At 52.7% G+C, this 50,844-nt stretch carries 49 protein-coding genes and 1 pseudogene; 31 read left to right on the top strand and 19 right to left on the bottom strand.

The window, feature by feature from the left end; genetic code table 11:
- Positions 1–155: 155 nt before the first annotated feature.
- Positions 156–3,683 carry a pyruvate:ferredoxin (flavodoxin) oxidoreductase gene (gene nifJ / locus QVF11_RS21485; protein ID WP_287859110.1) on the bottom strand — a complete coding sequence of 1,176 codons (3,528 nt, stop codon included), beginning with the start codon at positions 3,681–3,683 and terminating at the stop codon, positions 156–158.
- A gap of 454 nt (positions 3,684–4,137) precedes the next feature.
- Here nifJ and QVF11_RS21480 point away from each other — a divergent pair, with 454 nt between their 5' ends.
- The 16 genes and pseudogenes from QVF11_RS21480 to QVF11_RS28725 form a co-directional block, all read left to right on the top strand.
- On the top strand, positions 4,138–4,839 hold the full coding sequence (locus tag QVF11_RS21480) for a S24 family peptidase (protein ID WP_185928553.1): 702 nt from the start codon (positions 4,138–4,140) through the stop codon (positions 4,837–4,839).
- Positions 4,840–5,268: 429 nt separating this feature from the next.
- Positions 5,269–5,631 carry a transcriptional antitermination N peptide gene (locus tag QVF11_RS21475; protein ID WP_287859109.1) on the top strand — a complete coding sequence of 121 codons (363 nt, stop codon included), beginning with the start codon at positions 5,269–5,271 and terminating at the stop codon, positions 5,629–5,631.
- Between the two features lie 77 nt (positions 5,632–5,708).
- Entirely contained in the window at positions 5,709–6,101 is a 393-nt protein-coding gene (locus QVF11_RS21470) for a phage holin family protein (protein ID WP_142514281.1), read from the top strand.
- Positions 6,091–6,363: a phage holin family protein gene (locus tag QVF11_RS21465; protein ID WP_287859107.1), complete on the top strand. Its 273-nt coding sequence runs from the start codon at positions 6,091–6,093 to the stop codon at positions 6,361–6,363. Before QVF11_RS21470 ends, QVF11_RS21465 begins: the two co-directional genes overlap by 11 nt.
- Positions 6,364–6,370: 7 nt before the next feature.
- Positions 6,371–6,913 (top strand): glycoside hydrolase family 108 protein, encoded by a 543-nt coding sequence (locus QVF11_RS21460; protein WP_287859105.1) that lies wholly within the window; start codon positions 6,371–6,373, stop codon positions 6,911–6,913.
- A gap of 85 nt (positions 6,914–6,998) precedes the next feature.
- A complete protein-coding gene (locus tag QVF11_RS21455; RefSeq protein ID WP_287859104.1) occupies positions 6,999–7,418 on the top strand; it encodes a hypothetical protein in 420 nt (139 codons plus the stop codon).
- A 126-nt stretch (positions 7,419–7,544) separates the two neighbouring features.
- Positions 7,545–8,207, top strand: a complete 663-nt coding sequence (locus QVF11_RS21450) for a phage tail protein (protein ID WP_110273427.1) — start codon at positions 7,545–7,547, stop codon at positions 8,205–8,207.
- A gap of 72 nt (positions 8,208–8,279) precedes the next feature.
- Positions 8,280–8,591 (top strand): phage tail assembly chaperone, encoded by a 312-nt coding sequence (locus QVF11_RS21445; protein WP_110273426.1) that lies wholly within the window; start codon positions 8,280–8,282, stop codon positions 8,589–8,591.
- Positions 8,588–8,899, top strand: coding sequence for a DUF1799 domain-containing protein (locus QVF11_RS21440; protein ID WP_353738531.1), 312 nt, complete (start codon positions 8,588–8,590; stop codon positions 8,897–8,899). Before QVF11_RS21445 ends, QVF11_RS21440 begins: the two co-directional genes overlap by 4 nt.
- Positions 8,900–8,984: 85 nt before the next feature.
- The gene (locus tag QVF11_RS21435) at positions 8,985–10,094 is read left to right on the top strand and encodes a phage tail tape measure protein (protein ID WP_287859102.1); all 1,110 of its coding nucleotides are present in this window, start codon (positions 8,985–8,987) and stop codon (positions 10,092–10,094) included.
- A 22-nt stretch (positions 10,095–10,116) separates the two neighbouring features.
- Complete coding sequence (locus tag QVF11_RS21430; protein WP_287859100.1) at positions 10,117–10,464, top strand: phage tail protein; 348 nt, start codon at positions 10,117–10,119, stop codon at positions 10,462–10,464.
- A complete protein-coding gene (locus QVF11_RS21425) occupies positions 10,461–11,213 on the top strand; it encodes a phage minor tail protein L (RefSeq protein WP_287859099.1) in 753 nt (250 codons plus the stop codon). Before QVF11_RS21430 ends, QVF11_RS21425 begins: the two co-directional genes overlap by 4 nt.
- Position 11,214: 1 nt before the next feature.
- Positions 11,215–11,925, top strand: a complete 711-nt coding sequence (locus QVF11_RS21420; RefSeq protein WP_287859097.1) for a C40 family peptidase — start codon at positions 11,215–11,217, stop codon at positions 11,923–11,925.
- Positions 11,926–12,159: 234 nt separating this feature from the next.
- A complete protein-coding gene (locus QVF11_RS21415) occupies positions 12,160–12,774 on the top strand; it encodes a tail assembly protein (protein ID WP_287859096.1) in 615 nt (204 codons plus the stop codon).
- A gap of 62 nt (positions 12,775–12,836) precedes the next feature.
- The gene (locus tag QVF11_RS28730) at positions 12,837–16,970 is read left to right on the top strand and encodes a TipJ family phage tail tip protein (RefSeq protein WP_462661186.1); all 4,134 of its coding nucleotides are present in this window, start codon (positions 12,837–12,839) and stop codon (positions 16,968–16,970) included.
- A 567-nt stretch (positions 16,971–17,537) separates the two neighbouring features.
- A pseudogene (locus QVF11_RS28725) lies at positions 17,538–19,535 on the top strand (phage tail tip fiber protein); the annotation flags it as partial.
- 165 nt (positions 19,536–19,700) lie between these two features.
- Here the strand turns inward: QVF11_RS28725 and QVF11_RS21405 are convergent.
- Positions 19,701–20,672: a restriction endonuclease gene (locus QVF11_RS21405; RefSeq protein ID WP_287859094.1), complete on the bottom strand. Its 972-nt coding sequence runs from the start codon at positions 20,670–20,672 to the stop codon at positions 19,701–19,703.
- Positions 20,673–20,952: 280 nt separating this feature from the next.
- Between QVF11_RS21405 and QVF11_RS21400 the strand changes: the two genes are divergently transcribed.
- Positions 20,953–21,225 (top strand): putative hemolysin, encoded by a 273-nt coding sequence (locus QVF11_RS21400; protein ID WP_110273417.1) that lies wholly within the window; start codon positions 20,953–20,955, stop codon positions 21,223–21,225.
- On the opposite strand, the gene hslJ is transcribed toward QVF11_RS21400, so the two are convergent.
- The 3 genes from hslJ to QVF11_RS21385 all read right to left on the bottom strand — a co-directional run bounded on the left by hslJ (position 21,222) and on the right by QVF11_RS21385 (position 23,424).
- On the bottom strand, positions 21,222–21,662 hold the full coding sequence (gene hslJ / locus QVF11_RS21395) for a heat shock protein HslJ (RefSeq protein ID WP_287859092.1): 441 nt from the start codon (positions 21,660–21,662) through the stop codon (positions 21,222–21,224). The two genes, QVF11_RS21400 and hslJ, sit on opposite strands and share 4 nt — an antisense overlap.
- Before the next feature lie 125 nt (positions 21,663–21,787).
- Positions 21,788–22,777 carry a 2-hydroxyacid dehydrogenase gene (locus QVF11_RS21390; RefSeq protein WP_112215687.1) on the bottom strand — a complete coding sequence of 330 codons (990 nt, stop codon included), beginning with the start codon at positions 22,775–22,777 and terminating at the stop codon, positions 21,788–21,790.
- A gap of 146 nt (positions 22,778–22,923) precedes the next feature.
- The gene (locus QVF11_RS21385; RefSeq protein WP_112215688.1) at positions 22,924–23,424 is read right to left on the bottom strand and encodes a DedA family protein; all 501 of its coding nucleotides are present in this window, start codon (positions 23,422–23,424) and stop codon (positions 22,924–22,926) included.
- A 195-nt stretch (positions 23,425–23,619) separates the two neighbouring features.
- Here QVF11_RS21385 and QVF11_RS21380 point away from each other — a divergent pair, with 195 nt between their 5' ends.
- The 3 genes from QVF11_RS21380 to QVF11_RS21370 are packed head-to-tail and all read left to right on the top strand — an operon-like array spanning position 23,620 to position 26,775.
- The gene (locus QVF11_RS21380; protein ID WP_142514294.1) at positions 23,620–26,259 is read left to right on the top strand and encodes a YdbH family protein; all 2,640 of its coding nucleotides are present in this window, start codon (positions 23,620–23,622) and stop codon (positions 26,257–26,259) included.
- The gene (locus QVF11_RS21375) at positions 26,259–26,444 is read left to right on the top strand and encodes a YnbE family lipoprotein (protein ID WP_287859089.1); all 186 of its coding nucleotides are present in this window, start codon (positions 26,259–26,261) and stop codon (positions 26,442–26,444) included. Before QVF11_RS21380 ends, QVF11_RS21375 begins: the two co-directional genes overlap by 1 nt.
- 7 nt (positions 26,445–26,451) lie before the next feature.
- Positions 26,452–26,775 carry a YdbL family probable chaperone protein gene (locus tag QVF11_RS21370; protein ID WP_287859112.1) on the top strand — a complete coding sequence of 108 codons (324 nt, stop codon included), beginning with the start codon at positions 26,452–26,454 and terminating at the stop codon, positions 26,773–26,775.
- On the opposite strand, the gene feaR is transcribed toward QVF11_RS21370, so the two are convergent.
- The gene (feaR, locus tag QVF11_RS21365; RefSeq protein WP_287859088.1) at positions 26,776–27,684 is read right to left on the bottom strand and encodes a transcriptional regulator FeaR; all 909 of its coding nucleotides are present in this window, start codon (positions 27,682–27,684) and stop codon (positions 26,776–26,778) included.
- Positions 27,685–27,919: 235 nt separating this feature from the next.
- Between feaR and QVF11_RS21360 the strand changes: the two genes are divergently transcribed.
- Positions 27,920–29,419, top strand: a complete 1,500-nt coding sequence (locus QVF11_RS21360; protein ID WP_287859086.1) for an aldehyde dehydrogenase family protein — start codon at positions 27,920–27,922, stop codon at positions 29,417–29,419.
- A 177-nt stretch (positions 29,420–29,596) separates the two neighbouring features.
- On the opposite strand, the gene QVF11_RS21355 is transcribed toward QVF11_RS21360, so the two are convergent.
- From QVF11_RS21355 to QVF11_RS21340, 4 genes are read right to left on the bottom strand one after another with little or no spacing between them, the layout of a single operon-like run.
- Complete coding sequence (locus QVF11_RS21355; RefSeq protein ID WP_287859085.1) at positions 29,597–30,328, bottom strand: class II aldolase and adducin N-terminal domain-containing protein; 732 nt, start codon at positions 30,326–30,328, stop codon at positions 29,597–29,599.
- A gap of 4 nt (positions 30,329–30,332) precedes the next feature.
- A complete protein-coding gene (locus QVF11_RS21350; protein ID WP_287859083.1) occupies positions 30,333–31,163 on the bottom strand; it encodes an ABC transporter substrate-binding protein in 831 nt (276 codons plus the stop codon).
- 23 nt (positions 31,164–31,186) lie between these two features.
- Positions 31,187–32,059: a phytanoyl-CoA dioxygenase family protein gene (locus tag QVF11_RS21345; protein ID WP_287859082.1), complete on the bottom strand. Its 873-nt coding sequence runs from the start codon at positions 32,057–32,059 to the stop codon at positions 31,187–31,189.
- Positions 32,060–32,086: 27 nt separating this feature from the next.
- Complete coding sequence (locus QVF11_RS21340; protein ID WP_287859080.1) at positions 32,087–33,607, bottom strand: amino acid ABC transporter permease/ATP-binding protein; 1,521 nt, start codon at positions 33,605–33,607, stop codon at positions 32,087–32,089.
- A gap of 486 nt (positions 33,608–34,093) precedes the next feature.
- Between QVF11_RS21340 and QVF11_RS21335 the strand changes: the two genes are divergently transcribed.
- From QVF11_RS21335 to QVF11_RS21310, 6 genes are all read left to right on the top strand, one after another.
- Positions 34,094–35,008, top strand: a complete 915-nt coding sequence (locus QVF11_RS21335) for a LysR substrate-binding domain-containing protein (protein ID WP_112215697.1) — start codon at positions 34,094–34,096, stop codon at positions 35,006–35,008.
- A 169-nt stretch (positions 35,009–35,177) separates the two neighbouring features.
- A complete protein-coding gene (locus tag QVF11_RS21330) occupies positions 35,178–36,437 on the top strand; it encodes a flavin-containing monooxygenase (RefSeq protein ID WP_287859078.1) in 1,260 nt (419 codons plus the stop codon).
- Between the two features lie 23 nt (positions 36,438–36,460).
- Positions 36,461–36,895 (top strand): RidA family protein, encoded by a 435-nt coding sequence (locus QVF11_RS21325; protein WP_181482436.1) that lies wholly within the window; start codon positions 36,461–36,463, stop codon positions 36,893–36,895.
- Positions 36,892–37,566: a DUF1028 domain-containing protein gene (locus QVF11_RS21320; RefSeq protein ID WP_112215700.1), complete on the top strand. Its 675-nt coding sequence runs from the start codon at positions 36,892–36,894 to the stop codon at positions 37,564–37,566. Before QVF11_RS21325 ends, QVF11_RS21320 begins: the two co-directional genes overlap by 4 nt.
- Positions 37,559–38,728 carry an acetylornithine deacetylase gene (gene argE / locus QVF11_RS21315; protein WP_287859076.1) on the top strand — a complete coding sequence of 390 codons (1,170 nt, stop codon included), beginning with the start codon at positions 37,559–37,561 and terminating at the stop codon, positions 38,726–38,728. The genes QVF11_RS21320 and argE overlap by 8 nt, the downstream gene beginning before the upstream one ends.
- 23 nt (positions 38,729–38,751) lie before the next feature.
- Positions 38,752–39,567, top strand: a complete 816-nt coding sequence (locus QVF11_RS21310) for a phytanoyl-CoA dioxygenase family protein (RefSeq protein ID WP_142515167.1) — start codon at positions 38,752–38,754, stop codon at positions 39,565–39,567.
- A gap of 173 nt (positions 39,568–39,740) precedes the next feature.
- Here the strand turns inward: QVF11_RS21310 and gap are convergent, their stop codons facing one another.
- The 6 genes from gap to QVF11_RS21280 form a co-directional block, all read right to left on the bottom strand.
- Positions 39,741–40,751, bottom strand: a complete 1,011-nt coding sequence (gene gap / locus QVF11_RS21305) for a type I glyceraldehyde-3-phosphate dehydrogenase (protein WP_287859074.1) — start codon at positions 40,749–40,751, stop codon at positions 39,741–39,743.
- Between the two features lie 78 nt (positions 40,752–40,829).
- Positions 40,830–41,810 (bottom strand): GlxA family transcriptional regulator, encoded by a 981-nt coding sequence (locus tag QVF11_RS21300; RefSeq protein WP_112215704.1) that lies wholly within the window; start codon positions 41,808–41,810, stop codon positions 40,830–40,832.
- Between the two features lie 264 nt (positions 41,811–42,074).
- Positions 42,075–42,875 (bottom strand): 3-methyl-2-oxobutanoate hydroxymethyltransferase, encoded by an 801-nt coding sequence (panB, locus tag QVF11_RS21295; RefSeq protein ID WP_112215713.1) that lies wholly within the window; start codon positions 42,873–42,875, stop codon positions 42,075–42,077.
- Between the two features lie 191 nt (positions 42,876–43,066).
- The gene (locus tag QVF11_RS21290; RefSeq protein ID WP_287859072.1) at positions 43,067–43,606 is read right to left on the bottom strand and encodes a LysE family translocator; all 540 of its coding nucleotides are present in this window, start codon (positions 43,604–43,606) and stop codon (positions 43,067–43,069) included.
- Between the two features lie 410 nt (positions 43,607–44,016).
- A complete protein-coding gene (locus tag QVF11_RS21285; RefSeq protein ID WP_112215716.1) occupies positions 44,017–44,499 on the bottom strand; it encodes a glutathione peroxidase in 483 nt (160 codons plus the stop codon).
- A gap of 132 nt (positions 44,500–44,631) precedes the next feature.
- Positions 44,632–45,549 (bottom strand): LysR family transcriptional regulator, encoded by a 918-nt coding sequence (locus tag QVF11_RS21280; protein WP_287859069.1) that lies wholly within the window; start codon positions 45,547–45,549, stop codon positions 44,632–44,634.
- Positions 45,550–45,652: 103 nt separating this feature from the next.
- Here QVF11_RS21280 and QVF11_RS21275 point away from each other — a divergent pair, with 103 nt between their 5' ends.
- Complete coding sequence (locus QVF11_RS21275) at positions 45,653–46,840, top strand: MFS transporter (RefSeq protein WP_287859067.1); 1,188 nt, start codon at positions 45,653–45,655, stop codon at positions 46,838–46,840.
- A 47-nt stretch (positions 46,841–46,887) separates the two neighbouring features.
- On the opposite strand, the gene QVF11_RS21270 is transcribed toward QVF11_RS21275, so the two are convergent.
- On the bottom strand, positions 46,888–47,781 hold the full coding sequence (locus tag QVF11_RS21270) for a dihydrodipicolinate synthase family protein (RefSeq protein WP_287859065.1): 894 nt from the start codon (positions 47,779–47,781) through the stop codon (positions 46,888–46,890).
- A 20-nt stretch (positions 47,782–47,801) separates the two neighbouring features.
- Positions 47,802–48,497, bottom strand: a complete 696-nt coding sequence (locus tag QVF11_RS21265; RefSeq protein WP_287859064.1) for a B3/B4 domain-containing protein — start codon at positions 48,495–48,497, stop codon at positions 47,802–47,804.
- A gap of 43 nt (positions 48,498–48,540) precedes the next feature.
- Between QVF11_RS21265 and QVF11_RS21260 the strand changes: the two genes are divergently transcribed.
- From QVF11_RS21260 to QVF11_RS21250, 3 genes are all read left to right on the top strand, one after another.
- Positions 48,541–49,143: a helix-turn-helix domain-containing protein gene (locus tag QVF11_RS21260; RefSeq protein ID WP_287859062.1), complete on the top strand. Its 603-nt coding sequence runs from the start codon at positions 48,541–48,543 to the stop codon at positions 49,141–49,143.
- A gap of 440 nt (positions 49,144–49,583) precedes the next feature.
- Entirely contained in the window at positions 49,584–49,898 is a 315-nt protein-coding gene (locus QVF11_RS21255; RefSeq protein ID WP_142464884.1) for a type II toxin-antitoxin system HigB family toxin, read from the top strand.
- A complete protein-coding gene (locus QVF11_RS21250; RefSeq protein WP_142514326.1) occupies positions 49,898–50,311 on the top strand; it encodes a helix-turn-helix domain-containing protein in 414 nt (137 codons plus the stop codon). Before QVF11_RS21255 ends, QVF11_RS21250 begins: the two co-directional genes overlap by 1 nt.
- 141 nt (positions 50,312–50,452) lie before the next feature.
- Here the strand turns inward: QVF11_RS21250 and QVF11_RS21245 are convergent, their stop codons facing one another.
- Positions 50,453–50,839 (bottom strand): SymE family type I addiction module toxin, encoded by a 387-nt coding sequence (locus tag QVF11_RS21245; protein WP_287859111.1) that lies wholly within the window; start codon positions 50,837–50,839, stop codon positions 50,453–50,455.
- Positions 50,840–50,844 lie beyond the last annotated feature (5 nt).

Raw genomic sequence — 50,844 nt, 5'->3', positions numbered from 1 at the left:
TTAATGTCGTATTATCCGCCCGTTATATGCCTTTATTGTCATCCAAAATTTTTTTGCTGCCGTCCGTTCCTGAGAATGGTTTTTATTGGTCGGTTAAATGACAAGCCCGAATTGATATTCGGGCTTTTTTTATATGCTGAAAAAACGCCTGCGGTTTAACTTTCAGTCGCTGGTTTTTCAGCCTTACCGGCCAGCTGCGCGAGGAAGTCGTAGCGTTTTTGCAGATCTTTCGTTGCATCCTTCCACAACTGCTCCGCCACTTCCGGCTGCTGAGCATTCAGGCGACGGAAGCGCTGTTCGTTAAGCAACGTTTCTGCCAGCGCGTCTGACGGTGGACGAGAATCCAGCGCCAGTGGGAGCTTGCCTTCATCGGCGCGACGCGGGTCGAAGCGGTACAGCGGCCAGAATCCGGTGGCCGTCAGTTGACGCATCTGATCGTGGCTCAAGGCCAAATCGTAACCGTGCTCCTCGCAAGGGCTGTAGGCGATAATCAGCGACGGTCCCGGATAAGCCTCTGCTTCCTGAATCGCTTTTACCGTCTGGTTAAGCTGGGCACCCAGTGAAATCTGTGCGACGTAGACATGGCCGTACATCATCATGCTCACGCCGAGATCTTTACGCGCTTTGCGCTTACCGTGCTCACCAAACTTAGTGACTGCGCCCAGTGGGGTAGCCTTCGAGGCCTGGCCGCCGGTGTTGGAATAGCACTGGGTATCGAGCACCAGAATATTGACGTTTTCGGTCAGGCTCAGCACGTGGTCGAGCCCGCCAAAGCCAATATCGTAGGCCCATCCGTCGCCGCCGATCAGCCAGATAGATTTCTCCACCAGCGCATCGGCATCGGTTAACAGTTCCTTGGCACTCTCTTCATTTGCCAGAACCTTACGCAGTTCGGCAACCTGTTCACGGCGCACCTCAGGCGTTGCTTCTGCATGCAGCGCGTCGTTCAGCTCCGCCGGAAGCTTATCGGCAAACTCTGACAGCAGACGCATCACGCGCTGACGATGCTGATCGACGGTAAGGCGGAAGCCCAAACCAAATTCGGCGTTATCCTCGAACAGTGAGTTCGCCCACGCCGGGCCGCGGCCGTTAGCATCCGTGGTATATGGCGTAGAGGGGAGGTTACCGCCGTAGATTGATGAACAACCGGTGGCGTTGGCAATCAGCATCCGGTCGCCGTAAAGCTGGGTCAGCAGTTTGATATACGGCGTTTCGCCGCAGCCGGAGCAGGCCCCGGAGTATTCGAACAGTGGGCTAATCAGCTGCGATGTTCGGATATCAATACGTTCCAGCTTGCTGCGGTCAATTTCCGGCAGGTTGAGGAAGTAGTCATAATTCACTTTCTCTTCTTCAACGTGCTCAAGGCGCGACATCATATTGATGGCCTTGATTTCCGGGTTTTGCCGGTCTTTCGCCGGGCACACTTCGACGCACAGATTACAACCGGTGCAATCTTCCGGTGCCACCTGCAATACGTATTTCTGTCCGCGCATGTCGCGAGATTTCACATCCAGAGAGTGCAGGCTGGTCGGGGCGCTTTCCATCGCTTCCGGGGAGACCACTTTGGCGCGAATAGCCGAGTGCGGGCAGGCGGCGACGCAGTGGTTACACTGAGTACAAAGCTCTTCTTTCCAGATTGGGATCTCTTCGGCAATATTGCGTTTTTCCCAACGAGTGGTGCCCATTGGCCAGGTGCCGTCCGGCGGCAGAGCGGAAACCGGCAGCGCATCGCCGAGTCCGGCCAGCATCGCGGCGGTCACCGTTTTGACAAAATCCGGTGCGGCATCGGACACCACCGGCGGGCGGTTCGGGCTGTTGCCGTCGACCGGCTGTAACGGCACCTCTGCCAGCGACTCGCGGGCCATCGCCAGCGCCTGCCAGTTGCGTTCGACCAGTTCCTGACCTTTGCTGCTATAGCTTTTGGCAATAGCGCCCTGCAGCTCCGCCAGCGCGCTATCGCCCGGCAGGATTTGCGTCAGGTGGAAAAATGCCATCTGCATAACGGTGTTAATACGTGCGCCGAGGCTGCATTCGCGGGCGATTTTTGCCGCATTGACGATATAGAACCGCGCTTTTTTCTGATTCAACGTCGCCTGCACTTCCTGCGGCAGACGCGACCAGGCTTCATCAGCGCTGTAAGGTGTGTTGAGCAGGAAAATGCCGCCAGGCTTCAGACGCTCGACCATCTGATACTTGTCGATAAACTGCAGCTGATGACAGCCGACGAAGTCCGCCTGTGAAATCAGATAAGAAGAACGAATCGGTTTCTCGCTAACGCGCAGGTGTGAAACCGTCAGGCCGCCGGCTTTTTTTGAGTCATAGACGAAATAGCCCTGCGAGAACCACGGCGTTGAGTTGCCGATAATCTTGATATTATTCTTGGTGGCCGAGACACTGCCGTCGCTGCCGAGACCGTAGAACAACGCTTCCAGCTTGGCTTCCGACGGCAGGGTATTTTCCACCAGCGGCAGGGAAAGGTTGGTCACGTCATCATAGATTCCGACGGTAAAGCGCGGTTTCGGTTTGGCGGCGCTCAGTTCGTTGAAAATCGCCAGCACGCACTCCGGGCCGAACTCTTTGGAGGACAGTCCATAACGACCGCCAATTGTGCGCGGCAGAGTTTCGCGCTCGCCGCGGTTAAAGGCTTCCGCCAGAGCGGTCATCACGTCGAGATACAACGGTTCTGCCTGAGCCCCAGGTTCCTTAGTGCGGTCCAGTACTGCCACGGCGCGGGCGCTTTCCGGCAGGACTTCCAACAAATGAGCGGCAGAGAAGGGGCGGTAAAGACGAACTTTCAGCACGCCGACTTTTTCGCCACGATTCAGCAATTCTTCAACCACTTCTTCACAGGTACCAATGGCCGAGCCCATGATCACAATGACGCGTTCTGCCTGCGGATGGCCGTAGAACTCAAACGGCTTGTACTGGCGTCCGGTGGCGGCGGCGAAATCGTTCATGGCGGTTTCGACATGATCGTAAACCGCGTCGTACCACGGGTTAGTTGCTTCGCGGGACTGGAAGTAAGTATCCGGGTTGGCGGAGGTACCACGGATCACCGGATGTTCCGGATTCAGCGCGCGCTGGCGATGTTCGTCAATCCTATCCTGCGGCAGCAGGCTACGGAGGGTATCGTCGGCCAGCGGAGCGATTTTATTGATTTCGTGCGAGGTGCGAAAACCATCGAAGAAATGAATAAATGGCACCCGGCTTTGCAGCGTGGCGATATGCGAAATCAGGGCAAAATCCTGCGCTTCCTGGACGCTGCTGGCGCAGAGCATCGCGCAACCGGTCTGGCGCACAGCCATCACATCAGAGTGATCACCGAAGATAGAGAGCGCGTGGGTTGCCACGGTACGGGCAGCGACGTGCAGAACAAACGGCATCAGTTGGCCTGCCAGTTTGTACAGCGTCGGGATCATCAGCAGTAAACCCTGCGATGAAGTAAAAGAGGTCGAGAGGGCACCGGTTTGCAGCGCACCGTGTACGGCACCAATTGCCCCGGCCTCCGACTGCATTTCGACGACGCGGGGAACGTCGCCCCAGACGTTTTTCAGCCCGTTGCCAGCCCAGGCGTCCGCCTGTTCCGCCATCGTGGAGCTGGGCGTAATCGGGTAGATGGCGATAACTTCACTGGTGCGAAACGCGACTGAGGCGGCCGCGCCATTACCGTCGATAGTGATCATATTCAATACTCACATTGCTTAATTTTTGATAAATATAAAATTTATGCTCAAGGACACTCCCTGAGCATTTGCTTATGTTTTTCTTGCAACCCGACATCAGCGCAACCTTACAGGATTCTTATCAATTCATTTTTGACGAGCGCTGTGTTACCCCGTTTGCGACTGCTTGTTTTAGTATAGACGCCAAAGAACCAGGCTTTTTTGATCTCCAGGCGCTACAAAATCCATAAGTTAGATAAATTAGTTCAGCTTGAGCATAGAGACTCGCGTATGGACGACACCCTACACCAAAATTGAGTGCGCCATTTTTCCATAAGTAGCAATGTTGTCGATTTCCGTTCGGCACCTGGAAGATGATGAAGCGTGGGCATTGATGATGATTACCTATAGGTAATTTTATGAGTATTTGCTATATTTTGCCCACCTGATGGTAAATGACGTTAAAATCGCTCCTATGGACAAATACGAAACCCGGCGGCAACGCCTGCTCTATATCCGCGATAATTTATGTGGCGGAAAAGCCGTTGATGTGGCCCGAACCATTGGTCGGGAGCCTTCTTATGTCTCACGGATGCTCTACCCCGAAGGTAAGAAGCAAAAGAAAAGGATAGCTGACGAGATGGTCGAACTTATTGAATCTTCATTCAATCTGCCCCGTGGATGGATGGACGGTATTACCGGGAGTATTGATAGCGTGGGCGAACGAGTGGAAAACTCACCACAGATACAATACGTTATTGAAGTTCTGGATGCACAAGCCAGCGCTGGACCCGGTTGCATTGTTTCAAGTGAAGTTGATGAAACCGTCAGCAGTATCACCTATGACTCCGTCGGCGCGCTCAGGCTTTTTGGTAACCGACCCGCAGAGAATATCAAAGTGATCACGGTATCCGGCGATAGCATGTCAGGCACGATTGAAACTGGCGACTATATCTTTATTGATGTATCGAAAGATTACTTCGAAGGTGACGGCATCTATGTCTTCTCATTTAAAGGCGCGGTGTTGGTAAAACGTCTACAGTTCACTGCCGATGGCCTGCTTGTGCATTCAGATAACAGTAAATATGCCGACTGGACGATTGGCGAAAGCCATGAACAATATCTGAAAATTATCGGTCGCGTTATCTATAGCCACAGCGTTAAACGCTTCGTGTAAATTCGGCCTGCACGTCAGGCGTGCAGATGCGTCGTGTCAAAGCCTTATTGAGAATGTTCCACGGGCTTCGCTATCAGGGTTGCTTATGCCATCGCATAGGCAACACTTGTACTCTTCCATCTCCTTTCCGACTCTCCCGTCAAATAAGTTATGCATAAAAATCCTTTATTTTCATGTGATTATCATTTTTAATGTAAAAATATACCTATAGGTATTTATTTTTAGGTAACCTTAAGGTATCTTTATTTCATCAACACGATTTAACTCAATCATCCTGATGATGAGATACAACGATTCAGTAATGAATCTACGTGGCTGAAAAGCCAGTTTCCTCAAATAATGAACTTTGGGATGGGGTTTCCAATAAGGCTCGTTTAAGCGAATGTCTCCGCTATGACCGTACCACCAAAGATCATTAAGGAGGCTGTTATGTCCCGTCGAACCGCGTTTAAGGGTTCTGCTGCGGGCCGACGCCGTGAACGTCGCTCGCACTTGCAAAATCCTGAAACCCTCACTGCAGATGTTCTGCATCGACCGACGCCTGGTCGTGCTCAGATTCAGGCCAAAGGAGTACATCATACGCCGGACTCTATTGATAACGCTGTGCCTATAAAATTTATTGCTCAGGATGTCATCTGGCAACGTGAAGAATACAAACGCCAAATTGAGCGAGCGGCAATTATTTATCAACAAGATTTCGGGCATAAATATATAGAATCCGCTGACTATCTTTGCCATCGGGCGATCTATGCACTTGGTTTACAAAAAAGAAAGAAAATAACGGCGAGGTAACCGTAGTGTAAGTATGAAAAATTATTCTGCACCTCGGTATTTACCATTATCACTCACAGTGAAAGAAGGGAGGATAAATGTCTGATCCTGTTTCCGGTACATCGCTAGTTGTTGCTGGTGGACTAATGGGAGCTGGTATGTTTGGGTTGGTAACAGGTATTGATTATGGCGTTGTTTTTGGGGCTTTTGCTGGTGCGGTATTTTATGTGGCAACTGCGGTAAATATTACCCGCTTTCGATTGGCCGCTTATTTCATGACTTCCTTTATTGTTGGTGTCCTGGGAGCCGGGTTAATCGGGACGAAACTGGCATCCTGGACAGGGTATAGTGAAAGGCCATTAGACGCGCTGGGTGCGGTGCTGATATCTGCACTTATTATTAAGATCCTCACGTTTCTGAATAATCAAGAACTAACCGATTTGTACAAAATATTAACCCGGCATAATAATGAGCGTACGAATGGAAAATAACCTTCCTGCACTGGTTAATTCAGTTCTCTGTTCTTTTATTACCCTAAATTTGATGTTTTATCGCCGTGCTCAGCTCAGGAGATATCGGCCATGGGTATCGTGTACAGCATATTTACTCGTGATTACCTATGCCAGCATACCGTTTCGCTATTTGTTCGGCTTATATGAGTCGACCCACTGGTTGGTTGTTGTAGTCAATTTTTTTGTTTTTATGGCTGTATTTCGTGCGAAAGGGAATATTGCACATTTAATTGATAAATGAGGCATGTATGAACAAAGATGATATTTTTAATACCATTTTGGATAAGGAGGGCGGTTATGTAAATCATCCGGATGATAAAGGTGGGGCGACAAACTGGGGAATTACTCAGGTGACCGCCCGGGCCCATGGCTATGATGGCGATATGCGAAAGCTGACGCGCCAGCGGGCGCTGGATATTCTCAATGCTGACTACTGGATTGCGCCCCGGTTCGATCAAGTTGCGGAGATATCTACCACGCTCGCAGAAAAGTTGTGTGATGCCGGTGTCAACATGGGACCGTCATTACCAAGCAAGTGGCTTCAACGGTGGCTAAATGCTTTTAATCATCGTGGAATGCTCTATCCGGATCTCATATCGGATGGAGTTATTGGCCCCAGAACCTTAAATGCGTTGAGTCTTTATCTTATCCGCAGAGGGAAAGAGGGAGAGAACGTATTACTTCGAGCACTGAATTGTAGCCAGGGACAGTATTATCTGGAGCTGGTTGAAAAGTATGATTCCAATGAATCATTTGTATATGGCTGGTTGAAAGCGAGAATAGCTATGTAATATTTAATGACGAACCTCTGAATGCGATTAACTCAAATGTTTTACTACTATAATTAGTACCGTAACTGTTACCTGGAGAAAATAAATGTATACATCTAATGATTTAACTCTTTCAATGTTTTACTCATCCACTGTTGTTGAGGAAACAGGGAATAAAATTGTAACGCTCACTGTTCAAACTGTTGGGCCATCCGCGGAGATTCTACAAATCAGTAAGCTGCATTGCATTACTGATGAAAACAAAACAAAGCATTATAGTATTGGCGAGCAGTTCATTGCTAATGGCTCCGATCCTCTTCTGACTTCGATCGAAAGCTGGTGCCGTGATAACTCAGCAACTTTAATTCAAGAGTTAATGCTTGAAGTTATGGAGTTTATTTTTAGTAATATTAACCAAAATGCGACGTGGATTGGGCAGTATGGCATGAAGATTTTTGAAAATGAACCAGTAACCAAACGCATCCCTGATAGCGTATTGCACAATGGCAGCTCCGAAAACTCATAATAAATTAACGGGGGAAATAGTTTTAAAACGTAATAATTATGATGCATAACAATAAGTCATAATTAAACAAACTGATTTTTATAAAGTACATTCTAAAATTTAAATATCAATAATGGAGATATTATTATGGCTTTTGCTCTGCCTAATGGCTCGACCGTTTTTGTTGGCTCCGGCCTGAGTAATCCAGTTTCAGTCAGTACGGTTTCTAATGCCGAAGGGGCTATTTTTACCGTTGCTGAAAATCATAACCTTAAGGTTGATGATGTCGTGCTTATTTCTTCGGGATGGGGACTTATCGATGGTTTAGTTGCCAGAATCACCGCGCAAACAACGAATAGCGTAACCATTTCGGTTGTTAACTCTAGCGACAGGAATTTTTTCCCTGCTCATGCCGGTAGCGGGAAATTACAGAAAATCACTGAGTGGACTGAGATTCCACAGATTACAGAAGTCGCGCAATCAGGTGGTGAACAGCAGTATGCACAGGTACAGTTTCTGGCAGACGATCGCCAGCGTAATATTGGTACTTTTAAGGCGGCTAAAAATCAAACCTTCACGTTAGCCCATGATGCTTCATTAGCAATCTACAACGTGTTGAGTATGGCGGATCGTTATGGCCAAATTTTACCGCTACGCATGTTTGTTCCGAATGCGAAAGAGTACCGCTATTGGTCCGGTGTTCCGTCGTTTGATCCGCAACCGGTGACGGCTGTAAATAGTGTTGAAACCGTACAAGTCGCGTTTTCCATTCACTCGCGGGATATTACCTTCTACAAATCGGAAGATTAATAATTTTCCTTATCCGCAGAACACAAAATAAATTCGATTAGGCTCCTGCGGGAGCCTTTTTTAAGGGTACTTATGAGCGCTATCTTCAAATTACAACCTAAACCTGTTTTTAAAGCGGATGTCATTATTCCCCGAGCTGGTGAAGACGACGGAGTACTGAATTTTACATTTAAGCATCGGCCAATAAAAGAGCTGGCAGAACTTGAAAATATTGACGAGAAAACCGCCAGTGATTTTTTACTGGAGATCGTCGACGACTGGGCATTATCTGAACCCTGTACGCGAGAAAATATGGGAACACTGATAGATAACTATCCGGGGGCGGTTAAAGCAATAATGACCACCTATTATCAGGAGCTGACGGGGAATCGCGAAAAAAACTGATTGCGGTTGCCTCTGCATTCTATACGCCTGAACCATCAGCGGATGAGCTTAGCGCATTCGGTCTGACAGCCGAAGACTATGACGATGTTGTTATCAACGTCTGGCCTGATATCTGGCCTGCATTTGTGGTTTTTCGCGCGGTCAGCACGCAGTGGCGCACCAGCCCGGGAGGGGTCATCGGTCTGGATTATAATGTCCTTGCATGGCTCATGAGGGTTTATGATGTAGCTGACGAGGTAACCGCAATAAACGATCTTCAGATAATGGAACGGGTGGCGTTGAATATCCTGAATAAACTACAGAACTAGTCAGGATTTTCATCGGAAGGATGTTCTATTTATTAATTAAATTAAATCAGGCTATCGCCTGGTTTATTCTTTCAGGAGAAAGTCAATGGCGGGTGATACAACAATAACACTGCGCATGAATAACAGTGAGCTGGAAAAAAGCAACCGACTTCTGGATCAATATCAACAGAAAGTCACTGTTGCCAGCCGTAAAAGTGAAGAGTTTAATAAGACTTTTCGTGCTGCAACAGATATCCAGAAAAAGCATACGGATGGCCTGAAAAGGTTAATGCAGACGTTACCCCTTCCTCCAGCCAGAATGGGGCCAATACTTCAGGATATGGTAAAGAAATCTGAGGATGAGACCTACAATATCACGTCAGGTCCTAAAAGCTATTGGGATTCACTGGCGGGAATAGGTGGCCCTCCAAAAGAAGATGTGGGTAATACGCCCAAAATTTTTCTGCCAGGCGCAATTATGGAAGAGCGTTCTGACGATGATAAGGAAAAAGGGAGGAAGAGCGATTGGCTTGGCGGTTTAATGGCAGGAGCCAAAGAAGCGTGGGATACATTCCTTAAGGATGGAGAAAACGTTCATGGCAAGCTTAAGGATTTAGCTAAAGACGCTTTTAGCTCAATGGGAAACTCGCTGGTGGAATATATAACCACAGGAAAGGCGAATTTTAGCGATTTTCTGATGACCTTTCTGAAAGGGACGCTGAAGATGCTTAGCCAATTATTGTTGGTAAAAGCCATGCAGGCTTCCTTTAACGCGATGTCGAATTCCGGCATTGGTTGGGTAGCATCCATCGGTAAAGTTTTCACTGGTCATTCCGGAGGCGGATATACCGGAGACGGTGGTAAATATGAGCCAAGAGGGATTGTTCATGGCGGCGAATTTGTTTTTACCAAGGAGGCGACCTCGGCGATAGGGATTGGCAATCTTTACGCCATGATGCGCGGCGCGCAGGGGTATGCGGGCGGTGGTTATGTGGGAACGGCATCGATGCAGGGACTGGGTTCTTCTGGCGCAGGGCCACTTACCATTCAGACCTCAGTACTTATTCAGAATCAGAGTTCAGAACCTCAATCGACGGACAATAGTGGCGCGGTGAATCGCGCCTGGCAGCAGACTATCGACCGTTCAGTTCGTGCTGGTGTGGCGAATGAATTGAGGCCGGGTGGACTTATCTGGAATGCAAACCACGCGCGTTAATTTTTTGATTCCCGGAGATGATATGGCAATAGAAACTTTTAACTGGCGAACGCAAATACAAGCGGGTTTGCAAGGAGATTTTAATTTTAACGTCCGTGAGGCTAGTTTTGGTGATGGCTACCAGCAGATTGTGGGCGATGGTATACATTCTGAAAAACAAACCTGGCCGGTGACATTAACCGGCGAAAAGGAAGAGATATTAGCGGTACTCGAATTTATGCGCCGCCATGTAACGAAATCGTTTATCTGGGATTCACCAACGGGTGAATCTGGACTTTATCGCGTCAGCCCCGACTCATTAAAGCTTTCACCATTATCAAGTCAGGTTATGACGGTAACCGCCACATTTAACCAGGCATATGCACCATGATTACAGCTGATTATCAAAAACTTGAACCAGGGAATGAAATACGCTTGCTGGAGATTGATGGCAGCGTCTTTGGAATGGATGATGTCTTATATTTCCACGGACACAATATCGCTCATAGCGAGGCCGAGATTCTGGCTGCGGGCGGCGATGAGACTCGTTTACCTGCCAAACCCATTTGGTGGCAAGGAAATGAATATATGCCATGGCCTTGTATTATTGAAGGTATTGAGTCTACCACCAGCGGTCGGGACGCGCAGCCATCGCTTAAGGTGGCAAATATTGATGCCTCAATTACTGCTCTGTGTCTTTATTACGATGATCTGGTTCAGGCGAAGGTTACGGTACACGATACTTTGGCAAAATATCTTGATGCACGTAATTTTCCTGAGGGGAATGCGGCTGCCGATCCCACGCAGGAAAAAAGAAAGGTCTTTTTTATTGATGCCAAAAGTGAAGAAACGAATGAAGCGATTGAGTTCACTCTTGCCAGCCCAATGGATTTGCAAGGGATCATGATCCCAACTCGCCAGCTACATTCTATCTGTACCTGGTGTATCAGAAACAAATACCGCAGTGGTGATGGCTGTGATTATACCGGTCAGCGATATTTTGATAAAAATAATATATCTGTTACCGACCCGGCGCTGGATGTCTGCAACGGTACTTTATCAGCCTGTAAATTACGCTTTGGTGAAGACAACGAGCTACCTTTTGGAGGTTTCCCCGGCACGTCTTTAATTCGGAGTTAATATGCGCCAGAAGGTTATCAGGGCTATTCAGGAGCATGCCCGGCAGGAGTATCCTCGTGAATGCTGCGGTGCCATTGCGCAAAGAGGAAGGGTAGAACGCTATTTTCCCTGCCGTAATATTGCTGACGATCCACAAGAGCATTTTGTCCTTGCGCCGGAGGATTATGCTCAGACAGAGGATTGGGGTACCGTCACGGGGATTGTGCACAGCCATCCTGATGCTACAACCCAGCCAAGCGAATTGGATAAAGCTCAGTGTGACGCGATGTTGCTACCCTGGCATATCTTTAGCTGGCCGGAAGGTGATCTCCGCACGATTTATCCTCGGGGGGAACTGCCGCTACTGGAGCGCCCGTTTGTTCTTGGTCACTATGATTGCTGGGGGCTGGTAATGAGTTATTTTCGCCAGCAGCATGGTGTTGAGTTGACGGACTACCGGGTGGATTATCCGTGGTGGGAAGATGATTACCCTGATAACTTTTACCATGATTGCTGGTATGAATGCGGATTTCGTGAGTTTTCTGGCCCGCTGCAACCCGGTGATATGATTATCATGCAGGTGCAGGCGAATAAGTGGAATCACGCAGGTATTCTGCTGGAGGGTAATATGCTACTACATCATCTGTATGGTCACTTGAGCCAGCGGGTACCTTACGGTGGATACTGGCAGGAAAGAACGGTGAAGGTTTTGCGTTATAACAGGTCTGGTTGAATGCTTGAATGGCGACGATGAGTAGTTGTGAATGTCTTTTTTATCTTAAGCCATAACGTGTCTATTTATTAATTAATATCTGATTTTTGAATCAATGGGTTTGAGATGATTTTCATGCTTAACGTTAGTGTATATACATTGTATATCTAAGGTTTTTTATTCATGGCAAAATGGAAGTTATGTTTTATTTTGGTATCGCCAAAATAAAACCACAGACAGAGAGAGTATCTATCTATGCAAGAACGTATGGTCAGGATCGAGCTGGGTGGTATTTTGGGTAAACAGTTCGGTAAATCGCATTTTCGGATGGTTGCGACAACCTCAGAAGCAATCAGAGCCTTATGCTGTACTATTCATGGGTTTGAACAATTCATGAACAACAGTAAAGCAATGGGGTTGACGTATGCTGTATTTAAAGGGAGCGAAAATATCAGAGAAAATGATATTCCTTTCCCAGTTAATGATAACGTAGTACGAATTGTTCCTGTTGTCATCGGTAGTAAAAAGGCTGGCGTCTTACAAACGATATTAGGTGTGGCTTTGATTGCGATCGCCTCAATCGCGACAATGGGCGCTGGAGGCATATTGGCCGCGATGGCTGCCGGCTCCGGTTGGGGTAGCGTTGCAATGCTGGGGGCTTCAATGGCACTTGGCGGCGTGCTTCAGATGCTTTCCCCTCAGGTTCCAGGGTTAGCCAGCCAACAATCCCCTGAAAATAAAGCCTCTTACGCCTTCGGTGGTGTGACAAATACCACTGCACAGGGATATCCGGTGCCGCTGTTATACGGCAAAAGGCGAATCGGCGGTGCAATTATTACCGCTGGAATTTATGTAGAAGACCAGCAGTAAAATATCCGGTCCCTCTCTTTTTCTGGCCACCTTCGGGTGGTTTTTTTATGGACATAATATCTATGACACAGCACCTCATTAAAGGGCGCAAGGGCGGGAGTTCGAGTCCGCGTACCCCAACGGAACAGCCAGATGATTTGCAATCTGTAGCAAAAGCCAAAATTCTTCTTGCTTTGGGCGAAGGTGAATTCGCCGGTGCGCTCACCGCTAAAGATATTTATCTTGACGGTACGCCGCTGGAAAATTCCGACGGTTCACAAAATTTTAGCGGTGTAGCCTGGGAATTTCGTCCAGGAACGCAGGCACAGAATTATATTCAGGGGATCCCAGGTTCAGAAAATGAAATTAACGTAGGTACGGAAATATCCAGTAAAACGGCATGGACCCATTCTTTTAGTAATACTCAGCTTTCTGCCGTGCGTCTGCGCTTAAAATGGCCATCTTTATTTAAACAAGAAGATAACGGCGATCTGATGGGTAACTCCGTGAGCTACTCTGTCGATTTACAAACTGACGGCGGTAGCTGGCAGACGGTGCTGGAAAGCGCGGTTACTGGTAAAACCTCTTCTGGTTATGAACGATGCCATCGAATTGATTTACCCCGGGCGAATACGGGCTGGGTTTTGCGCCTGCGTAAGGTCACAGAAGACGTCAGCACCTCAAAAATTGGCGATGTCATGACGTTGCAAAGTTATGCTGAGATTCTCGATGCAAAGCTACGTTATCCCAATACGGCCTTGCTGTACGTGGAGTTTGACTCCCGCCAGTTTAATGGTTCAATCCCCAAAATCGCCTGTAGTCCTCGCGGGCGCGTTATTCGCGTTCCTGACAATTATGACCCCGAAACCCGACAGTATTCTGGTATCTGGACGGGCGCGTTTAAATGGGCATGGACAGATAACCCAGCATGGATTTTTTACGATCTGATCGTTACCGATCGTTTTGGTCTGGGAAACCGTCTTACCTCAGAAAATATCGATAAATGGACGTTATATCAGGTTGCTCGTTATTGCGACGAACCTGTGCCTGACGGTAAGGGCGGTGATGGCACCGAGCCGCGCTATCTTTGTAACGTCTATATTCAGGATCGCAACGACGCCTATACGGTGTTACGAGATTTTGCAGCTATTTTCCGCGGCATGACCTGCTGGAGTGGCGATCAGGTGATAGCGCTGGCCGATATGCCTCGCGATATCGACTACACCTACACCAGAGCTAACGTCATTAATGGTCGTTTTCAGTATGCCAGCAGTAGCAGCAAAACGCGTTATACCAACGCGCTGGTTTCCTGGTCCGATCCTGAGAACGAATATGCTGATGCGATGGAGCCGGTTTTTGAGCAGCCGCTGGTGGCTCGCTATGGCTTCAATCAGCTTGAACTAACGGCGATTGGCTGTACCCGCCAGTCGGAAGCTAACCGTAAAGGGCGTTGGGGGATCCTGACCAACAATAAAGATCGTGTAGTGACGTTCTCCGTCGGACTCGACGGTAATATTCCGCAACCCGGTTATGTCATTGCGGTGGCGGACGAAATGCTGGCGGGTAAAGTCAACGGGGGCCGCACCAGTAAAGTGGATGGCTGTGTCATTACGCTCGATCGTAAAACGGAAGCAAAGGCGGGCGATAGGCTGTTGATGAACCTGCCGTCAGGTGCGACGCAAAGCCGGACTATTCAGGATGTCGATGGGTATATTGTCACCGTTACTACCGAATATACTGAAGTACCGGAAACAGAATGCGTGTGGGCTGTAGAATCTGACTCTCTGAAGGTTCAGCAATATCGGGTTGTGAGTGTTAAAGATAATAACGATAGTACATTCACTATTTCCGCAGCCGCTCACGATCCTGATAAATATGCGAGGATTGATACCGGCGCGGTTATCGACAGTCGACCGGTCAGCGTTATTCCCCCGGTAAATCAAAGTGCACCAGCTAATATTGTCGTTGAGTCCTATTCGGTGGTTAATCAGGGCATTAGCGTTGAAACACTACAGGTTCACTGGGCGACAGTAAAAAATGCCATTGCTTATGAAGCACAGTGGCGTCGCAATGAAGGTAACTGGGTAAATGTTCCTCGCAGTTCTGTCACATCGTTTGATGTCGGCGGAATTTATTCCGGGCGATATACGGTAAGAGTGCGCGCTATCAATGCCGCAGAGGTCTCCAGCGGTTGGGCGTATTCAGCCGAGAAAACGCTGAGCGGAAAAACTGGCCTGCCATCGGCGCCACTGGCGCTGACCACCACACCGCTCCTGCATGGTGTACAACTGAACTGGGCGTTCCCGGAAGGGAGCGGGGATACGCAGAAAACCGAGTTGCAGTACAGCCCAAATCAGACAGGCAATGGAGCGATGACGCTGTCTGACATAGCATATCCGGGGAAATCGTATCAGCAGATGGGCCTGCAGATTGCTGCAGCGTTCTGGTACCGGGCGCGTATTGTCGATCGCCTTGGCAATGAAAGCCCGTGGACAAGTTGGGTTCAGGGGCAGGCCAGTGATGACATTAGCGAATATTACGACCAGTTGACGGATGCTATTAAGGACACACCAGCCTGGCAGGAAGCCCAGGGGGATATTGAGGAGACCCACAAAGAGCTGACAAAAACCGCTGATGCTATTCGTGAAGAAGTCGCGCAGCAGGTTACCGATATTAACCAGAGTATTGATGATACCGTCACGGAGATCAGGAGCCAGGTTGACGGGCAGATAGCGTCGGTTAATCAATCGATAACGGAAAATATCAACAGCGTAAACCAGACGCTCAACGAGAATATCACGGCGGTGAACAAGAGTATCACCGATGCTGTGAGCGACATTAATGCTTCCGTTGACCAGCAGATAACTGACGTCAACAAAACACTGACCGAGGGGGATGCCGCGTTAAAATCCCAGCTGCAGACGGTTGAAAACAGCCTGAAACAGTCCATCGCCCAGACGAATACAGGCTGGGACAAAGCGGTAAAACAGGAGACCGCCGACCGTATCGCGGATGTTAACGCGAAAGCCGCGCAGGCGGCAGACCAGTTACTGAATGAAAAAAACGAGCGGGTTGCCGTCATTGATACTCTGCAGACGATTATTCAGGATGGCGACGAGTCGCTGGCCCGTCAGATTTCTGAAATTTCCGCCGGTAGTGGCCAGCAATTCGACTCACACAGCATCTGGTATTTTAGCGACAGCAATGAAGGGTGGACCGAGGACGATGCCGGTCAGGTGCCGATGCAAATCACCGACGACGGCTGGCTGAAAGCACTGAACAGCACCGCTTCCTGCCGTTCGCCAAACGGGCAAACTATTCCGGCTTCCTCCTATCGCACCGTGATGCTGCGTATTAAACGCGTGGGTAATCCGGCATGGAAAGGGCGGCTTTACTGGATTGGTACAGAGGAAACTGGCTGGAGTGATACCCGCTCGGTGACAATCGCCGGGCAGGAGTTTGACGGCGATGGTATCAGCGTGGTGGCCATCTCCGATGTGAACTGGAATGCATCCGGCACGGTCCGCCGTTTTCGCCTGGATCTGGCTCAGGGGCAGAACGCCGACAACCATTTTCTGATCCACTGGATATCGGTCGGGCGACCGGCACCGGCGGCGAGTACGGCGGCGTTACGCAATGAGGAGATGGCGCGGACGCAGGCAGATGAAGCGGAGGTGCTGAAACGCTCCACGCTGGCGGCACAGATCAGGGGAACCACTGACAGTAACAGCCTGAGCGATTTACGCTCCGGCCTGCTGTATCAGGAAATGAACGCGCGGATCACCGCCGACCGGGCTGAAGTCGTGGCGCGGGAGTCTCTCCAGACGCAGTTCAACGAGAATAAATCCACCGTCGCAGAGGAGCTGAGTTCCCTGTCGACCGCTCAGAGCGCACAGGCCAGCAAAATCAGCGGGCTGGAAACCACGCTCGGGAAAAAAGCCGACGCCAGCGCCCTGCAGTCACTGACGCAAAAAGTGGAACAGCAGGGCACCACGTTAACCAGCCAGGGAAATTCGCTGACATCGCTGTCTAACCGCGTGGGGAAAGCCGAATCGGGCGTGGCGGCAAACAGCAGTGCCATTACGGGTCTGCAGTCTACTGTCAGCCAGCATGGAGATAAGCTCACCAGTCAGGGCCAGTCTCTGACAAAACTGACGAACGATCTTTCGACGACCAACGCTAACGTCACTAAAAAAGCGGATGCCACGGCGCTGTAAAGTCTGCAGAACACGGTGACCCAACAGGGGGGCACGCTGTCCACCCAGGGCAACGCGATCACCTCGCTGGAAAACTCGCTGAATGCGCTGGATGTAGGCGGGACGAACAATATCCCCGACTCCGGCCGTCTGGCCAGATATGGCAATGTGAGTGCGGAAAAATACAACGGCAACGGGGTGATGGCATTCACGCTGAAAGCCGGAGCCGCATACCGTGACCTTATCAGTGTCGACCTGTCCGCGCCGGTGGACGGAACGGAGTACGTGCTGAGTTTTTACGCGAAGGCGGCGGTAAACGGGCAGAAAGTCCGGAGCCATTTCTACAGCCCAAACAGCACGAAAAAGTCGGTGAGCAGCCAGGGCAACACGTTCACCAACTCAGACGGGCTGTGTGATTTCACTCTGACGACGGAATGGCAGCGTTACTGGGTGAAATGGACACAGAGTACGGGTAGCGGCAGTAAAAAGCTGATTGTTGCACGTATTCAGCCGGGTTCAACAGACCAGACGGTGTACCTGAGTTCGCCGAAGTTCGAGCGGGGAAATGTGCCGACGGCGTGGAGTGAAGCGCCGGAGGACAACGCCAGCGCGGCGGCAGTGAGCGCGCTGACATCACGGGTGGATTCAGCAGAGGGCACGCTGACCAGCCAGGGGCGGTCGATAACGAGCCTGCAGAACGGGCTGACGACGGCGAACCAGAATATCGGTAAGAAAGCGGACAGCAGCGCGGTGAACACGCTGACGAACCGGGTCAGCCAGGTGGAAAACACGCTGACCACGCAGTCAGAGAGCATCACGTCGCTGTCAGGCAGTATCAGCACGCTGCGCAACCAGGTATCTAATCCGTGGTTTGACGGCTCGCTGGAGAGCTATGCGGATGGCCAGCAGCTATACGGCAGCGCCGCAGTCGTGACGACGGCGCAGAAATTTAACGGCAGCAGGAGCCTGCGGCTGCGCCGTGAAGCGAACAACGGGGGCAACAGCGACAAGCAGATAGGTCCGTGGTCGAGTATCCGCGAGAACGCGGTGTACAGCATTGAGCTGTGGGCGATGATGCCTGCGGACCAGTCCCCGTCGTCTGGGTGGCAGACGATAGTCGGTATTCAGGGTCAGAATGCGGCTGGGCAGAACAGCTGGCAGGGGGCTGTCACGATAACGGAAAGTGGTCTGGGCAGTCGCGGGATGTGGGTGAAATTCAGTGGTAAGGCCCGGCTGAACGGAACGGGAAGGACACGCGGGGTGGTGTGGATTTCCACACGCGGTGCGACGGGCAGCGGCACGCCGGGCTACGACCTGTATATCGATGATGTTGTCATTACAGATATCACTGACGCCCAGGATGCGCTGAATGTGGCTGATGCCAGTACCACAGCGGTCAACAGCCTCACCACGCGGGTAACAGATGCAGAGAACAAAATCACGGCGCAGAGTCAGCAGCTCACCAGCTTACAGAGTTCGCTGAATGGTAAAGCCGATGCCGGGGCTTTGAATTCACTGACCAGCCGGGTGACCAGTGCAGAAGGGAAGATCACATCAACGGCAAACAGCCTCACGAGCCTGAACAGCACCGTTGGTACGTTGTCCTCGACCGTACAGGCCCAGGGTAACACCCTGGTCGATACCAACAATAAAATCAGCTCCATGTATTCCATCAAAGTTGAAACCAACAACGGGAAGAAAGTAGGAGCCGGGATGGTGTTAGGTAGCGACGGTTCGACAAGTGACATCATTTTCAACGCCGATCGTTTCTCTATTTTTAATGACACCAGCAAAACCGCCGTACCAGTGATGATTGCGGAAGGTAATGAGCTGTACATCGATAGTGCACGTATTAAAAATGGCACAATTGATATTGGGAAAATCACTGAACGACTTTCATCTACTAATTATGTAACCGGAAAAAGCGGCTGGAGTATTACCAAAAATGGCGGCAGTGAATTCAATAACGTTATTGTTCGTGGTGAAATCCAGGCTGATACAGGCACATTAAACAATGTCGTTATAAATGAGAGTTGCAATATCCTCGGTACTGTAAGAGCTAATAAGATTGTAGGGGATATTGGATCATGGGCTATTAATATTTCTCAGCATCGCTCTCGTCGTTTTCCGAAAGCACAGTGGATTTGGTTTGATTTGCTCGCTGTAGATCGTCAACCATTTGAGCAGCGGGTACAGCTTTTGGGGGCGCTCCGCCAGGATGACTCAGTTAATATATCTGGGGGAGGCTCGCTCACGGCTGGTATGGAATATAAAAATTATGGGAACGGTTCGTTGAGTATGGGTAAATTAGGGTACTGCATTCTCATGCTGGGTACTGGCGATACTTCGGGCGGTGGCCCTATGACCTGTGCCCTATCCATTGATGGCGTTTTATATAAACAGGAGGATGGCAGTATGGAAATCCAGTCAATGGACTTTATCGTTCCGGCCGGTACAGGCGAGACAGTTGTTCGTTATGGGTATTATTTGGACAGAAATGGCGGCATGACGGGTGTTATTCTGTCACGTTTTCATGCGTTTGTTATGCGTAATTCAAATATTATTCGAGGTATTTCAAGTGATTAAAATAATCAGTTTTGTATGTGATTGGACATCCCTCAATTCTGGGCTCGCAGTAGTTAGTTAACTTAGCAACCTGAAATGAGAGCCAAAATAGCGCCCCCACCATGGCTTCATGGTGAGGGCGCTTTGCGATCTGAGTCAGTATCCGCAAACTGATTCACTGAGCAGTTAGCTAACATCAGGCGCATCAATCCACTCATCGAGAATCTGAATAAACGCGGCTATTTCATCATGATGGTAAAGATACACATCCAGCTTTTGCGCCGCTTGTCTGGCATGGGGGGTAAACTCGCTGTTGCTGACCACCATGGCCAGCAGGCAATCGTAGAATTGTTTCGCGGCGAAGACTTCCTGAATCGCTTTATTGCCGACTTTTCCCTGATAGTGTTTGCACTGGACCGCCAGTCGACATCCTCTATAATCGACCAGAATATCCAGACCGTGGTCGCCGCTGCCGCGCGTCACCTGGCAGGCGGCGCCTGCTTTTTCAAAACAGCTGGCGACAAAGTGCTCATAGTCGATCCCGCTTAAATGGGGGTTATAGCCTGGCGTATGCGGTTCGGGCATTTCGTCCACCACGCGCAGGATCTCGCGCCTGACTAGACGTTCGAACTGCCTGGGTAAAGTGAACGCGCGATAGCTAACGCGACCAGACCCCCATACTGACTCTGCCGGGTTGTTGTCCGGCCATAGCTGATTAAGTTGCTGCTGGTGTTGTTCAATCCAGTGGTTCAGGTCGTATTTAATGACGTGTTCGAAGAAGTATTCCAGCTCGCTAAACCACTTTTCATAGTGCTCAACACCATAATCGTCGGTAACGGTCAGCGTACGTTCTTTACGCTTCAGCGTATTCAGATGCGATGAATAAAGGGGAGGCAGCGCATGCGTCAGCAAGTAAGCGGCAAATGCACCAGCAACCATCTCTTCTTTGGCACGCTGAAAAAAGAGGCTTGAACGCGTGAGTTGGCTATTTTTTTCGATCCAGGTTATGGCATCATCGCCCCGAAACGCGACCTCACACGCTTCCTGCCAACGATCTTCCAACTGATACTGTTTGATAAAAGGTAAAAGTGAGATCCTGAATGTCGTAAGTTCGTCTCTGGTTTTATCTGCTTCAGATTTAAACAAATTGCGTAACATGGCGATCCTGAGTTTTTTACGTGCGCGTAATCATGCACTCATTCTGCAACGCGTCGGCTACTTAAGAAATATCTCAACGTGCATTTTCACGATACCCCCTATTTATTAGTGGGGGCGATTGCTTGCAGGCCTTCTCGATAAGATCAACCTTTGCGCATAAAAATTGCTAGAAAATGTTAATGCGGCGCATAAATACGTACTTTGCCTCTCGACGCCGCTCGCTGCGCTGCCTATTATTCTTGGGTTTGTTCATTTTCAGACGTATCTGAGGGGAGAGAGAATGCGAGCAGCTTTTTTAGTCGGATGTGCCGCGTTGTTACTGTCGGCATGTAGCAGTAACGATGAACCTGTTCAGCAGGCAACAGCGGCGCACGTGCCGCCAGGGATGCGTGCTGCGATGAGCAGCAGCGGTGAGGCAAACTGCGCGATGGTCGGCGGCTCGTTATCGGTGGCCCGCCAGCTCGATGGCTCCGCTATCGGCATGTGCGCATTGCCAAACGGCAAGCGCTGCAGCGAGCAGGCGCTGGCAGGCGGAAGCTGCGGTAACTATTAATTCACCAGGTCGGCGAGTTTGTATACCAGCGTTTGATCGGCGGTGGCCAGCGTGAGCTGATTTTCCGTCAGGTCGACTTGTGCGCCTTCGCGCAGCATTTTACTGAGTGTAGCATCCAGCGTATTCAACTGCGGCTCCGCGCATAACATTCGGGTCATTGCCAGCTCTTCAACCTTCAGCGCGCCGTCAGAGACTTTGCTCGTGCCGCTGAAACGGTTGCACATATTACCTGAAACGAACATCTTGCCAGTTATCGGCATCTTTTCGCCGAAGCTCAGCTCTAGTGGCTTATCCCCTGCTTTCAGCAGCTGCCCGTTGACGCTGGTTAGCACGAAACGATGGTGCTGAAGCTGCTCCGCTCCGGTCGACACCTTACTGTTATAGACGCAGCCCGATAGCAACATTCCCGCCGCCAGCAGTGCAGCAAACTTGTTCATTTAATCTCCAAAAATATTTATCACATCAATAAATGAAGGGGATTGTAACTGTATCGCAGGCGATTTCTGTGGGGATTATCTGAATGTGCCCCCCGCGAAGGGGGAGCACAAAAGGGAAAGGAAAATCAGACCAGCGCGTTCGGGCAGGTTTCGCCAGCATCCACCTGACGCAGGTTGTCGAGGGTGGTTTGCGAAATACTGATCAATGCTTCAGCAGTCAGAAACGCCTGGTGACCGGTAAACAGCACGTTGTGGCAGGCGGAGAGACGGCGGAAAACATCGTCCTGAATAACGTCGTTAGACTTATCTTCAAAGAACAGATCACGTTCGTTCTCATACACGTCCATCCCCAGTGCGCCAATTTTCTGGTGCTTCAGGGCGTCAATCGCTGCCTGAGAGTCGATCAGCGCACCGCGACTGGTATTGATGATCATCACGCCATCTTTCATCTGATCAAAAGCGGCGTGGTTCAGCAGATGATAGTTTTCATCGGTCAGTGGGCAGTGCAGGGAGATAACATCGGACTCTCTGTACAGCGTCTCAAGATCGACATACTCCACCCCCATGTCCAGCGCGGCGGCGCTTGGGTACGGATCAAATGCCAGCAGGCGCATACCGAAGCCTTTAAGAATGCGCAGCGCGGCGACGCCGATTTTACCGGTGCCGATAACCCCTGCGGTTTTACCGTGCATGGTGAAACCGGTCAGCCCTTCCAGAGAGAAGTTAGCGTCGCGGGTACGCTGATAGGCGCGGTGAATGCGGCGGTTCAGCGACATCATCATGCCGATAGCATGCTCTGCGACCGCTTCTGGCGAGTAGGCCGGAACGCGCACCACGCGCAGTCCCAGCTCTTTGGCGGCATCGAGGTCAACGTTGTTGAACCCGGCGCAGCGCAGGGCGATGTACTTCACACCGTGGGCTTTAAGTTCTTCAAGCACCGGGCGGCTACCGTCATCGTTAACGAAAATACATACCGCGTCGCAGCCGTTGGCAGTTTTCGCGGTCTTTTCGGTTAGCAGGAAGTCAAAAAATTCAAGTTCAAAGCCGTATGCATCATTAACATGCTGCAGATACTTCTTGTCGTACTGCTTCGTACTATACACAGCGATTTTCATAAGACTTTTCTCCAGTGATAATACCGTCACGGTAGCATAATTAAAATAATCTTACAAATACTCAAAATTAGTTTAATCATCAAGTTATAGTGATAATTCTAGAGCATATCGACAAGTTCAGGAATCTCTTTGAAAGGTAATGTTTTTTACCAGATATTAAGACTGAATGCCCCGGGGATCAGCAGCATTAGCGGCCAGAGCAAACCGGAACTGACGTTAGCGAGCTGAAAATGCCCGTGAGGAGTGCCGCTGGCGCCGGTCACCAGCGGGACAGTGGCACGCAGCGGGGAGAGAAAGCGGCTAAAAAAGACCGCCCACGCGCCGTGGCGACGCAGAAACAGCTGGCCGCGAGCGAGGCGCTCGGCATTGAGCCAGCGAATGCGATGCAGATGGTGTCGGTAGCGGCGTCCTGCCAGCCACGAGAGCCAGAATCCGCCGATTGCGCCGAGGCTTGCGCTAAGCCACATTAGCAAGAAATGCCCGACGCTGACGGAGGCCAGGGTACCAAACAGCAGCAGCCCGGAGGTGCCCGGTATCAGCAGCGAGATAACGGCGCAGGATTTAGTGAACGTCAGCAGGAAAACCATCAGCAATACCAATGAATAATGGCGCTGAGCGTGCTCTACCAGCGAGATAATCAACTCCACAGGATCGCCCGTTTGTGATTGCAGATGTTAATCAGTGTCGCAGGGGAAAACTAAACATCGGCTCAATAGCTTGCTGGAGAATCACGTGACGGCGACTACGCTTAAACGGGACGGAAACTTTAACTCGCAGGTCGAACGTGCCACAATAACGGCCTCTCGGCTTTTACTTATTTTGAATCAGGATATTAGCTGCCCATGAAGGGTAAATATAAAGCCGCCATCGCGCTATTATTAGCACTCGTGTTGCTACCGCTGGCTTTGTTGTTGACGCTCACCCATTGGGTCCCCACGCTGGCGGGGATCTGGCTGCCTGCCGGAACCCGGATCGCTCTGAATGACAGTCCACGCCTGACGCGCACCTCGCTGCGTATCCCCGATCTGCGCTATCTGGTGGGCGACTGCGAAATCGCTCGCGTCACTAATGCCGAGCTGTCCCGTCCCAGTCGCTGGCGTTTACATATCACTGAGCTGGATGTTAACAGCGCCTGTCTGAACAAGCTGCCGGAGAGCGAAGCCGCTCCCGGTGCGCCGAAAACCCTCGCCGAATGGCAATCGATGCTTCCTTATAGCTGGCTGACCATTGAAAATCTGCGTCTGTCGCCGTGGGAAAAATGGCAAGGGCGGCTGGTGATGTCGCTCACGCCAGAGCAGCAGGATATTGGCTATGCTGGAAAAGAGATCTCTGTTCAGGCGCGGCTGCGCGGTCAGGCGCTGACGGTCAGCAACTTTTCCGCGCGTTTAGTGGAAGATCAGGCCCCGGTGAAGTTGGTGGGCGAGTTTCATATGCCGCTGGTGCCGGACGGTTTCCCGGTCGATGGTCACCTGTTCAGCACCTTCGAGTTTGCGCAAGCGCCCGGGCTGGTGGATGCCGAGCTCGAGTGGCAAGAGAATCGCGGGCAGTTGTTGGTTACCCCGCGCGGTGAAGTGGAGCCAATGCTTGACCTGCCGTGGGAAATTACGCCCGATCGTATCGCCATCAGCGATGGCCGCTGGCACACCGAATACGCCGGTAATGCGCTGAGCGGTCGCGTCGCGCTGTCGGTAGGCAACTGGCAGCAGGGCACCGAGCAGATGCAGGTCAGCGGACGGCTGAACGTGCTGACGCAGGGGCAGGCCGGTAAGGGCAACGCGGTGCTGAATATTGGCCCCGGTAAGCTGAGCATGGACAGCAGCGACATGCCGCTCCAGCTGACCGGGGAAGCCAAGCTTGGCGATCTGATTTTTTATGCCAAACTGCCCGCGCAGCTGAGCGGGTCGCTCACCGCGCCGGTGCTTAATTTTCACCCCGGCGCGCTGCTGCGGTCGCGCGGTCGGGTCATCGATTCACTCAATATTGATGAGATCCGCTGGCCGCTGGCGGGTGTTAAAGTGACTCAACAGGGCGTCGATGGCCGCCTGCAGGCCATTTTACGCGCCCATGAGCAGGAAATGGGCGATTTTACCCTGCATCTTGACGGTCAGGCCGACAACTTTATGCCCGACCGCGGTCGCTGGCAGTGGCGCTATTGGGGCGAGGGCCATTTCACGCCGATGCAGGCGCGCTGGGATGTCAAAGGCGCGGGCGAGTGGACTGACAGCGCTATCGTGCTCAACAGCTTGTCTACGGGCTTCGATAAGCTGCAATACGGCTCCATGCTGGTCAGCACGCCGCGTTTGACGCTGGAAGAGCCGATCCACTGGCTGCGCGATGAACAGCACCCGAAACTGACCGGGGCGCTGTCGCTGGACGCCGGTAAAACCACCTTCAGCGGCGGCAGCGAACTGCCGCCCTCGACGCTCAAATTTAACGTCGATGGGCGCGACCCGACCTGGTTTCAGTTCAACGGTTCATTGCATGCGCAAAGCATTGGTCCGGTACGCGTTACCGGGCGCTGGGACGGCGAACGTCTGCGTGGACAGGCGTGGTGGCCAAAACAGTCTTTAACCGTGTTCCAGCCGCTGGTGCCGCCTGAGTGGAAAATGAATCTGCGCGAAGGCGAGTTGTACGCTCAGGTGGCGTTCTCTGCCGCCGCCGATCAGGGTTTTGAAGCGGGCGGGCACGGCGTCCTGAAAGGCGGTAGCGCCTGGATGCCGGATAACCAGATTAACGGCGTCGATTTCGTTCTGCCGTTCCGCTTTAGTGAAGGGACCTGGCAGCTCGGTACCCGTCATCCGGTATCGCTACGCATTGGGGAAATCGTCAACCAGTTCACTTCGCGTAACCTGACAGCGGATCTCCAGGGCTCTTACCCGTGGAGCGAAGACGCCCCGCTGCAGCTGAGCAACGTCAGCGTCGATATACTCGGCGGCAAGCTGACCATGCAGCAGCTGCGGATGCCGCAGCATGACCCGGCGCTGCTGCGTCTGCAAAACATCTCCAGCAGCGAATTAATTAGCGCAATTAAAGTGAAGCAGTTTGCGGTTTCCGGTCCGTTTAACGGCGCGCTGCCGCTGTGGCTGAATAACGATAAATGGATAATCAAGGACGGCTGGTTCAATAATCCGGGGCCGATGACAATGCGCCTGGATAAAGACACCGCCGACGCGTTGGTGGCCGATAACGTCTCCGCCGGGGCGGCGATAAACTGGCTGCGTTATATGGAAGTTGCCACCTCGTGGACGCGCATCAACCTCGATAACCTTGGTGTACTGACGCTGAAGGCGACGATTAGCGGCACCAGCCGGGTAGAGGGCAAAAGCAACACGGTGCACTTAAACTATTCCCATGAAGAGAATATTTTTGACCTGTGGCGCAGCTTGCGTTTTGGTGACAATTTGCAAGCGTGGCTTGAACAAAATGCCAGACTGCCCGCGCAGCGCTGTCAGGACAGTAACACCTGTAAGGAACAACAATAATGATCAAACTACTCACCGCCTTTCTGGCGACCATGCTGCTGGCGGGCTGCACGCCGCGCATTGAGATTGCGGCGTCAAAGGAGCCGATCATCATCAATATGAATGTCAAAATTGAGCATGAAATTCATATCAAGGTGGATAAAGATGTTGAGAATCTGCTCAAATCGCGTAGCGATCTGTTCTGAGGCGATGATGAGAAAACGACTGTTAACTGCGACGCTGGCGCTCGTGTTATTCAGCACTCAGGCACTGGCTTTAACCTTGAACGAAGCTCGCCAGCAGGGGCGGGTAGGCGAAACCCTCAACGGCTATCTTGAACCGCTGCGGCAGGATAAAGAAACCCTGGCGCTGGTGAAGCAGATCAACGCTGCCCGCAGCGACAGTTATCAGCAGCTGGCGGATGACAATAATCTGCCGGTGGATCAGGTGGCGAAAATGGCCGGGAAGAAGCTGGTCGCCAGGGCGCAGCCGGGGGAATATGTGCAGGGCCTTAACGGCAAATGGCTGAAAAAATAGCTAACGGCAGCGCTTGCGATACTCTCCCGGTGAGATACCGAAGCGTTGCTTAAAGGCGGTAGAAAAGTGGCTATGATCGCTGAAACCCCAGCTGTAGCCAATCCCCGCCAGCTTTTCGTCATCATGTGCGCTTTGCAGCGCGCGGGCGCACAGATCGAGCCGACGATTCTTAATGTACTGTGCGACCACCAGCCCTTTTTCAGCAAACAACCGATACAGACTGCGTACCGACATCCCGGTTTCGCTGGCCAGCCACTCCGGGCGCAGGTGTTCCGCCTGAATTGACTCATCGATTAAATCCATGATTTTGCGAAACTGCTTATCGCGCCGCGATGGTTGAGCCTCCTGATGATGCAGCATCGGGCGCAGCAGGCAGACAATCGCCTCCAGCGCCGCTTCGCTTTCGCTTGCCGACAGCTCGGGGCTGTTCATACTTTCTTGCAGTAGACGCTGGCTGAGCTGAACCATTGGCAGGCTTTTCGCCAGCCGGGTGGCAATGCTGATATCGCTGCCGCGCAGTTGCTGTTCAAGCAGCGTTCTTGGCAATAACAAGGAGGCCTGACACGAGGTTTGCTGCCAGACAATCGAGCACGGCCGGGAAGCATCAATTAGCGTGATATCGCCGGTTTCGATTAGCGCCTGACGACCATCCTGCTCGACGGTCGCCTGGCCGGAAAGCTGGAAAACGGTATAAAACCAGGCGTCGTTGTCGCGCTTAATTTCTTGCCGGGTACGGTACAGGTTGATGCCGCGAGCGGTAACGGTACTGACTTTCAGGCTGCCCGCATAGCTGGCGTCTATCTCACCGTGAAAATTATCATCCAGCGGACGGGCGGCGAATTGCCCGCAGACCTGATTGATTCTTGCTAACCAGTGCTGGTAATCCTGCCCACGATTTGCCGTACTCATCGCGCATCCCTTGTAATCATAATGTTTTTGTATTGTTGCATTTATGATGCTGCTGGCAAGGGCTGGAGGTGGAGTATATGAAAGAACTATTACCTGCGGCACATTTTCTGTCCGCGTAATCGGCTTAATTGCGGAGCCTGTCACAGCGGCACAAGCGAATGTCACAGAGAAAAAAGCGCGAATGGCGACCCCGACTTAGACTGAAACCACTATCCGCGAACAATAAGGAAGGGGTATGTCCACATCACAGGTCGCACTACTTGCCAGCGTGCAGCAGTTTTTAGACAGACATCATGGTTTGTACCTCGACGGGGCACAGCAGGCGGCAGAGAGCGAAAAGCGCTTAACCGTCTGGAACCCGGCAACCGGGCAGGCCATCGCCAGCACGGCGGATGCCAATGCGGCAGATGTTGACCGCGCGGTGATGTCCGCATGGCGTGCGTTTGTCTCCCGTAGCTGGGCCGGGCGCACGCCTGCGGATCGCGAACGCATATTGCTGCGTTTTGCCGACCTGGTTGAACAGCATGGCGAGGAGCTGGCGCAACTCGAGACCCTTGAACAGGGGAAATCGATTAATATTTCCCGCGCCTTTGAAGTGGGCTGCACCCTGAACTGGATGCGCTATACCGCCGGGCTGACCACTAAAATAAGCGGGCGAACTCTGGATGTGTCTATTCCGTTCCCACAGGGGGCGCGTTATCAGGCGTGGACGAAAAAAGAACCGGTTGGCGTCGTGGCCGGGATCGTGCCGTGGAACTTCCCGCTGATGATTGGCATGTGGAAAGTGATGCCCGCGCTGGCGGCTGGCTGCTCTATTGTCATTAAACCGTCGGAAACCACGCCGCTAACCCTGCTGCGGGTAGCGGAACTGGCGACCGAGGCTGGCATACCGGACGGTGTCTTTAACGTTGTCACCGGCAGCGGCGCCGAGTGCGGTGCGGCGCTGACTTCACATCCGCAGGTGGCGAAGGTGAGCTTTACCGGCTCGACCGCCACCGGTAAACAGATTGCCCGCGTGGCGGCTGACCGCCTGACCCGCGTAACCCTGGAATTAGGCGGTAAAAACCCGGCTATCGTGCTCAAAGACGCCGATCCCCAGTGGGTGATTGAAGGGTTGATGACCGGTAGCTTCCTTAATCAGGGGCAAGTCTGCGCCGCTAGCTCACGGATTTATATCGAAGCGCCGCTGTTCGATACGCTGGTAAGTGGTTTTGAACAAGCGGTGAAATCGATGCAGGTGGGGCCTGGGATGCTGGAAAGCACCCAGATTAACCCGGTGGTGTCGAAGGCGCACTGCGCCAAAGTGGCGGCTTATCTCGACGAAGCCCGCCAGCATAACGCGGAACTGATCAGCGGCAACGTCGGCCCGGATGCGCAGGGTTTCTACATCCCCCCGACGCTGGTGATTAACCCAGATGCAAACCTGCGCCTGACTCGTGAAGAGGTGTTTGGCCCGGTGGTCAACCTGGTGCGCGTTGCCGACGGGGAAGAAGCGCTACGGCTGGCCAACGACAGCGATTTCGGCCTGACCGCCAGCGTGTGGACGCGTGATTTGACGCAGGCGCTGAATTACACCGACCGTCTACAGGCGGGTACCGTGTGGGTTAATAGCCATACGCTAATCGACGCCAACCTGCCGTTCGGCGGCATGAAGCAGTCCGGCACCGGCCGCGATTTCGGCCCGGACTGGCTGAATGACTGGTGTGAAACGAAATCGGTTTGCGTGCGGTATTAGCGGTATTTTCCCCGGTGGCGGCTAACGCCTTACCGGGGTTACAAACGCGCGCAATTAGCGGATTCTGTCGTCAGGTCGGTGGCAAAACCCACGGCTCGGCGCCTCGAATCCGGCACGACCCCGTAGGCCCGGTAAGGCGCCAGCCGCCACCGGGCGCCTTTCTCCGGGAGTAAGCCGTCAGTCCAGCAACGACGGATCGGCGTCGATCATTATCTGCTTCATCTCTTCGAAATGCTGACGTGAAAAGTCGGCGATACCCTCCCAATCCTGAGCGGTTTTCTCCGCCACCTCATCAGAGAGTTGCTTCAGCGGCTGCCCCGTTGACCAGGCGGTCACCAGAATCTGGCAGGCGCGCTCCAGCGTCCAGATATCATCGAATGCCTCGCCAATAGACGTGGCGGTTACCAGCACGCCGTGGTTGCCCATCAGCAGTCGGCGCTTATCGGCCAGCAGCGATGCCAGTCGGGCGCCTTCCGCCGTGGTGTCTGCCATGCCGCCATAAAGCGTATCGACGGCAACGCGGTTAAAGTAGCGCGCTGTATTCTGATCGACCGGCGGGATATGCGGCGTCTCCAGGCAAGCCACGCTGGTGGTGTAAACCGGATGCAGGTGCAGCACCACCCGCACCTCCGGTAGACGCTGGTGGATTTGCCCGTGAATCGCCCACGCCGTGGCGTCTACGTCCGCCCGATGGGCGCAGGTTTCATCATCAGCATCCAGCAGCAGTAGATCGCTGGCGCGGATCCGCGAAAAGTGTTTCCACTTCGGGTTCAGCAGGAACTTTTTGCCGTCCGCCGAGATGGCCGCGCTAAAGTGGTTGGCCACCGCCTCGTGCATCCCGAGATGGGCGATGATGCGAAAGGTTGCCGCCAGGTCGATACGCGTCTGTTCTTCATAAGACCGGGCCATATAATTACTCCGCTTTTGGCATCAGGGTTTGCAGATCCTCTTGCGTTGGTGCCTGGAAGTTGTATTTCTTCAGCAACGCAGCGTATTCCGGCGTGGTGCTGTATTTCTTCAGGCCTTCCTCCAGTGCGGTTTTCACCTCACTGTTGCCTTTTTTCACCCCAAAACCGTTCAGCACCGGGTAAATCAGGGTTTCCGATGAGATAACCACCCGATCGCCAAGCTTATCAATGACGCCGCGCGCCACCGCCGCATCGGTGATTTGCGCCTCTACCGCCCGCGACAGCAACGCCTGAGTGGTTTGCGGGTCGGTGGTGTATTCACTGAGCGCAATCGGCTTCAGGCCCTTTTTCACGCAGTAATCGGTGGAGAGCTTTTGCAATTGCGCCAGCCATGAGGTGGCTCCCATGGAACCAATTTTGTGGCCGCAAAACTCTTCCGGCGTTTTCGGCTGATAATCACTGCCTTTCAGCGCGAGGATTGCTTCGCCGCTCTTCAGATAGGGCACCATATCGATAACCTTCAGACGCTCGGCGGTGATGTACATCGACGAGTTGGTGATATCAAAACGCCCGCCCTGTAAGCCCGGAATTAAATTCGGAAAACGGGTATCAATATTCACCGCCTCGCGGCCCATGGTTTTCGCCAGCCCGGCAAGAAACTCGATGTCGAATCCGGCGGGTTTGTTGTTTTCCATATATTCATACGGGAAAAAGGTCATATCTGAACCCGCGGTGATTTTTCCCGGCTGCTGGAAGGCCAGCGCGCTAAAGGTCATCAGGGCTCCGGTGGCACAAAGGAGCAGGGCAGCAGGGCGCAAAGCATTAATACGTTTCATACAACCTCCTGGGAGTGGGCAAATTACATGCTGGCGCGATCGGTACCGGCCTGCTGAACGAAAAAGGATGCACCGCGCGGTTTTTGCGGCAGGCGTAGATGATTAACGGTACTGCGCACCAGGCCGCTCTCTTCACCGGCAACCATCTGCCCGGCATGAATGCTGGGCAGCGGATTTTCGCCATACGGCAGGGCGTCTTCTGCGGCATACACGCTGATAAACAGCGTACGCGGCAGGTCGGTTTCATTCGGGCTGGAGGCGTGGAGAAGGCGTGTGTGCATAAAACATACCGATCCCGATGGCCCAAAACAGGCTTGCGGCTGTTGGCAGTGGGCCGCTTCAACCTGCGGGTCCACCGAGCCGGTAAAGCGTGCGTTTTGCCAGTGGGACCACAGCGGTCCCTTATGGCTGCCCGGCACCACATTGAGCGGGCCATTTTCCGGCGTCACTGCACTGACCATTAGCAGGGCGGTGATGATGTCGTCGTTACTGTGCGGGGTAAACAGAAAATCCTGATGCCATTTTACCTGCGTTGCGGTGTGCGGCAGTTTGGAGTTTATTTTGCTGTGATGAAAACGCGTTCCGCTGCCGCCGATAAGCTGACCGGCAATCGCCGCCATCTTTGAATCTAGCGCGGCGTGGCGGTAGGCGGCGGAAATCTCCGTGGGTGAACTTACCCGGCGCAGCGAAGGGTGGTGGGCCGCGTGATCGCTTTCCAGATCGAAACGCGGTCGACCGTCGAGAGTTTCCCCCCAGACTTTGCTATGCTGCCGACTCTCTTCGACCCAGGCGTCGAAATCGGCTTGCAACAGGGCGACTTCCTCTGCGTTAAGCACCTCTTCGACGACCAGAAAACCCTGCTGATGAAACTGTTCGATTTGCCACTGCGCAATCATAATCTTCTCCTTTGAGGAACGGAGGCGTTAAGCCAAAGAGACATCTTTCAGGAAGGCATCCACGCGCGGGTGTTGGCCGTCGCGCATTGCCGCAGGCGTGTCGTCGCAGACCACGCGACCTTTTTCCATAAACACAATTCGGTCGGAAACCTTGAAGGCAAAGTTCATCTCATGGGTGACGATCACCATGGTGATGCCTTCATGAGCCAGCGATTCGATAACCTGTAGCACCTCGTTAACTTTTTCCGGATCCAGCGCCGAGGTGGGTTCATCAAACAGCATAATTTGCGGGCGCATCATCAGCGCGCGGGCAATCGCCACCCGCTGCTGCTGGCCGCCGGAAAGCTGATGCGGATACTTCCATGCGTGTTCCAGCATGCCGACTTTATGCAGCAGTTCGCAGGCGTGCTGTTTCAACTCGCTTTCGCTGGCCAGATGGTGATAGCGCGGCGCCAGCAGCAGGTTGCCGAGAACGGTCAGGTGGGGGAACAGGTTGAAGCTCTGGAATACCATGCCGATATTCTGGCGATGTTCGCTGTTCTCCATAAAACGCGGTTTCTGTTGTCCCTGTCGATCCAGGTGAATAAAAGGTTGTCCGTTGATTTTGATCTCGCCGTTATCGATCTGCTCAAGGCCGTTTAGCAGGCGAATCAGCGTCGTTTTACCGGAACCAGACGGGCCGATTACGGAAACCACCTCACCGGGCTGAATTTGCAGGCTGACCGCGCCCAGCACTTCGACATTGTTATAGGCTTTATGCAGTTTTGAGGCCTGTAGTGCGGGTTCCTGCGCCACGCTGACGCTGCGGGCCATCGCCGGACGCCGGACCGTTGCCAGTCGCTGCATTTCCTCATCCACCGGGCGCGTGGTTTTGCGCTGAGTGACATCGAGCCAGGTCTCCAGGCGTTTGAGCAGGAAATCAAAGACCGTAACGATCAGGATGTAATAAAACGCCACCGCCGCCATGGTCTCCATCACCAGGAAATTCTGCGAATAGAGGCGCTGGCCGACCATTAAGATTTCGGTCAGAGAGATGACCGATACCAGCGAGCTGAGCTTGACGATGGCAATATACTCATTGGCCAATGCAGGCAGGGCGACGCGCAGCGCCTGCGGGATCACCACCCGCCACTGGGTTCCGGCATAGCGCAGCCCGAGCGCGCGGGCGGCTTCGCTTTGCCCTTTCGGGATCGACAGCAGCCCGCCGCGATGGATTTCAGCGATGTAGGCTGCCTCGCTAAGTACCATCGCCAGCAGCCCGGCCCAGAACGGGTCGTTCAGCACCGGCGCAAATGACGGCAGCGCCTGGGGCATGTTGTAGACAAAAATCAGCAGCACCAGCAGCGGCATGCTGCGAAACAACCAGATATAGAGGCGGGCAGGCACATTAAACAGCTTGCGCGTCGACTGTTTTGCCAGCGCCAGAATAAATCCCAGCACAATACTGAAAGCCCAGGTCAGCAAACTTAATTTGATGACGGTCCAGGTGGCCTGCCAAAAGTCGACATCGCTGAGCAGGCTTAACATATAGTTCCAGTTAAACGTCATGGGCTATTTCACTCGCCATCATTAACGGAAATTAAGGCGATTCCAATGTTCTAAAATGGGGAGTCGCCAGCGTTCATATTGCAATGACACTATGCTGGCAGTATTCCACTGGAGGCAATTAGTAAATTTTTGGTCTTTAAGTTTAAAAAAACTATACAGTAATATTAACCTTAAGTAATTTAACGCAATTAATGAGAAACAGCATTGAAACAACTTAAAAACAATCACTGTTATTTTTAAACTGAATTTCCACTGAAATGAGAGTTTGCGCAATATTGGGGCGCGCCGTGGGCCAATAAGGTGCAGTGCGTGACGTTATGGTGCAATCCGGTAAATGTCGCCCGAGAAATAAGAAGCGAAGAAATAGAGTTAGTGACTGGCTAATCAATATTTTAATCAAAATCGGTATGGCACGAGGCTTGCAGGTTGCATATCGGAAAACTAAGCCTGATTGCAGTAAGACAATATTTTATCAATGGTGACGCTATGAACCGATTTACCCTCAAACAGCTAAAGTATTTCGTGACGGTGGTGGAAACGGAGAGTATTGCCGAGGCCTCCCGCCAGCTGCACATTGCTCAGCCGTCAATTTCGATTGCGATTAAAAACCTTGAAAGCACTTTCGACCAGCAGTTGTTTATCCGCCATCATGCGCAGGGCGTTTCCCTGACCTCTGGCGGACGGCGTTTCTACGATAAAGCTAAAGAGCTACTGCGGCTGTCGTATGAGTTTGAACAGAATTCGCGGGCGGATAAAGAGCTGGTTTCCGGGACTATTTCTGTAGGTTGCTTTGAATCCGTTGCGCCGTTGTATATGCCAAAGCTGGTGGCCGGGTTTAAAAAAATGTATCCCGAAATCACCCTCCAGCTTTACGATGGCGAACAGCACGAACTGATGCATGGCCTGCACCGTGGACGATTTGATCTGGCGCTGGTCTACGATCTGGAATTAGGGCACTCCATTCATAAAGAGCTGCTGAATGCGCCGCATAAACCTTATGCTTTGTTGCCTGCGTCTCATCCGCTGGCGCAGAAAAAATGCGTCACGCTTCAGGAGTTAAGCCGGGAACCGATGATTTTGCTCGATGCGGTTCCCAGCAAAAACTATTTTGTCTCGATATTTAAAGAGAAAGGTTATCACCCGGAAGTCGCCTACAGTTCGCCATCTATTGAAATGGTACGCTGCATGGTCGGGCAGGGATTAGGCTTTTCGGTACTGGTTACCCGCCCGCTTTGCGATATAACCTATGATGGTGAAAAACTGGTGCAGCTGGATATTGCCGATGAAATGCCGGCATCCACATTAATTATGGCGCATCTGACAAACAATGAACCCACGCGCCCGACGCAGCTCTTTATGGATTATTGTCGCAGCATTGAGTTAACGCCGCATCAGGTCTGATTATTTTATTTGGCTAACAGGAAGCATTATTTTTTATTGTTTATATAGCCTCATAAATTTCTATTCAGAGGAACGTTTTATAATATTTTACCATTTCATCACACTTACTTAACCTGAGTTCTGTCAATTCCGGCAAATAGCCGGACAACCGTGCTTGAAGGACACAGAAATGACAGAGCAGATTACAGAAATCGATACCCTGGTGGTTGGCGCGGGACAGGCAGGCGTCGCGATGAGCGAGCATCTGACCCATCACGGCGTTCCCCATCTGGTGCTGGAAAAAAAACGCATCGCTGAGGCCTGGCGCAGCGGGCGCTGGGATTCGCTGGTCGCCAACGGACCCGCCTGGCACGATCGGTTTCCCGGCATGACATTTCCTGGCTGCGACGCCGACAGTTTTGTCGCCAAAGAGCAGATCGCCGACTACTTCGCCGCTTATGCCAAAACGTTTAATGCCCCGATACGCACCGGCGTTGAGGTATTCAGCGCTGAACGTTTAGACGGGCGTCCGGGCTTTCGTGTCGAGACATCGCAGGGAATCATTGAGGTACAGCGCATCGTCGCCGCCACCGGGCCATTCCAGCGCCCGACGATCCCGGCTATCGCGCCGCAGGATAGCGCAGTTCATCAGATTCATTCTGCGCAATATTACAATCCGCAGCAGCTCCCGGAAGGCGGCGTGCTGGTGGTTGGCGCAGGCTCTTCCGGCGTGCAAATCGCTGATGAGTTACGCCGGGCAGGGCGCGCGGTGTGGTTGTCCGTCGGCGCACACGATCGCCCGCCGCGCCGCTACCGTCAGCGTGATTTTTGCTGGTGGCTGGGAGTATTAGGACTGTGGGATGCGCCAGCCAACCAACCAGGAAAAGAGCATGTGACGATTGCGGTCAGCGGCGCGCGGGGCGGAAATACCGTTGATTTTCGCCAACTGGCGCACCAGGGCATTACCCTGGTTGGCCAAACCCAATCCTTTGCCGAGGGTAAAGCCTTCTTCCGCGACGATCTGGAGGACAATATTCGCCTTGGTGACGCCTCCTATCTGGCGCTGCTCGATGCCGCCGATGACTATATCGCCCACAACGGATTGACGCTGCCAGAAGAGCCGGAGGCACGCTTCTTCCTGCCCGACCCTGATTGCCTGACCCAACCGCTCGCTGAACTCGACCTGCAAAAAGCGGGCGTGCGCAGCATCATCTGGGCCACCGGATATACCACTGATTACCGCTGGCTGAAGGTGAACGCCTTCAATGAACAGCAGCGCCCGCAGCATCATCGCGGTGTCTCCAGCGAACCCGGCGTCTATTTCCTTGGCTTGCCCTGGCTTTCTCGTCGTGGCTCAACCTTTATCTGGGGCGTCTGGCACGATGCAAAATATATTGCCGATCAAATTGCCATTCAGCGCCAGTATCAACACTACCAACCCTCCTGCTAACGCCTGATTTGAGGACGCAAAATATGCCAACACATACCCGCATTAGGATGTTTAACACCAAAGAGACTTACCCGAATCAGACGCTCAACAACGATCTGTGCCAGGCGGTTCGCGCAGGCAATACCGTTTACGTTCGTGGCCAGGTCGGAACCGATTTTGACGGCAACCTGATGGGTCTTGGCGACCCGCGCGCTCAGGCGGAGCAGGCGATGAAAAACGTTAAGCAACTGCTGGAAGAGGCCGGAAGCGATCTGACGCATATCGTCAAAACGACGACCTACCTTATCGACCCGCGCTATCGCGAGCCGGTGTATCAGGAAGTGGGTAAATGGCTGAAAGGCGTGTTTCCGATTTCGACCGGCGTGGTGGTGTCGGCTCTCGCGCAGCCGCAGTGGCTGATGGAAATTGATGTCACGGCGGTGATACCTGATGACTGGAATGAACAGGGGGCGTTATGACCATTTCTATTTCCGCCTTGTGCCCGGAGTCAGGTCAGCTAGGGATCGCGATTAGCTCGTCGAGCATTGCCGTCGGCGCTCGCTGCCCGTGGCTGCTACCTGGCGTTGGCGCGGTAGCCAGCCAGAATATTACGCTGCCCGCGCTTGGGCCGCAGATCCTTGCCGGACTGGAAGCGGGGCTCCCCCCGGAGCAGGCCCTGAAGCAGGCGCTGGGCGAAGACCGGTTTAGTGATTATCGCCAGGTGGTGGTGATCGACGCCAGCGGCGAAAGCGCCGTTTTCAGCGGTGAGCATACGCTGGGTATCTGGCAGGTGGTGCAGGGAGAGAACTGCGTGGCGGCGGGAAATATGCTCGCCAACCCGCAGGTCATTATCGCTATGACGGCGGCGTTCGAAGGTGCTACCGGTGAACTGGCCAGCCGTTTGATTACGGCTCTGCAGGCGGGAATTGACGCGGGCGGCGAAGCGGGGCCGGAGCACTCGGCGGCGCTGAAAGTGGTGGAAGATTACGCCTGGCCAGTCGTTGATTTACGCGTGGACTGGGCGGAGGAGGACCCTGTGACGGCGCTGGAAGCCTTGTGGCTGGCCTATGAGCCGCAAATGGAAGCGTACATCACCCGCGCGCTGGACCCGCGTGAAGCGCCGACCTACGGGGTGCCAGGCGATGAGTAATCGCCTACGGGAGATCCTCGGAGAGCTGTTGGCGTTTGATACCACCAGCCGCGAGTCGAATCTGGCACTGATTGCCTGGGTCGCCGACTTTTTACACGCGCGCGGCATAACATCACAGCTGTTTTATGATGACGAAGGGCGCAAAGCGAACTTGTATGCCCGAATCGGCCCGTCGGGTCCCGGCGGCGTGATGCTCTCCGGCCATACCGACGTGGTGCCAGTTGATGGCCAGGCGTGGACCGTGCCGCCGTTTGCGCTGACCGAACGCGACGAGCGCTATTACGGTCGCGGCAGCGCGGATATGAAAGGGTTTATCGCCTGCGTGCTGGCATCGCTGGAGGCGTTTCTTATCGCGCCGCTGCGAATGCCACTGCATCTGGCGTTTTCTTATGATGAGGAGGTCGGCTGTCTGGGCGTGCGTAGCCTGGTGGATTTTCTCCGCGCGTCGGCTGAGAAACCGGCGCTGTGCATTATCGGCGAGCCGACAGAAATGGGTCCGGTCTATGGGCACAAAGGCAAACTCGCCATGCGCTGCTGCGTGGAAGGGCACGCCTGTCACTCAGCTTACGCTCCGCAAGGGGTTAATGCGATCAGCTATGCGGCGAAGCTGATTAACCAGCTGGATACGCTGGGTGAAAGCTTCGCGCAGCAACAGGACAGCCGGTTTTCCCCGCCATCGGGCACGCTGCAGGTGGGAACCCTCCACGGCGGCGCGGCGCTGAATATCGTCCCGCAATCCTGTTGGTTTGATTTTGAAATCCGCTATTTGCCCGGCACCCGACCACAGTCGGTGACAGACGCCCTGGGCGATTATGCCCGCGAGCAGCTTCTCCCGGCGATGCGCAAGGTGGCGCAGAGTTGCGATATCCGTTTCCAGCAGCTGAGTCACTATCCGGGACTGTTGAGCGACCCGCAGTCGGACTTTGCCCGCTGGCTGGCGCAGTGGTGCGGCAACGACAGTTTCACAACAGTTGCCTACGGTACCGAAGGCGGCCTGTTTGATGAGGCGGGCATTGCGACGCTCATTTGCGGGCCGGGCAGCATGGAGCAGGGCCATAAGGCGGACGAGTATATCAGCATCTCCCAGACGGAACGCTGTATGGCGATGTTGAAAAACCTTTGCGCGTGGATGCGCGCCGATACACCCGATTCTCTCACCTGATTTATCAACACAGGATGGCGACTATGCAAAACCAGCACTCCCCGCGTATTGATCAACAGACCATCGACCGCTGGCAGGCGGATGGCGTGGTGCTACTCAAGGGCGTATTTACGCCGTGGATCGAGAGACTGTCAGGCGGCGTCGCTGCTCTGATGGCAAACCCCAGTGAGTATGGCCATGCGCGAACGGTGATCCCAAAGGATGGTTCCGCGCCATTTTTTCAGGACTACTGCAACTGGGCGCGGATCCCGGAATTTACGGATTTTGTGTTTCAGTCTCCGGCGGCGGAAATCGCCGCGGCGCTGATGGGCTCACAGACGGCGAAGTTTTTCCACGAACACACGCTAGTGAAACAGCCTGGCGGCAGTACCGTTACGCCGTGGCATCACGATCAGCCCTATTACTGCGTGGAAGGGCGGCAGAACGTGAGCTTATGGATCCCACTGGATCCGGTGGCGGAGGAGATTTCGCTGCGCTGCATTCGCGGTTCACATCTGTGGGATGACGAATTCAGCCCAACGCGGTTTAACGGTTCAAAGCTCTACGCACACACGCGCTTTAAAGAGCTGCCGGATATTGATGCCCATGAGGAGGATTATGACATTGTGAGCTGGGCGCTGGAGCCGGGCGATGCGGTGGCGTTTCATTTTCGTACGCTGCATGGGGCAAAGGGGAATTCAACCGCGCGTTCGCGCCGGGTTTTTTCCGCTCGGTGGGTGGGGGACGATGCCACTTTCGCCGATCGCGGCGGGGTGACATCGCCGCCGTTTCCAGGCCTTAAGCTGCGCGACGGCGAGCCGCTGGTCGCCGATGAGTTTCCGCAGGTATGGCCACGGTAACGATGATAAGGCTGGCGGCGCTTCGCTTGAACTGGCCTACAGAAAACGGTTTGTATGCCGGGTAAGGTGCTAGCCGCCACCCGGCAAAATGTGAGTACCATAGCTAAAGCAGGTTTGCCATCAGCCTCAATCCACGCCAGGTGTGGATTTTAGAGCGCGCGTAAGGGCTGGGGTTAGCGTTCACGCCTTGCCATCAACAGCGCCAGGTCGACGAGGCGGTTTGAGAATCCCCATTCATTGTCGTACCACGCCAGAATTTTGACCATATTGCCGCCAATCACCAGCGTTGACAGACCGTCGATAATGGAAGAACGCGGGTCACCCTGATAGTCGCTTGAGACGAGCGGTTCATCGCTATAGCCGAGGATCCCTTTCAGCGGTCCCGTCGCGGCGGCGTTACGAAACGCATTATTGACCTCTTCTGCTGTCACATCTCGCTCAAGCGTGACGGTCAGGTCGACAATAGACACCACCGGAACGGGGACGCGCAGCGAGTAACCGGTTAAGCGGCCATCCAACTCAGGGATGACTTTGCCCAGCGCCTTTGCGGCACCGCTGGAGTAAGGCACTATCGACAGCGCCGCGGCGCGAGCACCACGCAGGTCTTTTTCCGGCTGGTCGTGCAGCGCCTGGCTGTTAGTGTAAGCGTGGGTGGTGTTCATCAGACCATGCTTAATACCAAAATGCTGGTGCAGAACCTGCGCGGCAGGCGCCAGACCATTGGTGGTACAGCTCCCGTTGCTGACGACATAGTGTTTATCCGGGGAGTAGAGCCCATCGTTAACGCCCATCACGATGGTTAAGTCGTCGTTTTTACCGGGAGCGGAGATAATCACTCGTTTTGCGCCACCGCTGTGAATATGCACCGCCGCCTTATCACGGTCAGTGAAGAAGCCAGTGGCTTCAATGACAATATCGACTTCACGCTCACGCCACGGGATATTGGCCGGGTCGCGTTCGCTGAACACGGTAATGGGTTTACCGTCAACCACCAGTTGCCCCTCAATGGCGGTAACGTCGGCGTCGAGTTTTCCGAGCAGCGAGTCATATTTCAGCAGATGCGCCAGCGTTTTACTGTCTGTCAGATCGTTGATTGCCACAATCTGAATATCCGGGTTACCCAGTGCAGCACGCAGTACGTTGCGTCCGATACGGCCAAAACCGTTAATACCGACCTTTACCATGATCAACTCCTTATCTGTTGTCTCTGGAGCTAATGTAGGCTGGCCACTGATTGGCGTAAATGACAAAAAAGGATCACTTTACGCCATTTTACGGCAGTGAAAGCGCTGGCGATATTCACCAGGTGTGAGGTGGAGCTGTTTTTCAAACAGCCGCCGCAGGTTAATGCTGCTGCCAAATCCCGTTTGTTCGGCGATACGCTCCAGCGTCTCGTTAGTTTGCTCCAGACGCTGCCGGGCAGCGGCGAGACGGGCTTCGGCGACGTAGCGCGCTGGCGAAGCGCCGGTTTCACGGGTAAACACGCGGGTGAAATTTCGCGGACTCATGGCCACTTTTTCCGCCAGTTTGTCCACGCTAAGGTCGGCGGTGAGGTTCTCAAGCAACCAGGCCAGCAGATCGTTAATAGGGCCCAGGGTGCTGGTTTGCTGAAGGTTGTAGCGGCTAAATTGCAGCTGGCCTCCGGGGCGGCGCAGGTACATGACGAAGTCCTGGGCGATGTCGCGAGCCAGGCTGAAGCCGTAGTCCTCTTCAACCAGCGCTAGCGTCAGGTCAAAGCCGGAGCTGACCCCGCCTGAGGTCCAGATGTGTTCGTCCTGAATGTAGAGCGGACCGCCTTCGACGCGCACCTGAGGATATTCTGCCTGAATGGTTTCCAGTAGCTTCCAGTGGGTGGTGGCGCGTCTACCGTCCAGCAGTCCGGTTTGCGCCAGCAGCATCGCGCCGCCGCAAATGGAGGCAATGCGGCGGGCATGGGGAGCGGCAAGGCGCAGCCAGTCAACCACCGCAATCCCCTCCTGCGGATTTTGACCTCTGCCGGTGATAATGATGGTATCGAGAGGCTCGCGCGGGTCTATCTCATGCAGACGATGATCGGCCAGTAGATTTAAACCGGACTGACCATGGATTACCTGATGCGGCTGGGTTGTCGCTAGCTGGACCTGGTAACAGACGTTTGTAGCGCCTTCCGGGTGCAGGCGGTTGGCCTGCATCAGAATGTCGGCAATACCGGCGGATTCAAACAACATGCCGCCATCGGGGACAATAATGAGTATTTTCTTCATGTCCTGAAAAGTAATCTTTTTACAGAATAAGTCAACAGGGTATGCGTAGAGGGAAAAGATATTCCTGCTGCAGTGATCGTGTTGTCTCTTGCTGGTGCTGTGAAGATGACTGGACGAGGTTGCATGTTGATGTTTGCTTCTGGTTCAAATCGAACAGGGGGACGGTGCCGAATGTCCGCTGTGAGCGAAAAGCGGACGTCGGTAATTAGTCTCTTTAGCCAGATTACAGATGCAGCCGCTAATATATTCGGCTGCATCTGTAACTTATTCTGAGTAGCAGTGCTCCGCTGACGGGAAGCTGCCGTCTTTGACGGCGGCAATGTAACTTTTTAACGCGCCCTGAATGTCGTGCTGCCCTTTCATAAAGTTTTTGACGAATTTCGGGGCTTTGCCGGTGATGCTCAGACCGAGCATGTCGTGCAGCACTAAAACCTGTCCATCTGTATCCGGGCCAGCGCCGATGCCGATGACTGGTACGGACACCGCCTCGCTCAGCGCTCTTCCCAGCGAGGCGGGGACGGCTTCAACCAAAACCATTGCCGCGCCGGCTTCTTCAAGCTTTTTCGCTGTGTCGATCAGTGCGGCCGCCTGATGGCTTTCACGTCCCTGCACTTTAAAACCGCCAAAGATGTTAACCGACTGAGGGGTGAGTCCAATATGGGTGCAAACCGGTATACCGTTACGCGTCAACTGACGCACTGTGTCGCACAGCCACTCTCCACCTTCAATCTTAACCATCTGCGCACCAGCCTGCATTAACTGTGCGGAGCTGTGCAGTGCCTGCTCAGGCGAGGAGCTGGTCATGAATGAAAGGTCGGCTATGATGAAGCCGCCATTGTTTCCGCGCTTAACGCAGGCCGTGTGATAAACCATATCTTCAAGCCTGACCGGCAGGGTGCTGTCATGGCCCTGCAGGATCATTCCCAGCGTATCGCCGATAAGAAGCATCTCAACGCCTGCCGTGCTCAGCTCGTGTGCAAACGTGGCGTCGTAGCAGGTGAGCATGGTGATTTTCTCGCCGCGCTGCTTGAGGTTTTTCAGATGTGTCAGTGTGACTGATGACATGGTGTTCTCTGCTAATTAGTTACGTTAATGAAGAATGTTGCGGGGGCGATAATACCAGCTTTCGCAACGCTAATTGTATTGCTCGGTTTCCAAGGCATCATAAAGCCCGGGGCTGACGTTTCCCTGTCGTCGAGTGTATTTATAAAGTTCCTGCTGCATGATGCGTTGCTATAAGCCAGTATGGTCATGCCTCAGAGAAACTGCTCTGCCAGCAGCAGGGCCGCAATAATGATCATCAGGCTGCCCGAAATCCGGCTGACATTCTGTGCGGCGCGCGCTCGCGTCCCAAGCACCGTGCCGGAGCCATACCTCACAAGCAGGTAGACCACGCCGCAGCTAATCACATGCACCAGCCCCAGCGCCATCATCTGCAGTGGAAGCGACCAGGCAGCGTGGACGTCAGTGAATTGCGGCAGTAGGGCCAGAAACAGCAGAAAAACCTTCGGATTAAACCCGCTGATGCAAAAGCCCTTGAGCGCCCATTTCAATGGCGAACCTGCATCATCATTCTGCCCCGCCGTCGGCGCTGTCGGATAGCGCAGCATGCCGAGGCCGAGCCAGAGCAGATAGGCCGCCCCGGCTACGATCAGGAGCGTCAGTACGCCCGGCGTGCCTGCAATGACTGAACCGACGCCCGCTGCCACTATGAGCGTTGCAACAAGATGGCCGCTCAGCATGCCAGCAACCGCCGACACAACCCGGCGTTGACGCTTGTGCAACGCCTCCGTCATTCGATATTTTCAAAAAGTTCTTGGCATGGAGAAAATGTTGTGTTGAGGATTTGTACAAAAAGTCGAACTTCCGCTTCTGGCACAAAGCAAAAGCGCCACCAAACACTTCATGAGCCACGGGAGTGAATCCCGGCGTCGCTTTGCTCGGCCGGGCTACGATCATCGCTAGAGTTTACCGCCCAACTTCCTCCGCTTAATCGCCGGAATATCTCCGGTATCATTCAGCGCCCCCGAGAAGGTTTCAGCCATGCTTTGACTTTTCGCTGATCATTAATTGACCATAAAAATTATGAATGTTAGCCCACTGGAGGTGAGCCTGAATGTCTCTCAAATGCCCGTTGAGGCATAACACGGATATAATCAATTTATGGAAAGATCTCTAAAGTGAAGGGAGTGAATGAGAGGAAAACTTAGGTTTCAAGTGCAGCAACTATCGTAGCTTCCATCTTCTCCGGGGTAGTGATGGGCGCAAAACGCTTGAGCGGCTTACCATCGCGTCCTATCAAAAACTTCGTGAAGTTCCACTTGATCCGTCCGCCCAGCACGCCGGGCAATTCCTCCTTCAGATAACGAAACAGCGGGTGCGTTGCCGCGCCGTTGACTTCCACTTTCTCGAACATCGGGAAGCTCACGCCGTAGTTAATGTGGCAGGTCTGCGCGATTTCATCAGCACCACCGGGCTCCTGCTTACCAAACTGATTGCAGGGAAAACCAAGCACCACCAGACCCTGAGCGGCGTACTTTTTGTAGAGCGCTTCAAGGCCAGCGTATTGTGGGGTTAAACCACACTGACTGGCGGTATTCACCACCAGAACCAGCTTGCCAGCATAGCCTGCCATGGGGATCATTTCGCCATGCAGGCTGGTGGCCGTCAGTTGATGAAAGGGAGTCATCTTGAAATCCTCACGGTAGAAGCGCTTTTGCTGGGTTATTCCCACAATTAGAGCTCGCGTGATATCTATTTGCAACATCTACGGGAAAGGGCATTAAACAGACGTCCCTTGACTCTGTTATCTCGGTGACCATTAAACCCCGAAGGAGATATCGCTCAATTTCTGCTGGATGAAATCAATAAGCGCTCTTGTTTTCGTTGGTAAGTAACGCCTGTCTGAATAGAGTGCGAACAACTGCAATGGGGCTGCCGATTGTTCAAACTCAACCTCGATTAACCGTCCATCGTTAATGTAGGGTTGGCAAGCCTGTTTCGCTAGAATGGCATAACCGACCCCGGCAACCGCAGCGCGTCCAGCCATCTCTCCGCTGTTTACCCGATAATGCCCTTTAACCTTAATGGTCTCGAATCCCCCTTTTTTATTGACGAATTGCCAGGGCGCGCCTTTCAGCGCGCTGACCGTTGTAATACAGGGTAACTCTGCAAATTGCTGGATAGAAGAAGGGGTACCATAGCGCTTAATGACGGAGGGGGCAGCAACAATGGTGCAGGGAATAGTCATCAAATGACGAGCGATGTAGTCGCTGTCATCCATCTGGCCACGGCTAATAATGATAGCCAAATCCAGATCATCGCGCAGAGATTCGAAACCTGACAAATTGGTGACACAGCTGATTTCCAGATCCGGGTATTGACAGGCGAAATCGGCCATAACGGAACCCAGCAGTGCAGGACCTATTTCATTGGGGATACAGATCCGTAATGGACCCTTGAGTTGCATTTGTCGCAACGTTAATTCGGTCTCGGTTTGCTCAAGTGCCTCCAGTAATGGCTTCGCTCGGGTATAGAGCAGGTGCCCCGCCTGGGTGAGCTTCATATGTCGGGTGCTGCGCTCAATAAGCTGAAGATTCAGTTTTTCTTCTAACTGAGAAATACAACGACTCACATTGGATGTTGGCATTTCCAGGGCCTTCGATGCCCCAACAAAACTTTCTCTTTCCACCACCGCAACGAACACTTTCAGGGTCGTAAAATCAAGGGCCGGACGCATTAACTATCCCATTTATGATAATAATATATGCCATTTCTACCATATTATAAACACAGTTGATAGCGATTAAACTCGGGTCTCTTTCATCCATAGGTTGCTCGCTATGTCACTGACCACACAGACGTTTAATCACAAAGCCCTTATGCGGATAGCCTTCGTCATGGCATTTATCCAGTTCACTAATGCGTTGGAGTATATGGCGTTAACGCCTGTTTTTGCTTTTATGGCTGACGGGTTTTCGGTGCCGGTATCTTATGCTGGCTATGTCTCGGGGATGTACACGCTGGGGGCGGTCATTTCTGGGATTACTGCGTTTTATTGCATCCATCGGTTTAATAAAAAACGCTTCTTAATCAAAAATATGCTGCTGCTGGGAGCGCTCACCTTTTTGTCCACGCTCACCACGCATTTTGACATTCTTCTGGTACTACGATTTTGCGCAGGATTAGTTGGCGGTACAACAATGGGAGTGGGGACGAGTATTTTAATTAATCATACCCCGGCAAACTTACGTGGAAAAATACTGGCGACGGTGATTGCCTCATTTTCGATGGTCAGTATCGTCGGCATGCCCGCGATATTATTTTTGTGCACACTCTATGGCTGGCATATTGCGCTGTGGTTAATCAGTTTACTTTGCCTGATCTCTTTACCGTTGATCGTTTTTATCCTCCCCAGGGATACGGCATCATCCGGCGTGAAGGCCAGGCTGGCTATTGATTATCAAACCTTACTCTTTGCCTCTTGTTCTGCGCTTGTGCAATTTAGCCCAATGCTGATCATTCCTATATTGACGCCATTAATGACGCAATATATGGGCGCACAGCAAAAGCTATTACCCTTATTATTCTTAAGCGGCGGGATTGCCGGTTATCTGTCTACAAAAATCACCGGTATTCTGGCGTCACGTTTATCTGCGTTGACGCTGGCAACCCTTTCCACGCTGTTGTTTGTCGCCAGTTTGCTGATCCCGGCGATGGGTTACCATAATGTCTTTCTATTTATCACTTTATTCCTTGGTGCCTCATATAGCCGACTGGTTTGCGCGTCGTCAGTGGCGGTTCAATATCCTGAGGATGAACAACGCGCTAATTTTTCTTCACTACAGACAGCCATGATGTTCCTGATAACCACTTTCGCCTTCTTTCTGTCTTCCTTATTACTCCCTGACCAGGAATTAACCACGCAAAATCTAAACCGGCTGTTGGTTGTCAGTGCATTCGCCGCATGTGGATTTCCTGTCATGGTCATCATGCTGCAAAAGAAACTGGATAAATCAATCCGTGGGTAACATCCGGGCTGCAGATATCAGCCAAGGCCGTCGATCCTTTGGGTGGGTTACTTCAGCTCCAGCGCGCTTATCACACGGGCAATATCCGCAATATCGCTTGCCGACAACGGCTGCAAAGGACGAGGCAGGCAATCCGTATCGGTAAGTCCAAGCACACCAGCGGCAGCGGCAATCACGCGAATACTCCCGCCATGTTTACGGAACAGCGCCCACAACGGCTCAAGGCGAGTTGACAGGGCAGTAACACGCTCATGATCCTTCGCTGCGGCTGCTTCAGTGATTTGTTTCGCCATCTCCGGGAACAGACCGCCGCAAACGGAGTACCAGACTTCACAACCGGCGTTTAATCCCAGCCCGGCATAGGCATCGCCACTAATACCGATGCTTACGCCTGGGCGCAGCTGGTGGCGTAACACATTCACCCGCTCAGCCGCTGCTGTTGGGCTATCCGGGACGCCGGGGATCTTAATTGAACGAACACCCTCCAGTGATGAGAGACGACCATGCAGTTCATCGGTAAAGGTAAAATGCGTGGTGCCCGGATTATCATAGATGCACACCGGGACAGATGCGTGCCGGGTAACGGTCTCAAAAAGTGCAAAGACTTCATCATCACGGAGTGACTGGTAGCTGACCGCCGGGAGCAACAGGGCATCCGCGCCAGCTGCCTGCGCATCATCTGCCAGGTGCAGGATAGCATCGGTACTGACTGCCCCCACGCACACCATCACGGGGATATTCCCGGCAAGCTGTTTGGCCAGCGTTGCGATACGCTTGCGTTGCTCTCGGGTCAGATACGCATAGCTGCCGGTTGAACCCAGAATGCCCATCGAATCAACACGGGCCGCCACGAGGCGGGCCACAATTTTACTGAACCCTTGTTCGTCGACGCCGCTGCCAGCGATCGGGGTTAATGGGAAGGCAGACAAACCGGTGAACATGTTGTTTCTCCTGAATGATATTACTGGCATTGCTCTTCGATGAGAGCCACCTCAAACCGCAGACCGGGCATCATTTTTTCGAGGCCGTCGGTTAGCATCTTCCCGGCTTCGTAAAGCTCCTCCAGCGGCATCTGCGGCAGACTCTCCAGAATGAACCACATTTGCTGAGCTTCCACCCCTAAACGGGTTCTGATCCCTTGTCGCCAGTTCCAGCGGCGGCAGGTCACGCCGGTATCATCGCACCAGATAACTTCGCCTGGTGAAGGATATTCAACGGTGGTTTCACCTTCTTTAACCGTATCAAAAGGCTCGGTTCCTTTTGCCACCGCCAGGTGTGGCGACCCCTGATAGGCAGCGATATTTTCTCCACCAACCGGAACGGCGTAGCGGAGACTCACGGCATTATAAAGATCAACGATGGGATCTAGCGCTGGCATCGTTCCGTCACGTAATACGCGCTTACGTAACGCATCAGCTGAGCAAGGGGTGCGTTTAGGTTTAGCTCCAAACGTTTGAAAAACTTCGGCCCATGCAGCCAGATGAGATTCCGCCCATACTGGTTCACCGCTCAGAACCGCTTCACATGCTTCTCGCAGCGCTGTTTCTCCCGTATCAGGGTTAAGTACTGGCGCAGCTTTTACGGAGATACTGAGTGCCCGAAAGCCGGGAGCAATACGATAAATTTCAGGGGCAATTGACGGGGAGACTGTTAACACGTGATAATCCTGTAATGACTAATTTATTCTATGATAATGACCGATGACCAAAAAAGTCAATTTAATGACCGACGCAAATTCTATCGTCAGCACCGTGAATGAAGCCGTCTCTCAGCGGATTAAGCTGTATCGTAAGCAAAAGAAAATTTCCCTCGATGAACTCTCTCGTCGGGCGGGCGTCAGCAAGGGAGCGCTGGTTGAGATTGAAGGATGCCGGGCGAATCCCAGCATTGCCCTGTTATGCCGCCTGGCCGCCGCGATGGGCGTTTCGGTGGCTGATTTTGTGGATGTCAGCTCCAAACCGACAGTGCATCTCATTGCTGAAGATGAGATCCCAGAATTGTGGGAAGGTGAAAAAGGCGGTAGAGCAAGGTTGCTCGCAGGATCGGGTGGCCCCGAGATGACAGAGCTCTGGATGTGGGAAATGCAGCCGGGGGAAAAATTTGCTTCGCCCGGCCATACGGAAGGGACGCTGGAGCTGTTTTATGTCCAGACGGGCGCGCTCACACTGGGTGTACAGGACCAGCTGTATCTGGTGAAGACCGGGTGTTCGGCAACAGCCAGAACGGACGTTCCTCATTTCTATGAAAATCGCGAAGAGGGCCCATTGGTTTTCATCATGACAGTACATGAGAAAGCATCCTGAGGGATGCCAGGTATGCCTGGGTTCCAATCTTTTTGGTGGTAGGACTAGATGGGGTTAGAACTACCGGCCTCATCGCACTGGCGCACCTTACGATGCCTACGTCCGGCCCACATTGAGTTGTGACAATACGCATGATGTCGTCGATGAAGTTGGTGCAGGTTTCTAATCTTTTCACTTTATTTTTATTTAAAACAATACGATACAATGCTTACCTACGCCGGGCGATACCGTTTGCTGGAAGGCTGCTCGCAGAAATGAGTGATATTTAACGATAAGGCAGTGGGTCAACGTTAAACTCTGTGATTGTGGTCTGGTGTGTCGAACCAGACATGCCGGAGATACACTGTTTGCTAATCTTATGCGGGCGGAATCATAGCCTCGGTTGACATATTGGCAATGAGTGTTATTGTTGTTGACATATTGGCAATGGATGAAAAGCGATGCACCTGATTTCAATGAAGGCAATCAGTGAGGGATGCGAAAAGTACCCACAGCACAGGAAGGACATTTTGCTGTTTGGTCGCACCATCGAAAAGGCACACTGTCCAACGCCAGAAGCATTAAGACAGTATTATCCGTCACTGGATAACTTTAAGTACCTTGATAAGCATTACGTTATTAACGTTTCAAACAACAATTTACGCGTCATTGCACTCATATTTTTTGAGAGCCAAAAGTTCTACATCCGGCATATATTTAATCATATAGAGTACGATAAATTCACAGCGCAGCACCGAACGAAGGGGAAAAAATGATGATTGCCACCGAAGCACTAAAAGCAACACAAGCCCTTGTTGCTGCCGTTCCTCTACTGGGAGATAGCCCCAGCAAAAAGGACTACAACAATGCCCTGGCGCTGGTTGAAGAATTAATGGTGGAAAACCCGTCAAGCCCACTACTGGACATTGTTTGTGCTCGCATAAGTGAGTATGAAAACCAGCAACCTGAGTTTCAGGCGCTACGCGCTGAAATGGATGCTATCCCGGCTGGGCTGGCTGTTCTGCGTACACTAATGGATCAGCACCATCTGACGATTTCTGATTTTCCAGATGAAATCGGCAGCAAATCTATGGTTTCACGTGTATTGAATGGCGAACGCCAGTTAAGCGTAAACCACATTAGAAAGCTGTCTAGCCGGTTTAATGTATCGCCCGCAGCCTTTATTTAATCTGCAATCGACAAAACCAAACCCGGCCACGACGCCGGGTTTTTTAAGTGTGCTGAGCATATCCGTTCAGGATAATGCGCTTTCTGATGGTCGCGGGTGACTCATAATGACTTATTCATTAGCGAACATTTGACGCTTTCGTCAGAAACGCTTACGTCGCTTAATCGCCGGAATCTCTCCGGTATCATTCAGCACCCCCGGAAAGGTTTTCAACCATGCTTTGACTTTTCGTTGATTGATATAGGTTGCGCTCATACCTTCAAGACAGTCCCAAAGCTCGCGGGTATTTTGCGGGGTAATCACAATACAATCTTTCATCACGCGAATTTTAACCGGCATCCCGTTAACAAATCCGGCTTGGGCCATCCACTCGCCGTACAAAGGGATCGCGCGTGCTTCAACATGGGAATAGAACTCGCAATGGGTAAAATCTGGAACGGTGTCTGAGTTGCAGACTGAGGTGAGGGTTGTTGCTATAGGGCAGCCTCCGATGAGTAGGGTGTTATTACCACCACCGGAGAGGCTAATCTCGC

Origin of the sequence: Klebsiella sp., assembly GCF_027492335.1 — a bacterium.
In the GTDB taxonomy this organism is placed as follows: Bacteria; Pseudomonadota; Gammaproteobacteria; order Enterobacterales; family Enterobacteriaceae; genus Klebsiella; species Klebsiella huaxiensis.
The sequence above is the reverse complement of the archived record's forward strand: the minus strand, read 5'-3'. Positions and strand labels throughout refer to the sequence as shown.

Coding starts and splice junctions, on each gene's coding strand:
- QVF11_RS21465 (WP_287859107.1), top strand. CDS start 6,091: ATGGAAAATAACCTTCCTGCACTGGTTAATTCAGTTCTCTGTTCTTTT.
- feaR (WP_287859088.1), bottom strand. CDS start 27,684: ATGAGTACGGCAAATCGTGGGCAGGATTACCAGCACTGGTTAGCAAGA.
- QVF11_RS21445 (WP_110273426.1), top strand. CDS start 8,280: ATGAGCGCTATCTTCAAATTACAACCTAAACCTGTTTTTAAAGCGGAT.
- QVF11_RS21350 (WP_287859083.1), bottom strand. CDS start 31,163: ATGAAACGTATTAATGCTTTGCGCCCTGCTGCCCTGCTCCTTTGTGCC.
- QVF11_RS21280 (WP_287859069.1), bottom strand. CDS start 45,549: ATGCGTCCGGCCCTTGATTTTACGACCCTGAAAGTGTTCGTTGCGGTG.
- QVF11_RS21415 (WP_287859096.1), top strand. CDS start 12,160: ATGCAAGAACGTATGGTCAGGATCGAGCTGGGTGGTATTTTGGGTAAA.
- QVF11_RS28730 (WP_462661186.1), top strand. CDS start 12,837: ATGACACAGCACCTCATTAAAGGGCGCAAGGGCGGGAGTTCGAGTCCG.
- argE (WP_287859076.1), top strand. CDS start 37,559: ATGAGTAATCGCCTACGGGAGATCCTCGGAGAGCTGTTGGCGTTTGAT.
- QVF11_RS21370 (WP_287859112.1), top strand. CDS start 26,452: ATGAGAAAACGACTGTTAACTGCGACGCTGGCGCTCGTGTTATTCAGC.
- QVF11_RS21380 (WP_142514294.1), top strand. CDS start 23,620: ATGAAGGGTAAATATAAAGCCGCCATCGCGCTATTATTAGCACTCGTG.
- QVF11_RS21340 (WP_287859080.1), bottom strand. CDS start 33,607: ATGACGTTTAACTGGAACTATATGTTAAGCCTGCTCAGCGATGTCGAC.
- QVF11_RS21375 (WP_287859089.1), top strand. CDS start 26,259: ATGATCAAACTACTCACCGCCTTTCTGGCGACCATGCTGCTGGCGGGC.
- QVF11_RS21480 (WP_185928553.1), top strand. CDS start 4,138: ATGGACAAATACGAAACCCGGCGGCAACGCCTGCTCTATATCCGCGAT.
- QVF11_RS21320 (WP_112215700.1), top strand. CDS start 36,892: ATGACCATTTCTATTTCCGCCTTGTGCCCGGAGTCAGGTCAGCTAGGG.
- QVF11_RS21450 (WP_110273427.1), top strand. CDS start 7,545: ATGGCTTTTGCTCTGCCTAATGGCTCGACCGTTTTTGTTGGCTCCGGC.
- QVF11_RS21285 (WP_112215716.1), bottom strand. CDS start 44,499: ATGACTCCCTTTCATCAACTGACGGCCACCAGCCTGCATGGCGAAATG.
- hslJ (WP_287859092.1), bottom strand. CDS start 21,662: ATGAACAAGTTTGCTGCACTGCTGGCGGCGGGAATGTTGCTATCGGGC.
- QVF11_RS21400 (WP_110273417.1), top strand. CDS start 20,953: ATGCGAGCAGCTTTTTTAGTCGGATGTGCCGCGTTGTTACTGTCGGCA.
- QVF11_RS21275 (WP_287859067.1), top strand. CDS start 45,653: ATGTCACTGACCACACAGACGTTTAATCACAAAGCCCTTATGCGGATA.
- QVF11_RS21420 (WP_287859097.1), top strand. CDS start 11,215: ATGCGCCAGAAGGTTATCAGGGCTATTCAGGAGCATGCCCGGCAGGAG.
- QVF11_RS21335 (WP_112215697.1), top strand. CDS start 34,094: ATGAACCGATTTACCCTCAAACAGCTAAAGTATTTCGTGACGGTGGTG.
- QVF11_RS21250 (WP_142514326.1), top strand. CDS start 49,898: ATGATTGCCACCGAAGCACTAAAAGCAACACAAGCCCTTGTTGCTGCC.
- QVF11_RS21470 (WP_142514281.1), top strand. CDS start 5,709: ATGTCTGATCCTGTTTCCGGTACATCGCTAGTTGTTGCTGGTGGACTA.
- QVF11_RS21255 (WP_142464884.1), top strand. CDS start 49,584: ATGCACCTGATTTCAATGAAGGCAATCAGTGAGGGATGCGAAAAGTAC.
- panB (WP_112215713.1), bottom strand. CDS start 42,875: ATGTCATCAGTCACACTGACACATCTGAAAAACCTCAAGCAGCGCGGC.
- QVF11_RS21360 (WP_287859086.1), top strand. CDS start 27,920: ATGTCCACATCACAGGTCGCACTACTTGCCAGCGTGCAGCAGTTTTTA.
- QVF11_RS21430 (WP_287859100.1), top strand. CDS start 10,117: ATGGCAATAGAAACTTTTAACTGGCGAACGCAAATACAAGCGGGTTTG.
- QVF11_RS21435 (WP_287859102.1), top strand. CDS start 8,985: ATGGCGGGTGATACAACAATAACACTGCGCATGAATAACAGTGAGCTG.
- QVF11_RS21330 (WP_287859078.1), top strand. CDS start 35,178: ATGACAGAGCAGATTACAGAAATCGATACCCTGGTGGTTGGCGCGGGA.
- QVF11_RS21475 (WP_287859109.1), top strand. CDS start 5,269: ATGTCCCGTCGAACCGCGTTTAAGGGTTCTGCTGCGGGCCGACGCCGT.
- QVF11_RS21345 (WP_287859082.1), bottom strand. CDS start 32,059: ATGATTGCGCAGTGGCAAATCGAACAGTTTCATCAGCAGGGTTTTCTG.
- QVF11_RS21290 (WP_287859072.1), bottom strand. CDS start 43,606: ATGACGGAGGCGTTGCACAAGCGTCAACGCCGGGTTGTGTCGGCGGTT.
- QVF11_RS21390 (WP_112215687.1), bottom strand. CDS start 22,777: ATGAAAATCGCTGTGTATAGTACGAAGCAGTACGACAAGAAGTATCTG.
- QVF11_RS21260 (WP_287859062.1), top strand. CDS start 48,541: ATGACCAAAAAAGTCAATTTAATGACCGACGCAAATTCTATCGTCAGC.
- QVF11_RS21325 (WP_181482436.1), top strand. CDS start 36,461: ATGCCAACACATACCCGCATTAGGATGTTTAACACCAAAGAGACTTAC.
- QVF11_RS21355 (WP_287859085.1), bottom strand. CDS start 30,328: ATGGCCCGGTCTTATGAAGAACAGACGCGTATCGACCTGGCGGCAACC.
- QVF11_RS21460 (WP_287859105.1), top strand. CDS start 6,371: ATGAACAAAGATGATATTTTTAATACCATTTTGGATAAGGAGGGCGGT.
- QVF11_RS21310 (WP_142515167.1), top strand. CDS start 38,752: ATGCAAAACCAGCACTCCCCGCGTATTGATCAACAGACCATCGACCGC.
- nifJ (WP_287859110.1), bottom strand. CDS start 3,683: ATGATCACTATCGACGGTAATGGCGCGGCCGCCTCAGTCGCGTTTCGC.
- QVF11_RS21300 (WP_112215704.1), bottom strand. CDS start 41,810: ATGAAGAAAATACTCATTATTGTCCCCGATGGCGGCATGTTGTTTGAA.
- QVF11_RS21425 (WP_287859099.1), top strand. CDS start 10,461: ATGATTACAGCTGATTATCAAAAACTTGAACCAGGGAATGAAATACGC.
- QVF11_RS21455 (WP_287859104.1), top strand. CDS start 6,999: ATGTATACATCTAATGATTTAACTCTTTCAATGTTTTACTCATCCACT.
- QVF11_RS21405 (WP_287859094.1), bottom strand. CDS start 20,672: ATGTTACGCAATTTGTTTAAATCTGAAGCAGATAAAACCAGAGACGAA.
- gap (WP_287859074.1), bottom strand. CDS start 40,751: ATGGTAAAGGTCGGTATTAACGGTTTTGGCCGTATCGGACGCAACGTA.
- QVF11_RS21270 (WP_287859065.1), bottom strand. CDS start 47,781: ATGTTCACCGGTTTGTCTGCCTTCCCATTAACCCCGATCGCTGGCAGC.